The 57,671-nt window shown below is 37.1% G+C and carries 57 protein-coding genes (1 of these 57 only partly in view); 36 read left to right on the top strand and 21 right to left on the bottom strand.

Annotated elements, in window-relative coordinates; translation table 11 throughout:
• From hemB to ABIB40_RS08110, 5 genes are all read right to left on the bottom strand, one after another.
• Positions 1-632 carry the 5' portion of a porphobilinogen synthase gene (gene hemB / locus ABIB40_RS08130; RefSeq protein WP_354357844.1) on the bottom strand. The gene continues 337 nt to the left of window position 1, outside the view, so the window shows 632 of its 969 coding nt (coding positions 1-632); it begins with the start codon at positions 630-632; its stop codon lies beyond the left edge, outside the window.
• A 199-nt stretch (positions 633-831) separates the two neighbouring features.
• Positions 832-2,412, bottom strand: coding sequence for a hydroxymethylbilane synthase (hemC, locus tag ABIB40_RS08125; protein WP_354357842.1), 1,581 nt, complete (start codon positions 2,410-2,412; stop codon positions 832-834).
• A gap of 281 nt (positions 2,413-2,693) precedes the next feature.
• Positions 2,694-2,849 carry a helix-turn-helix transcriptional regulator gene (locus ABIB40_RS08120; RefSeq protein WP_354358018.1) on the bottom strand — a complete coding sequence of 52 codons (156 nt, stop codon included), beginning with the start codon at positions 2,847-2,849 and terminating at the stop codon, positions 2,694-2,696.
• 476 nt (positions 2,850-3,325) lie between these two features.
• Positions 3,326-4,204, bottom strand: coding sequence for a KilA-N domain-containing protein (locus ABIB40_RS08115; RefSeq protein WP_354357840.1), 879 nt, complete (start codon positions 4,202-4,204; stop codon positions 3,326-3,328).
• Between the two features lie 579 nt (positions 4,205-4,783).
• A complete protein-coding gene (locus ABIB40_RS08110; RefSeq protein WP_354357838.1) occupies positions 4,784-5,506 on the bottom strand; it encodes a class I SAM-dependent methyltransferase in 723 nt (240 codons plus the stop codon).
• Between the two features lie 90 nt (positions 5,507-5,596).
• Between ABIB40_RS08110 and ABIB40_RS08105 the strand changes: the two genes are divergently transcribed.
• On the top strand, positions 5,597-6,490 hold the full coding sequence (locus ABIB40_RS08105; RefSeq protein ID WP_354357836.1) for a LysR family transcriptional regulator: 894 nt from the start codon (positions 5,597-5,599) through the stop codon (positions 6,488-6,490).
• 243 nt (positions 6,491-6,733) lie between these two features.
• On the opposite strand, the gene hemA is transcribed toward ABIB40_RS08105, so the two are convergent.
• Positions 6,734-7,960 (bottom strand): glutamyl-tRNA reductase, encoded by a 1,227-nt coding sequence (gene hemA / locus ABIB40_RS08100; RefSeq protein WP_354357834.1) that lies wholly within the window; start codon positions 7,958-7,960, stop codon positions 6,734-6,736.
• Between the two features lie 182 nt (positions 7,961-8,142).
• Here hemA and ABIB40_RS08095 point away from each other — a divergent pair, with 182 nt between their 5' ends.
• Positions 8,143-8,535 (top strand): DoxX family protein, encoded by a 393-nt coding sequence (locus tag ABIB40_RS08095; RefSeq protein WP_354357832.1) that lies wholly within the window; start codon positions 8,143-8,145, stop codon positions 8,533-8,535.
• A 4-nt stretch (positions 8,536-8,539) separates the two neighbouring features.
• A complete protein-coding gene (locus ABIB40_RS08090) occupies positions 8,540-9,370 on the top strand; it encodes an alpha/beta hydrolase family protein (RefSeq protein WP_354357830.1) in 831 nt (276 codons plus the stop codon).
• 163 nt (positions 9,371-9,533) lie between these two features.
• Here ABIB40_RS08090 and ispG read toward each other — a convergent pair whose 3' ends face one another.
• Positions 9,534-11,570 carry a (E)-4-hydroxy-3-methylbut-2-enyl-diphosphate synthase gene (gene ispG, locus ABIB40_RS08085; RefSeq protein ID WP_354357827.1) on the bottom strand — a complete coding sequence of 679 codons (2,037 nt, stop codon included), beginning with the start codon at positions 11,568-11,570 and terminating at the stop codon, positions 9,534-9,536.
• A gap of 334 nt (positions 11,571-11,904) precedes the next feature.
• Here ispG and ABIB40_RS08080 point away from each other — a divergent pair, with 334 nt between their 5' ends.
• From ABIB40_RS08080 to ABIB40_RS08055, 6 genes are all read left to right on the top strand, one after another.
• A complete protein-coding gene (locus tag ABIB40_RS08080) occupies positions 11,905-13,161 on the top strand; it encodes a DUF4934 domain-containing protein (protein ID WP_354357825.1) in 1,257 nt (418 codons plus the stop codon).
• 2 nt (positions 13,162-13,163) lie between these two features.
• Positions 13,164-15,998, top strand: coding sequence for an outer membrane beta-barrel protein (locus tag ABIB40_RS08075; RefSeq protein WP_354357823.1), 2,835 nt, complete (start codon positions 13,164-13,166; stop codon positions 15,996-15,998).
• Positions 15,999-16,136: 138 nt separating this feature from the next.
• A complete protein-coding gene (locus ABIB40_RS08070) occupies positions 16,137-16,706 on the top strand; it encodes an RNA polymerase sigma factor (protein WP_354357821.1) in 570 nt (189 codons plus the stop codon).
• Positions 16,687-17,439, top strand: coding sequence for a hypothetical protein (locus ABIB40_RS08065; RefSeq protein WP_354357819.1), 753 nt, complete (start codon positions 16,687-16,689; stop codon positions 17,437-17,439). The genes ABIB40_RS08070 and ABIB40_RS08065 overlap by 20 nt, the downstream gene beginning before the upstream one ends.
• A gap of 56 nt (positions 17,440-17,495) precedes the next feature.
• Positions 17,496-18,320 (top strand): outer membrane beta-barrel protein, encoded by an 825-nt coding sequence (locus tag ABIB40_RS08060; RefSeq protein ID WP_354357817.1) that lies wholly within the window; start codon positions 17,496-17,498, stop codon positions 18,318-18,320.
• A 332-nt stretch (positions 18,321-18,652) separates the two neighbouring features.
• Positions 18,653-19,645, top strand: a complete 993-nt coding sequence (locus ABIB40_RS08055; RefSeq protein WP_354357815.1) for an ABC transporter ATP-binding protein — start codon at positions 18,653-18,655, stop codon at positions 19,643-19,645.
• A 7-nt stretch (positions 19,646-19,652) separates the two neighbouring features.
• Here the strand turns inward: ABIB40_RS08055 and ABIB40_RS08050 are convergent, their stop codons facing one another.
• Positions 19,653-20,078: a hypothetical protein gene (locus tag ABIB40_RS08050; RefSeq protein WP_354357813.1), complete on the bottom strand. Its 426-nt coding sequence runs from the start codon at positions 20,076-20,078 to the stop codon at positions 19,653-19,655.
• Positions 20,079-20,210: 132 nt separating this feature from the next.
• Between ABIB40_RS08050 and ABIB40_RS08045 the strand changes: the two genes are divergently transcribed.
• The 5 genes from ABIB40_RS08045 (at position 20,211) to ABIB40_RS08025 (ending at position 25,404) form a co-directional block, all read left to right on the top strand.
• Positions 20,211-20,774: a DUF4230 domain-containing protein gene (locus ABIB40_RS08045; protein WP_354357811.1), complete on the top strand. Its 564-nt coding sequence runs from the start codon at positions 20,211-20,213 to the stop codon at positions 20,772-20,774.
• Between the two features lie 59 nt (positions 20,775-20,833).
• Positions 20,834-21,850: an asparaginase gene (locus tag ABIB40_RS08040; protein ID WP_354357809.1), complete on the top strand. Its 1,017-nt coding sequence runs from the start codon at positions 20,834-20,836 to the stop codon at positions 21,848-21,850.
• 465 nt (positions 21,851-22,315) lie between these two features.
• Positions 22,316-23,302, top strand: coding sequence for a YpdA family putative bacillithiol disulfide reductase (locus tag ABIB40_RS08035; protein ID WP_354357807.1), 987 nt, complete (start codon positions 22,316-22,318; stop codon positions 23,300-23,302).
• An 81-nt stretch (positions 23,303-23,383) separates the two neighbouring features.
• The gene (locus ABIB40_RS08030; RefSeq protein WP_354357804.1) at positions 23,384-24,355 is read left to right on the top strand and encodes a polyprenyl synthetase family protein; all 972 of its coding nucleotides are present in this window, start codon (positions 23,384-23,386) and stop codon (positions 24,353-24,355) included.
• Positions 24,355-25,404: a TerC family protein gene (locus ABIB40_RS08025; RefSeq protein ID WP_354357802.1), complete on the top strand. Its 1,050-nt coding sequence runs from the start codon at positions 24,355-24,357 to the stop codon at positions 25,402-25,404. Before ABIB40_RS08030 ends, ABIB40_RS08025 begins: the two co-directional genes overlap by 1 nt.
• Positions 25,405-25,421: 17 nt before the next feature.
• On the opposite strand, the gene ABIB40_RS08020 is transcribed toward ABIB40_RS08025, so the two are convergent.
• Complete coding sequence (locus ABIB40_RS08020; protein WP_354357800.1) at positions 25,422-26,684, bottom strand: glycosyltransferase; 1,263 nt, start codon at positions 26,682-26,684, stop codon at positions 25,422-25,424.
• 143 nt (positions 26,685-26,827) lie between these two features.
• Between ABIB40_RS08020 and ABIB40_RS08015 the strand changes: the two genes are divergently transcribed.
• Positions 26,828-27,409 carry a MiaE family protein gene (locus ABIB40_RS08015; RefSeq protein ID WP_354357798.1) on the top strand — a complete coding sequence of 194 codons (582 nt, stop codon included), beginning with the start codon at positions 26,828-26,830 and terminating at the stop codon, positions 27,407-27,409.
• A gap of 122 nt (positions 27,410-27,531) precedes the next feature.
• Here ABIB40_RS08015 and ABIB40_RS08010 read toward each other — a convergent pair whose 3' ends face one another.
• The 3 genes from ABIB40_RS08010 to ABIB40_RS08000 are packed head-to-tail and all read right to left on the bottom strand — an operon-like array spanning position 27,532 to position 29,143.
• The gene (locus tag ABIB40_RS08010) at positions 27,532-28,623 is read right to left on the bottom strand and encodes a DUF3810 domain-containing protein (protein WP_354357796.1); all 1,092 of its coding nucleotides are present in this window, start codon (positions 28,621-28,623) and stop codon (positions 27,532-27,534) included.
• Positions 28,623-28,883: a Txe/YoeB family addiction module toxin gene (locus ABIB40_RS08005; protein ID WP_354357794.1), complete on the bottom strand. Its 261-nt coding sequence runs from the start codon at positions 28,881-28,883 to the stop codon at positions 28,623-28,625. The genes ABIB40_RS08010 and ABIB40_RS08005 overlap by 1 nt, the downstream gene beginning before the upstream one ends.
• Before the next feature lie 59 nt (positions 28,884-28,942).
• Positions 28,943-29,143: a DUF2683 family protein gene (locus ABIB40_RS08000; protein WP_354357792.1), complete on the bottom strand. Its 201-nt coding sequence runs from the start codon at positions 29,141-29,143 to the stop codon at positions 28,943-28,945.
• A gap of 152 nt (positions 29,144-29,295) precedes the next feature.
• Here ABIB40_RS08000 and ABIB40_RS07995 point away from each other — a divergent pair, with 152 nt between their 5' ends.
• Both ABIB40_RS07995 and ABIB40_RS07990 read left to right on the top strand, forming a co-directional pair.
• Positions 29,296-29,529 (top strand): DUF433 domain-containing protein, encoded by a 234-nt coding sequence (locus tag ABIB40_RS07995; protein ID WP_354357790.1) that lies wholly within the window; start codon positions 29,296-29,298, stop codon positions 29,527-29,529.
• Entirely contained in the window at positions 29,513-29,836 is a 324-nt protein-coding gene (locus tag ABIB40_RS07990; RefSeq protein WP_354357788.1) for a DUF5615 family PIN-like protein, read from the top strand. The genes ABIB40_RS07995 and ABIB40_RS07990 overlap by 17 nt, the downstream gene beginning before the upstream one ends.
• A gap of 11 nt (positions 29,837-29,847) precedes the next feature.
• On the opposite strand, the gene ABIB40_RS07985 is transcribed toward ABIB40_RS07990, so the two are convergent.
• The gene (locus ABIB40_RS07985) at positions 29,848-31,182 is read right to left on the bottom strand and encodes a dihydroorotase (protein ID WP_354357786.1); all 1,335 of its coding nucleotides are present in this window, start codon (positions 31,180-31,182) and stop codon (positions 29,848-29,850) included.
• A 178-nt stretch (positions 31,183-31,360) separates the two neighbouring features.
• On the opposite strand from ABIB40_RS07985, the gene ABIB40_RS07980 reads away from it, so the two are divergent.
• The 4 genes from ABIB40_RS07980 to ABIB40_RS07965 all read left to right on the top strand — a co-directional run bounded on the left by ABIB40_RS07980 (position 31,361) and on the right by ABIB40_RS07965 (position 34,237).
• Positions 31,361-32,707 carry a DEAD/DEAH box helicase gene (locus ABIB40_RS07980; RefSeq protein ID WP_354357784.1) on the top strand — a complete coding sequence of 449 codons (1,347 nt, stop codon included), beginning with the start codon at positions 31,361-31,363 and terminating at the stop codon, positions 32,705-32,707.
• Positions 32,708-32,980, top strand: a complete 273-nt coding sequence (locus tag ABIB40_RS07975) for a hypothetical protein (protein ID WP_354357782.1) — start codon at positions 32,708-32,710, stop codon at positions 32,978-32,980.
• A gap of 456 nt (positions 32,981-33,436) precedes the next feature.
• Complete coding sequence (gene gldC / locus ABIB40_RS07970; protein ID WP_354357780.1) at positions 33,437-33,772, top strand: gliding motility protein GldC; 336 nt, start codon at positions 33,437-33,439, stop codon at positions 33,770-33,772.
• A 33-nt stretch (positions 33,773-33,805) separates the two neighbouring features.
• Positions 33,806-34,237, top strand: a complete 432-nt coding sequence (locus tag ABIB40_RS07965) for a hypothetical protein (protein WP_354357778.1) — start codon at positions 33,806-33,808, stop codon at positions 34,235-34,237.
• 52 nt (positions 34,238-34,289) lie between these two features.
• On the opposite strand, the gene ABIB40_RS07960 is transcribed toward ABIB40_RS07965, so the two are convergent.
• Positions 34,290-34,811, bottom strand: a complete 522-nt coding sequence (locus ABIB40_RS07960; protein WP_354357776.1) for a methylated-DNA--[protein]-cysteine S-methyltransferase — start codon at positions 34,809-34,811, stop codon at positions 34,290-34,292.
• Between the two features lie 70 nt (positions 34,812-34,881).
• On the opposite strand from ABIB40_RS07960, the gene ABIB40_RS07955 reads away from it, so the two are divergent.
• The 5 genes from ABIB40_RS07955 to ABIB40_RS07935 all read left to right on the top strand — a co-directional run bounded on the left by ABIB40_RS07955 (position 34,882) and on the right by ABIB40_RS07935 (position 39,000).
• On the top strand, positions 34,882-35,547 hold the full coding sequence (locus ABIB40_RS07955; protein ID WP_354357774.1) for a heme exporter protein CcmB: 666 nt from the start codon (positions 34,882-34,884) through the stop codon (positions 35,545-35,547).
• Between the two features lie 59 nt (positions 35,548-35,606).
• Positions 35,607-36,269: a cytochrome c biogenesis protein CcsA gene (gene ccsA / locus ABIB40_RS07950; protein ID WP_354357772.1), complete on the top strand. Its 663-nt coding sequence runs from the start codon at positions 35,607-35,609 to the stop codon at positions 36,267-36,269.
• Position 36,270: 1 nt separating this feature from the next.
• Complete coding sequence (locus ABIB40_RS07945; protein WP_354357770.1) at positions 36,271-36,483, top strand: CcmD family protein; 213 nt, start codon at positions 36,271-36,273, stop codon at positions 36,481-36,483.
• A 143-nt stretch (positions 36,484-36,626) separates the two neighbouring features.
• On the top strand, positions 36,627-38,048 hold the full coding sequence (locus ABIB40_RS07940) for a Glu/Leu/Phe/Val family dehydrogenase (protein WP_354357768.1): 1,422 nt from the start codon (positions 36,627-36,629) through the stop codon (positions 38,046-38,048).
• A 49-nt stretch (positions 38,049-38,097) separates the two neighbouring features.
• Positions 38,098-39,000 (top strand): BRCT domain-containing protein, encoded by a 903-nt coding sequence (locus ABIB40_RS07935; protein WP_354357766.1) that lies wholly within the window; start codon positions 38,098-38,100, stop codon positions 38,998-39,000.
• A 275-nt stretch (positions 39,001-39,275) separates the two neighbouring features.
• On the opposite strand, the gene ABIB40_RS07930 is transcribed toward ABIB40_RS07935, so the two are convergent.
• On the bottom strand, positions 39,276-39,533 hold the full coding sequence (locus ABIB40_RS07930) for a Txe/YoeB family addiction module toxin (protein ID WP_354357764.1): 258 nt from the start codon (positions 39,531-39,533) through the stop codon (positions 39,276-39,278).
• Entirely contained in the window at positions 39,524-39,739 is a 216-nt protein-coding gene (locus tag ABIB40_RS07925) for a DUF2683 family protein (RefSeq protein ID WP_354357762.1), read from the bottom strand. Before ABIB40_RS07925 ends, ABIB40_RS07930 begins: the two co-directional genes overlap by 10 nt.
• Positions 39,740-40,052: 313 nt before the next feature.
• Here ABIB40_RS07925 and ABIB40_RS07920 point away from each other — a divergent pair, with 313 nt between their 5' ends.
• The 8 genes from ABIB40_RS07920 (at position 40,053) to ABIB40_RS07885 (ending at position 46,555) form a co-directional block, all read left to right on the top strand.
• Entirely contained in the window at positions 40,053-40,463 is a 411-nt protein-coding gene (locus ABIB40_RS07920) for a cytochrome c maturation protein CcmE domain-containing protein (RefSeq protein ID WP_354357760.1), read from the top strand.
• 5 nt (positions 40,464-40,468) lie between these two features.
• Positions 40,469-42,937, top strand: coding sequence for a cytochrome c biogenesis protein CcsA (gene ccsA, locus ABIB40_RS07915; protein ID WP_354357758.1), 2,469 nt, complete (start codon positions 40,469-40,471; stop codon positions 42,935-42,937).
• Between the two features lie 37 nt (positions 42,938-42,974).
• A complete protein-coding gene (locus tag ABIB40_RS07910; RefSeq protein ID WP_354357756.1) occupies positions 42,975-43,739 on the top strand; it encodes a Rossmann-like and DUF2520 domain-containing protein in 765 nt (254 codons plus the stop codon).
• Positions 43,740-43,777: 38 nt separating this feature from the next.
• Positions 43,778-44,110: a 2Fe-2S iron-sulfur cluster-binding protein gene (locus ABIB40_RS07905; protein ID WP_354357754.1), complete on the top strand. Its 333-nt coding sequence runs from the start codon at positions 43,778-43,780 to the stop codon at positions 44,108-44,110.
• A 91-nt stretch (positions 44,111-44,201) separates the two neighbouring features.
• Positions 44,202-44,444: a Fe-S cluster assembly protein IscX gene (gene iscX, locus ABIB40_RS07900; RefSeq protein WP_354357752.1), complete on the top strand. Its 243-nt coding sequence runs from the start codon at positions 44,202-44,204 to the stop codon at positions 44,442-44,444.
• Between the two features lie 210 nt (positions 44,445-44,654).
• Positions 44,655-45,203 carry a KdsC family phosphatase gene (locus ABIB40_RS07895; RefSeq protein ID WP_354357750.1) on the top strand — a complete coding sequence of 183 codons (549 nt, stop codon included), beginning with the start codon at positions 44,655-44,657 and terminating at the stop codon, positions 45,201-45,203.
• Between the two features lie 250 nt (positions 45,204-45,453).
• The gene (locus tag ABIB40_RS07890) at positions 45,454-45,834 is read left to right on the top strand and encodes a DUF4890 domain-containing protein (RefSeq protein ID WP_354357748.1); all 381 of its coding nucleotides are present in this window, start codon (positions 45,454-45,456) and stop codon (positions 45,832-45,834) included.
• Positions 45,835-45,940: 106 nt separating this feature from the next.
• Positions 45,941-46,555 carry a Maf family nucleotide pyrophosphatase gene (locus ABIB40_RS07885; protein ID WP_354357746.1) on the top strand — a complete coding sequence of 205 codons (615 nt, stop codon included), beginning with the start codon at positions 45,941-45,943 and terminating at the stop codon, positions 46,553-46,555.
• 239 nt (positions 46,556-46,794) lie between these two features.
• Here the strand turns inward: ABIB40_RS07885 and ABIB40_RS07880 are convergent, their stop codons facing one another.
• Together ABIB40_RS07880 and ABIB40_RS07875 are read right to left on the bottom strand one after the other, a co-directional pair.
• Positions 46,795-49,194 (bottom strand): TonB-dependent receptor domain-containing protein, encoded by a 2,400-nt coding sequence (locus tag ABIB40_RS07880; protein ID WP_354357744.1) that lies wholly within the window; start codon positions 49,192-49,194, stop codon positions 46,795-46,797.
• Between the two features lie 177 nt (positions 49,195-49,371).
• Entirely contained in the window at positions 49,372-51,783 is a 2,412-nt protein-coding gene (locus tag ABIB40_RS07875) for a TonB-dependent receptor (protein WP_354357742.1), read from the bottom strand.
• 126 nt (positions 51,784-51,909) lie between these two features.
• Here ABIB40_RS07875 and ABIB40_RS07870 point away from each other — a divergent pair, with 126 nt between their 5' ends.
• Both ABIB40_RS07870 and ABIB40_RS07865 read left to right on the top strand, forming a co-directional pair.
• Positions 51,910-53,031, top strand: coding sequence for a sensor histidine kinase (locus ABIB40_RS07870; protein ID WP_354357740.1), 1,122 nt, complete (start codon positions 51,910-51,912; stop codon positions 53,029-53,031).
• Between the two features lie 34 nt (positions 53,032-53,065).
• Complete coding sequence (locus ABIB40_RS07865; RefSeq protein WP_354357738.1) at positions 53,066-53,788, top strand: LytR/AlgR family response regulator transcription factor; 723 nt, start codon at positions 53,066-53,068, stop codon at positions 53,786-53,788.
• A gap of 311 nt (positions 53,789-54,099) precedes the next feature.
• On the opposite strand, the gene ABIB40_RS07860 is transcribed toward ABIB40_RS07865, so the two are convergent.
• From ABIB40_RS07860 to ABIB40_RS07850, 3 genes are all read right to left on the bottom strand, one after another.
• Positions 54,100-55,170, bottom strand: a complete 1,071-nt coding sequence (locus tag ABIB40_RS07860; RefSeq protein ID WP_354357736.1) for a glycoside hydrolase family 2 TIM barrel-domain containing protein — start codon at positions 55,168-55,170, stop codon at positions 54,100-54,102.
• Between the two features lie 158 nt (positions 55,171-55,328).
• A complete protein-coding gene (locus tag ABIB40_RS07855) occupies positions 55,329-56,558 on the bottom strand; it encodes a sugar MFS transporter (RefSeq protein WP_354357734.1) in 1,230 nt (409 codons plus the stop codon).
• Positions 56,559-56,744: 186 nt separating this feature from the next.
• Complete coding sequence (locus ABIB40_RS07850) at positions 56,745-57,662, bottom strand: Ppx/GppA phosphatase family protein (protein ID WP_354357732.1); 918 nt, start codon at positions 57,660-57,662, stop codon at positions 56,745-56,747.
• Positions 57,663-57,671 lie beyond the last annotated feature (9 nt).

The raw sequence follows: 57,671 nt of genomic DNA, 5'->3' as shown, positions 1-57,671 counted from the left end.
CTTGGGGCGCAATCTGCGGCTTCTCTAAACGGGCCGTAGTAGGAGGAGGAGAATTTTGTGGCGTGACTCATAATAGCGGCATTCACAAAACCATTTTCATCGAGTGTTTTGCGTATCGCTGCTACACGTCCATCCATCATATCTGAAGGAGCCAACATATCTGCACCAGCTTTAGCATGCGCTAAAGCCATTTTAGCAATTACCTCGACACTTTTATCGTTTTGTACATAATCGTTTTCTAAAATACCACAATGCCCGTGCGTGGTATAACTACATACACAAACATCGGTAATTAAATATAAATCGTCTCCAAAGCTCTGTTTAAGTGCTCTAATAGCTGTTGGAACTATAGATTTTTCATCAAAAGCAGATTTTGCATCCAGGCTTTTTTCATCGCCCACACCGAAAAGCATTATTTTGTTTAAGCCCTTTTTTAAACCTTCTTCTACTTCCTTTTGTAAAACATCTAAAGAAAAGTGGCTAACACCAGGCATGGAACTGATGGGTGTAGAAACGTTTTTACCGGGAACTACAAAGTGCGGATAGACAAACATATCTTTAGAAAGTTTGGTTTCTGCAACCATTTCCCTAACTAAAGGGTTTTTTCTTAATCGACGTAAACGGTGTACCATTGTAAATTTTATTAATCTTACTATGAGACTGTCTCACAATTATCAATTCGTCATTCTGACCTTGTCGAAGAACCTTTTAAACTATCATTAGGGCATTTCGACAAGCTCAATGTGACATATTTTGTGAATAATTCATTTTTTGAAACAGACTCTTTTGGATACAAGACATATTTCACTAACCACCCTTTTAATTTAAACTTTAGCTAATTTCTACAGCAAAAACAGCTTCTGCCAAACCAACCTCATCTGGCGAATAGGGTAAAGTGTAAGCAATATTCATTTCGTCGAGCTTTTTAGCCGTAGAGTTACCTATAGAAATAACCTGTTGATTTGGCTCTAGTAAATTATCTGCAAAATATGCCTCTACATTACTCGGGCTTGTAAAAATAAGCACTTCTGCAAAGCTTTGTTCAACATCATCTTCTACAACCGTTTCATAAATGGGTAAATCTACCACTTTGGTTTCGCTAGTCAATACCTTTTGTATAGACTGTAAGCTATCTTGTGCGCGTGGAAACATAACAGTTTTTCCTACAGCTAATTTTGCGAACTCAGCCCCAATTTTGTCTATGTCGCCTCCTATTCCAACAAAATCTGCGGTAAACCCTTCTTGCCTAAGCGCATCTTCGGAACCAGCGCCCACCACGCCAAATTGTGTTTTCTTCGGCAATAAAGGTTTCAACCCAAAGAAATAAGTAACCGCATTGCGGCTGCTAAAAAATATCCAGTTTACATTTCTTAAAATGTAATGATCTAAAACGGTAACAATAGGAAATGTTCTGATGAGAGACCTGCCTTCAATTTCTATATTGCTTTGCGCAAGTGCACGTCTAAAATAACTGTGTTCGCCAATTTCTCTGGAAATAAATACTTTCTTTGGATTTTTAGTGGTTTCTAAAAATTTTTTAACAATTTTTTCGGCCAATCCCGTGGTATCATCTGCACGGAAGAAAAGGCGCTTTGGAAAGTCTTCGGCGGTTTCTGCTTTCGATGTCCATACTTCGTATTTGCCATTGTTTTTTTTACAATAACAACCCAAAGGCATGTGGCAGCCACCTTCAAAAAGATTTAAGACCTTACGTTCTACGCTTACCTCGGCTATTGTTTCTGCATGATTTAGTGGTTGTAGTGCGTCAAATAAATCGGTATCGCTTTCTCTAATCTGAATTCCGAGTGCGCCTTGTGCAGGTGCAGGAATAAATTCTGAGGTTTCTAATTCTTCTACGTGCAAATCGCTCAGGTCTAAACCCAATCGCTTAACGCCAGCTTTCGCTAACATAATGGCGTCGTAATTTTCGTCTCTCAATTTCTGTATCCTTGTCGGGACATTGCCGCGTAGATCAGAAATTTCTAAATCGGGCCTTAAGCCTAAAAGCTGTGCGGCTCTACGATTGGAGGAAGTGCCTACCATTGCGCCCTTTTTTAACGACATTTTTTTTGAAATGTCTACGCAATCTTTTAAAATGAGCAAATATTCTTTAGCTTCTTCTCGCTGCGGGATAGCGGCAATTACAAGCCCGTTGGGGTTTTGGGTTGGCAGATCTTTTAAACTGTGCACCGCTAAATCTATGGTGCCTTGCAAAAGTTCCTCTTCCAGTTCTTTTGTAAAAAAACCTTTACCTTCCAATTTATCCAGTCGAAGATTTAAAATCTTATCGCCCTGCGTTTTAATTATCTTTAATTCTGCTTCGTGCCCAATTGCCAAAAGCTGATCTTTTACATAATTTGCCTGCCATAAAGCAAGGTCGCTTCCCCGTGTTCCTATTATTATTTTTTTCAATGCCAACTAGAATGAATTGCGAATTTACGTTAAAATGCGCTTTTTTGGTAATGTGTTTCAAAATGAGACAGTGGCGTTACAGAAAACGAAGGTTTTTTTGGAAATATGCAGTTACATGAGACGAACGTTATCTTCAGTTCGCTACCGTGACATAATTGTAGAGTTTTTCTCTAGAAACCTTCAATTGTTTTTAAATCGACGTATGCTAGTGTGCATTATGCGTATTGTTTCTGTCGCTCTTCAAGTCTAGCTTTTTGTAAATCGAAAGCGGCTTGCATACCTTACCAGTACTCGGCGCTAGTTCCTAAAGAATTACCAATTTTTAGTGCGAGCTGTGCGGAAATATTTTTTTTGCCTGCAAAAAGCAAACTTAAGTTATTAGGCAAAATCTCTAAAGCTTGGGCTAAATCTTTTTTTAAGATTCCCCTTTCTTCAATTTCTTCTAATAGTGATAATTATTCAACCAAGAAGCGTATTTTAAGTGGAATCTCTTCTGATTCGAACTATAAAAATTGAATTATTTGATAGTCACATACCCATACGAGAAGCCAATATTTGGGTGTAAACCAAGACAGGCGAATAATTGAATTTTACCCATAAATTGCAGCTAATCTTTAGTGCTATTCCGCCATTTTAAACACTAGTAAAATAATTAGGACATTATGGTAAACGACCATTTTTTGAGAATACAGCTTTTGTCTCTAAGTTTTGTGCCTTTTAAACGAATGCCTCTAATAGTCTATTATATGTCTATCATAATTTACTAAAATCGGTTTAGTAAAAAGCTTATTGAATAATTGAATCTTAATTATAAATTTGGTTAACTTAAACGAAAAATATACGCTATAGTATGGCGCATATTTAGTAGTTGGTGGCAAGCTTATCTATATCACGTTTAGAACGACACTGTTATTTATTTCTTTGTAGGTTTTGTAATTTTCGCACTTTCTTTTAATAATTTATTAGGGCTTTCAATTATTTCATGCTCTAATTCTGAACTAGACTTTAATGAAGTTAGCTGTGAAATCGCTTCCCTGCGTAAATGTATTAATCTGTCTTTAATATCAGTTACGCCATTTTTAATTAATACAGCGTTCATACTTTCTAAATTTGACAGAATTATTAGTTGATGCGTGTTTGCAACATCTCTTATGTTTAAACCCTTCAAAGCAAGTTCTGGATTATTTTGCCTCCATTCTTTGGAAGTGTAACCGAACATTGCATCATATAGTAAATCTGCTTCTTCTGCATATACAATTGCTTCTTTTTCTTTCGGGTAATTCCGTATTGGAATTAAAATAGATTTAACAGCATCTGTCTGAATTTTGTAATTTACCTTACTTATATATCTTCTAAAATCCCATTTTAAGTTCTTAGTTTCTAGTTCTTTATATTTTTTAAACTCTGTAATTAATAATAATTTAAACAGCGGACTAATGTAAGTTGCAAACTCTAATGCTATATCAACATGCGCAAATGTACCTCCGTATCTTCCAGTTTTAGCGGTAATACCTATTGCATTTGTAGTAGCTACCCATTTCTTGGCTGACAGAAAATAACCACCAGAACCAACATCTTCTCTAATTCCCCTGAATTCAGGGGAATTAAAATCTAAATTATAAATACTTTCCCAAGCACCTAAATAATCAACTGTACTTTTACTATTTAACCATCTTTCTATTAATTTTGACCCATCATCATGTGACGACACCATTTCAGTAAGTGAAATATAATCTTCCCCTTTTTGATTAATAAGTGTTATGTCTAAATCTTGGACCCTAATTTTGCTCATAATATTACCATTTAAAAATCGACAATATCCAATTAAAATTTCATTGTTTTACACTCCTAAATTACGATAATTGCTCAATACATCATACTTGACAGCAGTTTAATAAACGAATGGTAAAAAGCCTGCATATAACAGCTAAGGGTTCTTTGGGCTCGCAGAGCCGACAATCAGGCCTCGGTTGAACAGCCTGTTCCGTCGGTGCGGGAGAACTGGTTACATTCCCGCCCTTTATGGGTTTTTCGTGAAATAATTTGAAGGATTTTAAGAGGAACTGATTCCTCTTTTTTTGTGGAGGTAAAATAGACTTGGTGTATATCGTTTTTTCCTCCGCGTCTGGGCATAGATTCCCCTATCCATTCCGCTAGCTGGCGATACGAGGAACAGTATTTTTATAAAAAAATCAAAAACTCATTCCATTAATCAAATCGGATTTTCTATTTTTGTTAACGAGCTTTTCATGATAAAAATTACATGAAAATAGGGTAAGCTAGAGCTGTTTATTACGCATTCCATTTTAGCGATGGTATTTCAGCCGAATATTGTGTGTTTTTAGTGATATCTCTATACAAAACTGTTAATTTACTTTATCCCACCAAAAGCTGCGAAGTAAGAATTTTTGTGGAGAATTTCGGTGGTCGTAAACCCAACTGTAGTTAAAAGCGCTAATTGATAATTTAAAGACCTCGGAGTATCTTCATATTCAATATAATCAAATACCTTTTGGCTGTATTCCTTACCTCCAAGTGTTTCTAGATATGCGCCATATTTTTGGTGGAAAATGGAATTGATTAAATCAGAATCATGAGTAATTAAGTCCGAAATCCATATACTACCACCAGGTTTCAAGCTTTTATAAACTTTGTTAAACACAAGCTCCCAGTCTGCATCAGTACGTAAATGATGAAAAGTGGCAGCCGCAAAAATAATGTCGTAATGATTATCTGGCAAATCTAATGCACGCATGTCATCTTGTATAAGAGTTATTTTGCCGCTGGTGTTGGCCGATACCCTTTGTTCTGCGCGCGTTAACATTGCTAAGCTCAAATCATTAAGCGTACAGTTTAGATCTGGTATTTTACCAAGCATTTTTAAGCTATAGTTGCCCGCCCCACATCCAATATCTAATAGGTTTTTTGCATTTGGGTTGATGTATTTAGCCGCTTCGGTACATAGTTCCATAGTTAAGGATGCATCTATAGTTGTTTGCTGCCCAGTTTCTAGATTAGAGAACCGTTCAACATCGCTATCAAATCTAGATTGGATTTCATCATTTGTTGCTTTATGCAAGTGCCGTCTGTTCATAATTGTAAATTTTTATAAAATTAATTGTTTTTATCATATTTGTAAAATATCAATTTTATCAATCATCAATACCTATAAAGTATCGAAACAATGGAGCTCAGGCATTTATTATATTTTAAAACAGTAGCGAACGAACTTAATTTTACCAAGGCAGCAACGAAACTCCATATCTCTCAGCCTCCGTTGAGCAGGCAAATAAAAGAACTAGAAGAAGAGTTAAAGGTTCAGTTATTTATCAGAAATAATAAGCGAGTGGCTTTAACAGATGCCGGGAGCTATTTTAAAAGGGAAGTGGATGCAATTTTTGATAAATTAGAAGAGACCAAAACTATTATTCGCGAAATTGATGCGGGTTTTAGCGGAGAACTAAAGATTGGCTATATCAGTTCGGTTTATCAATCTTATCTTGCCGAAGTATTAAAGGCAATGCATAAGGAATTTCCATATTTAAAGACTAGTCTTTTTGAAGTACCAACAATTCTTCAAATTAAAGATTTAGAACAGGGAAAATTAGATATTGGCATCCTGAGAGCTCCGATTATGTCTGACAAATTAACCATCAAGTCTCTTTTTTTTGACCCATTTGTAGTTGTTATTCCAGATACAGGGCGGGTTTTTCAAAATCAAGCAGAGTTGGCGAAAGTTCTAAAAAATTGCCCATTTATTTTTTTTAGTAAGGATTTTGCACCACATTATAATCAAAAGCTTATGGAAATTTGCCAAAGAATGGGCTTCACTCCAGATATTACGCACGAAGCAAACAATATACACTCTATATTACAGTTGGTCGAAGCGAACCTTGGCGTATCTATATTGCCATTAACATTAAAAAAACAGTACGCTACTATGAAATTATCATTTATCGAATTAGACCATATTCCGGTACACACCGAAGTGGTTTTAGCTTACAAACAAACCAATAAAAACCCAGTATTAAAGTGGTTTATAGAGCGGTATGAGCAGGTAATAGTTAATAATTCATAATTGCCAAATATGCTTTGTAAATTAGAAACTACTTTATTATTATGCGCTGATTTCTTGATAACTTAAATTGAAAAAGCCTACAGCCTTAAATTGGATCAAAGTAGCTTTCAAAAGCCATTAAAATTCAATTCTTGCTAAATACTCATAGACTCATTCCATTAATCAAGTCCATTTTCGGGTTTTGATGGTGGCTATTTGATAAACAAAATAACATGAAAATTTGGTGGGAAACTGAATTAAAAACTATGGCTGATTAGATAGGATTTCTTTTGCCATAACCATAGGCACGCTGATGTATTTTTTTTCCATGTACGCCATTACCCGTTCCAAAACCGCTCTAGACGTATCGTCCATTTGATTTATTTCTTCGGCAAAGACTGCATGAATGGCCTTTTCTTTTATTTCTTTTATTTTACGTGGAACTTCCTGCATTGCCAGCTCAACGCGTCGTTGTTTCAATACATGAAAGAATTCCTCAATATTTTTGTGTATAATATCTTCGGCGTGTACAAGTTCGCTATAACGCTCTTGGATATTTTTTCTGGCAACTTCCTTTAAAGATTCAACCTCTATATAATGTACAGAATTGTTCGAAACAACATCAGCAGCAACATCATTTGGGACCGCTAAATCTACGATTACTTTTCTAGAAGCATCTCCGTTAAGTAGCTTAGCGTAAAGGTTTTCTGTTATAATTGGTTCGGTTGCACTAGTACAAGTAATAATAACATCGAAACCTTCCTGATAAGTCTCCAAATCTGCCAATTGATAGGCTTGTCCATTTAGTTCCTTGGCCAATACCTGGGCATTTTCTAAAGTCCTGTTAAAAATGGCAAAGTTAGAGTACTTATGTTTTTTAAGGTATTTAGCAATCGTACTGTTCGTTTCGCCAGCACCTATAATTAATATGCGCGAATGACCGCACATATTTAGTTCCTTTAGCTTACGATAGGCTAAAGAAACCACCGAAACCGGATTTTTTGAGATGTTGGTATGCGTGTAAACTTCTTTTGCCGTTTTTACCACGCGTTCCATAATCATACGCATGTAATCGCCGGTAAAACCAGCATCCCGGCAGCTTTCATAAGCCCTACGTACTTGAGCTAAAATCTCCTTTTCGCCAACAATTAAACTTTCTAGCGAACAAGAAGTGCGCAATAGATGGTTAAAAGCCTCTTCGTTTTCGTATACAGATACATTATCTATAAAACGCTCTAAAAACTCCTCGGGCAAACCCATATCTAATACCCGTAAAAACTGGGTAACAAATTCTTTGTTGGTTTGCTGTTTTGTTAAAAAAACAAATTCTACACGGTTACAGGTACCTATGTAAAAAATCTCGCTAACCGGAAGTTTGTCTTGAATGTTCTTGAGCCTACTGTCTAAGCTTTCGTCGCAAATAACCAACTTGCCCAACGATTTTAAATCTATCTGGTGATGGGTAAAAGCGATTACTTTTAGATATTCCAAGTGCTCTACGAATTAATTATTAAGGACTACAAATGTAGTCACGCTTGCCGCCGCATCTGTCATTGAGCTGTAATTTACGCCTATTTAGAACGTTTTTAAATAAAACACCTAAAGGTCTTCTATCTTTACTGAAAAAAAAGAAAACAATTGTATGCTAAGTAAGGTAATGATTAAACAGTAAAATGATGGCAAAAAAACACAATAATGTTTACTTATTCTTTCTCTGGCTATCTGCGGTATTATATGTGGCTGCGGGCATAAATCATTTTTTGGCAACAAAAGTCTATTTATCTATTGTGCCACCGTGGATGCCGGTCGGTACTTTTTTAATCTATCTATCGGGCGTAGCTGAAATTATATTGGGTATTTTGTTGTTGTTTAAGCGTACGAGAAAATGGGCTGGAATTTTTATAGCGTTGATGCTTGTTGTTTATTTGCCCCTACACATTTACATGTTGCAGCTTGCACCGTTTATGTTGGGAAAATTAATGGTAACAAAATTAATTGCCTGGATTAGGCTGCCCATTCAGGCGGTGCTTATTTTTTGGGCGGCGGTGTACATTAAAAATCCTTAAAATTATGATTACAAAAACCAATTTTACCCTAAAGGGCGCCGATGATAAACTAATACTAGGTGATATAACAGTTGATCACGATTTAAAGCATACACCTGTTATTTTGTTCGTACATGGCTTTAAGGGCTATAAAGATTGGGGCGCACATAATTTAGTCGCCAATTATTTTGCAGAAAATGGCTACCGTTATTTAAAATTTAATTTTTCGCATAGCGGAGTGCCTTCTGATAATCCAAAAGACTTAACCGATTTAGCCTTGTTTGGCCAAAACACGTTTTCTAAAGAGCTTTTTGATCTAAAACAAGTTGTTGATTTTATCGCACAAACCTGTGGCTCTGAAACAGAAATAAATCTTATTGGGCATAGCCGCGGTGGCGGATTGTCTATCATAGCTGCAGCAAACGACGACAGGATAAGTAAATTAATTACCTGGAGTGCCATAGAAGATTTTAAAAATCTATGGAAACCAGAGCAGGAAGCTATGTGGGAAAAGGAAGGAGTGATCTACATTACAAATTCCAGAACGAAAGTGCAAATGCCGCTTAATGTTGGTTTGCTGTACGATTATAGAGAAAATCCAGAGCGACTGAATATTGTTGATGCCGCCAAGCGGATAAAAGCACCGTGGCTAATTGTAAACGGCACCAAAGATCAGAGTGTAAGCGTAGAAAACGCAAAAAAATTACACCAGGCAAATCCAAAAAGCAAGTTAGAAATTGTACTAGGTGCGGATCATGTTTACGGTGCATCGCAACCTTACCTGGAAGAAACTTTACCACTTGATCTGCAAGAGGTTTGTGAAAAGTGTTTGGTGTTTTTTAGAGAGAACAATTAATGCATCATCAATTTTTTTGAAAAAGATTAGCCTCCGGACGAAAATTGAATGTGTATTAGAAGACATGAGGGGTAATTCCCCTGTTTCAGAGGGGTGGTCGCAGACGGGGTGTTAGTCTAAAAAAAAAATTACGTAAAACTACAGCCACGCAAGCCGGTTTTCCTTAAGCTTTTTCAATCCAGTTGCCGTCTTCTTTAATAATATCGATTAATTCATCTAAAGCAGAAACTGTTTTTACATTCTTTTTTACCACTTCTTTTCCACGATAAAGGGTAATTTTGCCGGGTCCAGTACCAACGTAACCATAATCGGCATCGGCCATTTCGCCTGGCCCATTTACAATACAGCCCATAATGCCAATTTTTATACCTTTTAAATGATCTGTGCGCGACCGTATGGCTTGGGTAGTTTCTTGTAAATCGAAGAGCGTTCTGCCGCAGCTTGGACAAGAAATGTATTCTGTTTTACTTATACGCGTGCGTGTTGCTTGCAATATGCCAAAGCTAGTAGAGTTTAACAACGATAAGTTTTCGCCCGGCGCATCAATCCATATTCCATCGCCAAAACCATCTGTAAAGAGCGCGCCACAATCTGTGGCGACGTACAACATTAAATGATCTGCATCTAAATTTTGGTAACTTCTCTTGATAATTACCGGAATTTTTAAACCTCTTTCTTGCAAAGCGATAAAAAATGCCCGTTGATCGGCCATGCCGTGCAAAACTGCCGTTTTAAGTACAAAAACTACATTAGAAAACTGCCGAAAATTGTTTAATTGTTCAGTTGTTAACTTGTTGAATTCCTCAAAACTGATTTCTACCAAATTTAGGAACTCGTCTTTTACATCAAGTAGAATGTATTCTTCTAAAGAACATAAAGGGTGACAGTTGCTTTTATCTTTTAAACCGAGCCAAGTTTTGTAGTTGTAAATCTGCTTTAAGTTGCCCGGAAAAGAAAACGAAGGCAAATTATCGCCCAAATAAACCAAATCACAAGCTTGATCTGCCAAATTGTATTTATCTAAACCAGCACTGTATTTATATCCCACGGAAGTGAGAAAAAATGGATCTTTTAAATTTTTTTTAGAAACATCTACCATCACTATAGGATGATAATGACCGCCGATGTGTTGTACAGGCTCGGTATTTCTACGCGAATAAGAATATGGATCGTAGGTTGAGAGTTGCGGGTTGCGGGTTATGAGTTTCGAATGCTCAGTTGCTGCTACTTTTAACTTTGAACTTTCAACTTTCAACTCACTCCGACTTCCGACTTCCGACTTCCGACTTCTCTCACCATACCTATCTACCAATGCCTTTGCCACTGGTGCCTCAAACTCTGGGTCTTCAGTTAACGAAACGCGCACGGTATCGCCTAAACCATCTTCTAATAAAGTACCTATTCCAACCGCAGATTTGATCCGGCCATCTTCGCCATCTCCGGCTTCTGTAACCCCAAGGTGGAGCGGGTAATTCATACCTTCTTTTACCATAGTTTCTACCAAAAGCCTGTAAGCCTGAACCATTACCTGCGTGTTGCTGGCTTTCATAGAGATAACCAAGTTGTAGTAGTTTTGATCTTCGCACATGCGGATAAATTCCATCGCCGATTCGACCATCCCCCGAGGTGTATCTCCATAATGGCTCATAATCCTGTCGGATAGCGAACCGTGATTTGTGCCGATACGCATGGCCGTGCCGTATTCTTTACAAATTTTAACCAGCGGGATAAATTTTTTATAGATCCTGCTGAGTTCTGCATTGTATGATTGTTGGGTATATTCTAAGTTTTCAAATTTCTTTTTATCGGCATAATTGCCAGGATTTACACGCACTTTTTCTACGATACGGGCTGCCATTTCGGCGGCGTTAGGCGTGAAGTGAATATCGGCAATCAGCGGAACTTTGCATCCGCGAAGCTTTAATTCCTTTTTAATATTGGCAAGGTTTTCTGCTTCTTTAATGCTTGGTGCAGTTATTCTTACATACTCTGAGCCACTTTCTACCATACGAAGCGTTTGTTCTACAGTCGCAATGGTATCCATAGTGTTGGTGGTGGTCATAGATTGGATGCGGATGGGGTTGTCTCCACCCATAGCAATATCGCCAATATTAACTTCTCTGGTAACAAACCTCGAATAATCTGTTAAACTATTACAGTAACCGCCTTCAAGTATCTTCGGCATTGATAAACTTTCCATGTATTGCAAAGATACTATTTAGCGCGCGATTGTTAAAAGGTTGAAATATGGAAGCGAAGTAAAATTTGCTTAGTGTGAGATGAGGAGTTTTGAGTTAAAAAGAGCAATTTTGCTATAAAATTGAAGCAATTTTATTCAATTATGCTATAATTTTATAGCAAAAAATTAACATTTGCTTGTAATTAGAAGCAATTTATTACCCAAGATTCATAAAAATCGCAGCAGACGACTTAGAGGCAGGAATTGGAAATAAAATCCCGCTTTGGATGTTCGGTTTGCTTTATTGATTTTGAGGTGCTATTTTTACGATTACTAAATCCTTTAACCAAACTCTGTGAAAACCAATAAAATAACGCGCTGCATATTTCTCTCCATCTTCTTATTTCCATTATTTTCTATAGCCCAAGTAGGTAAAATAGACAGTTCTGAAATGGTTACCATTCGCTTAGATCCGCAAAGCGCAAGAGGCGCTACGGTTTCTCAAATTTTTGATGAGGTAAAATTTGTACCATTAGAAACTACCAAAGAAAGTTTATTCGGACAAATAGGACAATTTAAATTAGTTAATAATTCTTATTTAATTTATGACTACGATACTAAAGCCCTGTTAATTTTTAACACAGAAGGAAAATTTCTTGTTAAAATTGATGCTACAAAACTACAAAGTAGTAAAGATGACAAAGAAAAAGCCCAATTTTATGGTTTTACATCGGATAAGATAGACGGCAAAGATTTCATTGTAATCTATACACCTAACAATGTGCAATATTTCGATTTTAAGGGGAATTATATCAAAAAAGTAAGCAATAAAGATTTCAAGTTCAACAATAACATCAAATTTAAAGATGGCGACACAGAAGTTAAAACAAGACAGTGGGTAAAGGATGGAAAAGACAGTACTTTTTATAAATTAATGTTATACCATCCAAAAACTAAAGATAGTGTAGCCTACTTTGTTGATGACGAAAATAAGTACGACAAAGACGATTGGTATGGCGACGAAGGATTTACAAAATATGCGGATAATGCAGGTTTTTTCGTTAATTTTTATGATTACAACCTTTATAAAGTTACGCCTAATAAAGTTTCTTTAGCCTATAATTTTATTTTCCCAGCGCTAAATACCATAACAAAAGATTTTATCACAAATCCACTATACATAAAAAAGAGGCAAGATTATTTTGATAAAAACAGAAAAGTGTTTTACGGCTTGGGAAATTGCTATTTAATGGGCGAGAATTTATTCTTAAAATTAAGTACTGGTTATTGGAACAAAGACCAAAAGAAAAGTCTAATATACAATGTTAAGACGGCAGAATTAACCTCTTTTCAGGATATTGAGCCAGATAGCCTTTCTAGTTTTTTACCCATAACCGATTCCGGTTTTAGCTACGAGTTTGAAGGCAGAGGTTTTTCTGCATTCGAAGATGGAAAATTCTACACAAGTTACTCATCCTTAGCCGCATTTACTTTTAAAGAACGCATTGCCGATAAAAAGGTAAATTATCCGCCGCTGTTGGCAAATTATTTTAAAACCGGCGACAGAAAAAGCAACCCAATCCTTATCATACTAACACCTAAGAAAAACTAATCATGCGCTCTTACTTTCTCTTTGCATTCTTCAGCATTCTACTTTTTAATGCTAGCCTTTCTTTTGCTCAAAAGACAACAATAACGCCCGTAATGGGTACAGTAAAGGGTATTGTTAGAGATAGCGTACACAATTATGTATTAAAATCGGCAACGGTTTCTATTTTTAGGGCAGATAGTTCGGTGCTCAATTATCAACTAAGCAACAATTACGGCGAGTTTAAATTTACAAATTTACCTATCGGGCAAAATTTACGTATTGATATTAGCAATGTGGGTTATGATTTGATTAGAAAAAACATCATCATACCCAAAGGGCAAACGCAACTAGATTTAAAAACGCTGTTTATTAATCCGCGGACGGAAACTTTAAACGACGTGATGATTACAGTTCCTCCCATTAGCTACAACAACGACACTTTGGAAATAAATGCCATAGCTTTTAAGTTAGATACCAATGCAACCGTAGAAGATTTACTTAAAAAAATACCCAACATAACCGTTTGGGGCGATGGAATTATTACCGTTAACGGGAAAGAGGTAAAAACTTTAACCGTTAACGGAAAATCTTTTTTTGGCGGCGATAACAAAATTGCGCTTCAAAACATTCCTAAAAATGCCCTAGAGAAAATTCAGATTTTTAATACAGCCGATAGAAATAACCCTTTAGATAGCAATCTGGTAGCCAATTTAAAACTTAAGAAAGGAAAAGACCGATCTTACTTTGGAAAAATCGGTTTAGGTTATGGTACCGATAAACATTATCAATTTGATGGAAACTTGAACTTTAGCACGCCAAAACTACAGTTATCTATCATTGGCGCCAGTAACGACATAAACAAAATACCAAATGACATTAACACCCTTATTAGAAATAGTACGTATAAGGGTACTGGCACGAGTGTAGAATATCAGCCAGATTTTAGGCAGAATGGCATAAACAAGGGAAATGTAGCGGGTGCACAAATGACGTATAATTTTACACCAGATAGCAAAGAATGGAACAACAACAGTAAATTAACGGCAGATTACTATTTTAAGAATTATGAGTCAAATAACGAAAGCGACAACCAAAGCACCACCACAATAGCCGAAAACAACCAAATTTTCTCTCAGAGTAAAAATTCATCCCTAAATAATAGCAATAGCCACCGGTTAAACAGCATCTATAATTATTACAAAAAGAGCCATCGTTTAGATGTGAGTGAGTTTTTTACCGCAACAAAAAACGACAACAGCAGTACGAATTTTAGAAATGCCATAAATAACAATGGCGATTTAACAAGTACAAATAATGGCAGCAGCCAATCTCAATCAGACAATAAAAATTTTAATTTTAAAGCCGATTACAATTATAACAACTACAACAATTGGAAACAGCGTTTTAAAAGCATTAGGACAAATTATAGTTTAAATATTGCCGACAACAACAACAACAGAACAGAAATAACTTCATTTAGAGATTTAGCCGACCCATTAAAAAATCAAGATTTTAACAGAAGGTATCAAACTGCTGAGAAATTCGTAAACCAAACAGTGGGTTTTACTATGCCAAACCTAAAACCGTTAATATTCGGCAACAACGCTCAACTAGCAAACTTCGATGCAGAAATTAGTTCCAATTTAACTTTGGATCATAATAATCGCCAGAATTTGGTAGAAGATTATACCGCGGCAAATAATTATAAATCGAATGGTTATCTTTCTAACAATTTAGAGGTCAATCAACTCGAATTTACACCAGGATTTACTTTATCGAAATCTTTTAGCAAAAACTTAAGTAATCGATACAATAAGAGTATAAATTTAAGTGCAACTGTGGCGCAACAAATTATAAATCAAGATAATAAATCAGATAAATCTTTTCAAAACATTAAGCGCAACTATAGTAATTTTGTACCGAAAATAAGTGCTAGTGCTTTCAATTACCAATATGGTACCTACCAAGAAAGTTTAAACTTAACCTACAATACCAACATCAATATTCCAAGTTTAGAGCAGTTGGCGCCCTTAACGGATAGTACCAATTTGTATAATTTACAGCGAGGTAATATTAATTTAAAAGAAGCTACAGATAGATCTATAAATTTAGATTTTGGCCATTATGATATGAAAAACAAAAATACCTTAAATTTTAATGTGAATGGTTCTATAGGCTCAATTACCAATGATATTGTTGACAGTGTTTTCGTTGACCAACAAAATAGGAGAAATAATTACCTTGCCAATGCTAGTGGCACTAAGTATGCGCGTTTTAATGGAAATATCCGTAAGTCTCATAAATTTAAAAATAGCGAGTTGCAATTGAATTTTTATACTGGTTTCGATTTTAATAAGAAGCCGACCTATTTTAATGGAGTTTTTAATTTTTCTAACAACACTAACACCACGAATTCCTTATCAACAAATTTTACTTTTAAAGATAAATTAGGTTTAGAAGCATCTCAAACTGTAAATACAAGCGTCTCTAAACAAGATGCATTAAACACCAAATACAAAAACCTTACTCTAACTACAGCAGTGAGTACAAATTACAATTTTACTAAAAAACTTTCTTTAAGCAGCAACGTAAGTTTTAACCAGAATAAACCTTCGGTTGGCGAAACCATAAATTTTGCAATTTGGAATGCCAATGCAACTTATCGTTTTAACAAGGGCAATAACGCCGAGATTAAATTTTCTGCTTTGGATTTATTGCACCAAAACAAAGGCGTATATAATTATGCGGGCATAAACAGTTTCTCTACCTCAACCAGCAACGTTTTACAGCAGTATTTCATGTTTACACTTTCTTACTACCCGCGTAAATTTGGCGCAAAGGCTTCCGCAAAGAAGTAGTGCTGGTTGCAAAGAAAAATGTTCTTCTTTATTTACCATTAACCTATGTTTTCTTAATTGTTTAAATTTATTTTAATTTTTGTATATACTGATGCAACCATTTTTTAAAATCGGGCATCTACTCTACATAACCACGAAATGAAATTGGCGCAAACCCATACAATAGACGATTTACTGCAAGGCTGTAAGAATGGCGAGAGGAAGACGCAGGAATTGTTGTATAAGCAAACATCGGGCAAGATGATGGCGGTTTGCATGCGTTATGCTAAAAATAGGGCAGAGGCAGAAGATGTGCTTCAGTTAGGATACATTAAGGTATTTACCAAGATAAACCAGTTTAAGGAAGAAGGTTCTTTTGAGGGCTGGATACGGAGAATTATGGTAAACACCTCGATAGAAAATTTTCGTAAGAACCAACGTAGTTTAAAAGTGGTAGAATTGGATGAGGCTTTTGACCAACCATCTGTAGGATTTGATTTCGGTACTTTAGGGATGGAAGATTTGCTAAGGGTGATAAGTAAGTTGTCCGACGGCTACCGAATGGTCTTTAACATGTATGCGATTGAAGGTTACTCGCACCGGGAAATTGCCGAACAATTGGGCATTAGCGAAAGTACCAGCAAATCGCAACTAAGCCGAGCCAGGGCAATTTTGAAACAAGAAATTATAAAAATGGAGGGACAAGGTTATGCAACCTATACAGGATAAAGATTTTGATAAGTTATTTAAAGACAGTTTGCACGATGTTGAAATTGCGCCATCTGCAGGTTTGTGGAGCGCTATCGAGGCCGAAATTACACCAAAGAAAAGAGCGCTAAGTTTGCGGTATTGGCTAGTTGCCGCTTCTATTGTATTGTTGGCAACCGTTACTTTAGTTATATACAATCAGCAAAAAATTGCACCGAGCCCGAGTTTGGTAAATGTAGCGCCTGCGATAAAAAAAGGAAAAATAGAAAAGCAGATCTTACCAAAAATAGAGGAGACAAATGCAAATCTGGTTAAGACCGATTTGGCTGTAGAACCAGTTTCTAAATCGAGTTATGTGGGGTTGAAAAATGAGCGCAGAAAATTACAAGCAAAAACAATTCCGGAAATTTCATCAAAAAAGATGGTTGAGCTGCCCTTACTGGCCGAAAATAATAACCTTCCGAAAACGGGAGCACCAGAGGCGGAAGAAATTATACTCGCTACTTCTGTAGCTCCTTCACAACAAAATATGGTGTTGGCTTCTGTGCAATCGGTGCACCAAGAAAAATCTATTGTTGATGAAAATGTTACAGCTTCTAAAGGAATAAAAAATGCTGGAGATCTGATTAATCTCGTGTTAAATACCGTTGACAAAAGCAAAAATAAATTCATAAGGTTTAAAACCAACGATGAAGGATCTACACTTGCTGCGGTAAACATTGGTCCGTTTAGGTTTGGCAAGCAGAGCGATTGACAGATGTAACAGAAAATAAACTCTATATAAGACACACACATAAACTAAACATACAAATGAAACATTTAATTTTAAAAACCCTAATGGCAGGCGGACTTGTTATGGGTATGGGACAAATTACCAAAGCACAAACAGACACCATGAAAATGGATTCGGTAAATCACAAGAAATTCGGAATCCATAAAAAAACAGGTGTTACCCTAAACTTTGGGAAAAAAGATAGAGATAATGAAAAGGACAGCTCTGGGATTTATAAAAGTCACTTTACTGGTGGCTTAACTTTTAATCGCATAGATATTGGTTATTCTAGATTGGTTGATAATGGAAGTTCTAATCTTTCGCCAGAAAACGACTTCTTATCTTACCGAGGCGGGAAAACCAGTACTTTTTCGTTTGATATAGCACAATTCGGATATCGATTTACGCCAAATTTTAAAATTTATTTAGCTGGGGGCTTCGACTGGACCCTCATCCGTTTGCGAAAAGACATAACGATACAAAAGGCCATGCCAACCCTAACGTATGAGGATCAAACCGTAGGGTTTTCTAAAAATCGTTTCTCTAGCAGTTACGTGCACATTCCGCTAAACTTTGAGTTTAGAACAAAAGATAACAAAAATGGCAATCGTTTCTTTGTGGTAGTTGGCCCAGAGATTGGATTTTTGTTAAATGGAAAAGTTAAACAAATTAGCGGCGAACGCGGCAAGGAAAAATTTTATGACGATTACCATTTCCAAGGATTAAGGTATGGCGGTACAGTTAGACTTGGCTACGCAGGTATTGGTGTTTTTACCAAATATTATTTTAGCGATATGTTCAATACGGCAGCACAAGCAGGTTTAAAGAATTTTAGCTTTGGGGTAACGTTGGGAATAAATTAAAGAAACACACACGCAAATTGAAAATCCTGTTTCGTTTAAGGCGAGACGGGATTTTTTATGATGGGTTTGGCTCAGTTCCGCGCGTCACTTCGAGGAAATAGAAGTCTCACAACTAGGGTTTTATAGCGCTTTTGCCACTCGTCCAGCTTGTGAGGTGTCTCCTAGCGTCCATGGCAAAATGTTTAATTAAAGTAGTCCGATGACCGCAAAGTTGATAGGCAGATGCGTAGCTTCGAACGAAATATTAGTGGCGGGTTTCAACCCGCTGCGGAGTATCCGTCTCCGTATTTAAATCCCAAACATCTTCTTTGCCTTTTTCTTACCTTTACGCTGTGAGAGAAACGATAATTACAGTAAAAAATTTAACAAAACAATACCAGTCTGAATTGGCTGGTGGTATTAAAGACATAAATTTTGAAATAAAAAGGGGTGATGTAGTTGCCATAATTGGCGAAAGTGGTAGTGGAAAATCTACGCTTCTAAAATGCATGTATGGTTTGTTAACTCCCGATAGGGGAGAAGTTAATTTCAACGCCGAAAAAGTTAAAGGGCCAGATGAGCAACTTATTCCTGGGCACAAGCAAATGAAAATGGTTACCCAAGATTTTTCATTAAATATTTATGCTAAAGTTTATGATAACATCGCATCTCAACTACCTAACACAGATTTAAAAGCAAAATCTGAAAAGACGCTACAGATTATGGAGCATTTAAAGATTTTGCCTCTTCAACATAAAAAAATAGTAGAACTTAGCGGTGGCGAGCAACAACGTGTGGCCATTGCAAAGGCCATGGTGGCAGATACACAGGTTTTGTTGTTGGATGAGCCATTTAGCCAAGTAGATGCGTTGTTAAAAAATCAACTGCGCGCCGACATTAAAGAAATTGCCGCAGAAACTGGGGTTACGGTAATATTAGTCTCGCACGATCCGGCAGATGGTTTGTTTTTGGCAGACGAATTATTGATGCTAAAAGATGGATCACTTTTACAAACCGGAAAACCATCTGATATCTATCAGCAGCCCAAGCACATTTACACAGCAAGTATTTTGGGCAATGCGGTGGTTTTATCGCGCGGAGACGCAGAAAAAATAGGCCTAAAAACTTTTAAACAATTTGTGGTTTTTTATCCCGAATGGGCAGAAATTACAAGCAATTGGAGCAGTAGACGGTTTGAAGTAAAAGATGTTTATTACAAAGGTTTTTATGATGAATTGCTGCTAACTAGAAATGGCGTAGAGATTAGGGCCTTGCAATTAAACCGAGGTGCGCATAAAAAAAACGACCACGTTCAGGTAAACATCGGTCGTTTTTTAGAATTTTAAAGATGGTTTATTGTTGTGACCTAACTAACACTATTTTCACTCTAGTTTTACCGGTTGGATAATCTGGATATGTTGCGGAGTTTGATCTTTGCAAATCGATTTCTAAAGTCTTATTTGTTTTGTCAATTACATAGCTATAAGAATTCAGCCCATATACATTGGGTATTTGTTCATAGGTATCATTATCGGTTCTGGAAATATAAACTAAAAACCCATCGTCTTCAAAGGTTGGTCCGTCAAGAACATCAGAAATATTTAAAATGGAAAATATCGTTCGTCCATCAGTAGTGTCTTTTTGCCAGTCTGCCTGATTGATATAAGCAATGATTGTTCTGTTAGGTGTCGTAGTTGTGGGTTGAAGAACAGTTTGTTTCTTGCATGATGCCAGACTTAGCGTGGCAACGCAGAAAAATAAAATGGTTAACTTTTTCATAACATTTGGTTTTATTTGTGTGTGTGAAAAATGTATTGCAAAACAACTGCCAAAAACTCTGAAATAGAAAACATGGATTAAAAATTGTTTAATTATTTCTGTATAGATAAAATTCTTTTAAAATTTTAGCGCATGAAGATATTTTTTGGTATCCTGCCATGGGTAATCCTTTTGGTGGCTGGTTACTTTTTTATTTCAAAGAAGTTTAGCATCAGCACTTCTGTAGATAGCAAACATCAGCTTTTGGTAGAAAGAATAGAGTCTATTGGTAAATTAGAACTGGTGAGATACCAAATTAGCGATGTATTGGAGCATAAGCAGAAAACAGATTTTTTGCCAGAGGCGAGTGTGTTATTAATTGTTAAGGCGGAGGCTGTTGGTTGCATCGACTTAACCAAAATTACCAAAGATGATATTGACATTGATGCGGATACAGCTGTAGTAAATTTGCCACAGCCAGAGATTTGTTACGTAAAGATAGACCATAAGAATTCGCGCGTTTATGATACTAAAATGGCGTTTTTTAGAGAGGCGAATTTGGTAGATGATGCTTACAAAGCAGCAGAGGTAAAGATTGCTAAAGAGGTAAAGAAGTCGGATATTTTAAAACAGACTAAAACGAATTCGGTAAATGTATTAAAACCAATTATACAGAGTTTAGGCTTTAAAGATGTTAGGTTTACATTTAACCAATAGATTTTTTCTGAGTTGTAAATCTTTCGCATATTTGTGCTATATAAACTAACTTTTGCCAAATGAATAAGGTACTTATTATTTATACCGGCGGCACCATTGGTATGGTCAACGGCGCAGATGGAGTGCTAGTTCCGTTTAACTTTGAGCAGATAAAAGAAAATGTTCCAGAGCTGGCAAGGCTAAATTATCAGTTCGATGTGCACTCTTTTCATCCTGTGTTGGATTCTTCTAACATGGATCCCGAAATTTGGAAGACGCTGGCAGAACTGATCTATAAAAATTATCATTTATATGATGGCTTTGTAATTTTGCACGGTAGTGATACCATGGCGTTTACCTCGTCGGCCTTAAGTTTTATGTTAGAGAATTTGGCGAAACCAGTTGTTTTAACCGGATCGCAATTGCCAATTGGAGAGATACGTACCGACGCAAAAGAAAACTTGATAACGGCTTTGGAGATTGCGGCAAAAAAGGAAAATGATTCGGCAGTTGTTCCAGAGGTTTGTATTTATTTTGATGCACAGCTTTTTAGGGGCAATAGAGCAATAAAATATAACAGCGAAAAATTTGAGGCTTTCCGCTCGCCCAATTATCCAATCTTGGCAGAAGCGGGCGTGCATTTGCAGTTTAACAGCAATTACATTTTAAAAAATCTGGGTGGCACTTTAAAACTCCATACCAATTTCAACGCAAATATTGGTGTGCTAAAGTTATATCCAGGAATTACCAAAGAAGCGGTTGAGGCCATAACAGCATCTAAGGTAGATGCCATTATTTTAGAAACCTTTGGTTCGGGCAATGCAAGTACTGTTGCTTGGTTTTTAGAAAGTTTGCGTAGCGCGATAAATGCAGGGAAATTGATTGTAGACATTTCTCAATGTAAAAAAGGATCTGTGCAACTTGGTCGATACGAAACCAGCAGAATTTTACAGCAAATTGGTGTATTGAGTGGTTTCGATTTAACTTTCGAAGCAACCGTAACTAAGTTGATGTTTGTACTGGGACTTGGGGTTTCGATGGATGAGATGCGGCATTTAATGGAAACTTCGTTACGTGGGGAATTGACGGCAGGATAGATGGCGTTGGCGAGCAAAGAATAAGGAGTAAGGAGCAAAGAATAAGGAGCAAAGAATAAGGAGTAAAGATTAGGTACTTAAAATGTAAGGCTGTCGGTTTCTTTCGCTAATGTCACCTTGAACTCGTTTCAAGGTCTTTTATGTCATGATTTGTTGAAGGGGTAAATGAAACGAATCATGGTTGAAATTAAGAAAGAGGCTGAAATAGATTCATCAAGAAAGTCACAGTCTATTCTACCGCAAATGTTGCGCTAACGACAGCAGCGGTATCCTTTTTTTGGCTTCTTAAGCCGAAAAAAGATATAGTGGATGGCGTGTAAAAGCGCTCAAAAAATTCTAAAAGCTTATGTTGAAAGCGCAATTTTCTTGATACTAAATAAAGGATACTGAGAGGACGTTCAGGCATTTAGTCGTTTGTCTTAATACTAAATACTAACTACTAACCCCAATTTTCCCAATTCCTTTATGCAAATTTGCGACATGGAAATTTTCGATGTGCTTATTATCGGCTCAGGCCCAATTGGTATGGCTTGTGCCATCGAGGCAAAAAAGGCAAATCTAAGCTATGTCATTATAGAAAAAGGAGCGCTTGTTAACAGTCTGTATAACTATCCGGTTTTTATGACTTTCTTTTCTACCTCTCAGAAATTAGAAATAGGAGGATTGCCATTTGTAACTATAAACCCCAAGCCAAATCGAAATGAAGCCGTAGAATATTATCGCCGTGTGGTGGAAAGTTTTCAACTAGATATTCGTCTATTTGAAAGGGTAGAAGAAGTTAAGAAAATAACAGACAATAATTTTGAGGTAGCTACATCAAAACAAAACTATGGAGCAAAAAACGTTATTGTTGCCACTGGCTTTTACGATGTGCCTTTAATGATGAATGTGCCCGGCGAAGATTTGCCAAAGGTTACGCATTATTACAAGGATCCGCATTTGTATGCTTTTCAGAATGTTTTGGTGGTCGGGGCAAACAACTCTGGCGTAGATGCGGCTTTAGAAACGTATCGGAAAGGGGCAAATGTAACCATGCTTATCCGCGGAAGCGAACTTGGGCCACACGTAAAATATTGGGTTAGGCCAGATATGCAAAACAGAATTAAAGAAGGTTCCATTAAGGCGTATTTTAATTCAGAGCTCATTGGGATAAGCGAAAAAGAAGTAGAATTGAAAACACCAGAAGGAAAGGTAACGCTGCCAAATGATTTCGTGATAGCAATGACAGGCTACCAACCAGACTTTAATATGTTGCGCAAATTTGGAATAGAACTCCCAGAAAGTTCTTGCCCTGCCTATAACGAAGAGACAATGGAAACCAATATAAAGGGATTGTACCTTGCTGGTGTAGTTTGCGGTGGGATGGATACGCATAAACTATTCATCGAAAACTCTAGGGTTCATGCCAAGATGATTATAGAAAATATCATGATCAGAAAAGACATAGTTTAGTTAAACTATGTAGGTTTTGTAAAGCTTCGAGGTTTTCTTGCTAAATAAAGGTAAGTTTGCATCAAAAAATTTTTCGACTTCATGCCGGGAATAGAAGAAATAAAGAGGCCAATTGCTGCCGACATTAAAGCGTTTGAAAATACCTTTAAGGAGTCGATGCACAGCGATGCGCCGTTACTTGATAGAATTACGCATTACATTGTAAAGCAAAAAGGTAAGCAAATGCGACCTATGTTTGTTTTTTTTGCGGCCAAACTTTGCGGCGGAATTTCTGAATCTACACATCGTGGCGCTGCTTTGGTAGAATTGTTGCACACCGCTACTTTGGTGCATGATGATGTGGTTGACAATTCTTACGAACGCAGAGGATTCTTCTCTATTAATGCTTTATGGAAAAATAAAATTGCCGTTTTGGTTGGCGATTATCTGTTTTCTAAGGGATTGTTACTTTCTGTAGACAATAATGAGCATGGATTGTTAAAAATCGTTGCAGAGGCGGTGAAGCAAATGAGTGAGGGCGAACTTTTGCAAATTGAGAAGGTGCGTAAAATGGATATTTCTGAGGCACTCTATTTTGATGTCATCAGACAAAAAACAGCTTCTTTAATAGCATCTTGTTGTGCTGCGGGAGCGGCTTCTGCAGGTGCAGATGAAGAAACAATAGAGAAAATGCGCTTATTTGGAGAATATGTGGGCATCGCTTTTCAAATTAAGGATGACACATTTGATTTTGGAACAGATAAAATCGGTAAACCATTGGGTATTGATATTAAAGAAAAAAAAATAACATTACCGTTGATTTACGCATTAAGCAACACCGGAAGAACTGAGCGAAAACGAATTATTAATTTAGTTAAAAACCATCAGGGTGATCATGGGAAAATACAAGAAATAATAGATTTTGTAGTAGAAAAGGATGGGCTGGTATCTGCCAACAAGAAGATGGAAGAATACCAGCAGAAAGCATTTGAAATATTACATCAATTTACGGAGGGTGAAGCAAGAGTCGGCTTGGAACAATTGGTGCTTTATACCACAGAACGAAAGAAATAATGAGCAACGAATTACTGTTTAGCCTAGGTTTTCTTCTTTTCATTGTGTTAATTCTTGCATTAGATTTGGGTCTTTTCAGTAAAAAAGAACACATTGTAAGTTTAAAACAAGCTTCCATTATGAGCTTCATTATGGTGGCATTGGCTGTGGGCTTTTATTTTGTTCTGATAACGGAAGGGCAAGAATTGCACGGCATACATAATTTTGCGCAATTAAAGGAGATTGTGGTTAGGCATAAGCACAACATTACGCTAATACCAAATAATTTTCCCCAAAGTATTGCTCTTTACAAGCAAAATTTAGGCTTAGAGTTTTTAACCGGCTACGTTATTGAGTATGCACTATCGGTAGATAATATTTTTGTAATCGTGTTGATCTTTTCTGCCTTTGCAGTAGAAGAGAAATATTACCACCGCGTGCTGTTTTGGGGTATTTTAGGTGCAATAATTATGCGCTGTATCTTCATTTTTGTTGGTGCAGCTCTCATTACAAAGTTTGGCTGGATTTTATATGTGTTCGGAGCATTTTTGCTGTTTACCGGAGTTAAAATGTTTTTCAGTTCAGATGAAGACGATAAGATTGATACCGAGAATCATCCTGTCGTCAAATGGGCGGCCAAGATTTTCGCTATCCATCCAAAATACGAAGGGAAAAAGTTTTTTGTAAAGATTAATGCCAAAACGCTCGTTACACCTTTGTTTTTGGTGTTGCTTATTGTAGAGTTTACGGATCTTTTATTCGCCGTAGATTCCATCCCAGCAATATTTGCGGTGACCAAAGACCCCTACATTGTGTTTTTCTCAAACATTTTTGCCATTTTGGGTTTAAGATCAATGTTTTTTCTGTTGGTAAACATCATCCACAAGTTCCATTACCTAAAAACTGGTTTGGCGTTTTTGCTTACGTTTATAGGGCTTAAAATGTTGTTGCATAATTACCTCCATTTTTGGGGTTTTACTACAGAACATTCCTTAATTGTTATTCTGGGTATTTTGGTGCTCAGCGTTGTGGCCTCCATCGCATTTCCAAAGAAAGAGGCAAAAGTTTAAAACAACGGCCTCTTCTATCAAAATCCGCTCTTCGGTTTGTTCTTTTCCTCAATCCACAATGATAAGTATTTGCTGCTTTGCAAAGTATGATGTTGTAACAGTTGGCCGATAAAATTCGCTTGGCGGTGTTTGCTTAGGTTGTGCCATAAATCGTCTATATAAGAAATGAATAGCGTCTTAAACTTATCTGCACAATAACGCTCATTAATCACTTTTCTGCCTTTTTGCTGCGCGATTGTCCACTTTTCTTCATCTGTATAAAGGGCAACAGCGGCTTTCACAAATGCTTCAATATCGTTAGCAATATGGCCTGGCCATTCTAAATCTCCAACCATTCCTTCAGCGCCAATACTTGTAGTGATAGCTGGCGTACCGGTTTGCATGGCGTCTATAAATTTGCCTTTTAAACCTGCACCGAATTTGCTTGGCGACAATAAAACCCTATGCGTCGATAAAGTTTTCTTTGCATCATCGGCTCTGCCTTTAACAAAAATTCGCTCTTTTTTATTTTCTAGCTGAAATACTTTTTGCGTGGGATAAGCACCATAAATGTTTAAATGTGCACTTGGGAGCAGTTTGCTTAGCTGCGGCCAAACCTCAGTTTTTAAAGTTAGAACCGTTTTCCAATTTGGCTCGTGTAAAAAATTTCCAATAAACATAAAATCTTTTCGTTGATTGAACAAATTCCATTCTGCTACTGTTTTGTCGGTAATTTTCGACTCCAAAAAAGGAAGATAAAATAGAAGGGCAGCGTCAATTTTAAATTGTTCCAACAAAATTTTCATCTCGATTTCGGAGATAATCAAGGATAAATCGCACCGTAAAATAGCGGCAATTTCTCGTTTTGCGTCGGTGGTGTATAGTTGATCGGGAGTAAAATCTAGCTGTTTTTTGTTTGCTTCTGTTCTCGCCCTGCGCAGAAAATGTAAATCTTCGGTATCTAAAATGCGTAAAGCATTTGGGCATTCTTGCTGCACACGCCAACCATATTGCTCCTCTATCATAAATCTGTCGAACATCACTACAGTCGGGGCAAGGGCTTTTACAAATGTATTAAAGCTTTCGTCGTTTAGTTTTATGTGTTCCTCCTTTACTTTTGTAGAAAATACAAAACTGTAGTCGCTTTTCGCTGCCGCGGATGAAAAAGTGATTTGGTAACCGTCTGCCAAAAATAAATCCACCAGCTGAATCATTCTCGTTCCTGCCGCTGATGAAGTCGGTTCTGGCCAAACTAACCCGATGATTAATAATTGCTTTGCATGCATAAATATGTTTGACATCAAAAGTAAGCTGTTTTCGTTGCTTTGAGCAAAAGTTGAGGTTAAAATTTTTATTTTTGCCTAAACCCTAAACCCTAAACCCTAAACCCTAAACCCTAAACCCTAAACCCTAAACCCTAAACCCTAAACCCTAAACCCTAAATATGCTTGGATTAAAATTAGTTACCGACCCACGTTGGGCACATATTGCAGAATCTAATTTAGAAGAAATTCTATCAGATCACGCTTGGTGCGAGCAAAAAGCAGCATCTAATGCCATTACACTTATTACCCAAAATTCAGAGCATCAAGATTTGGTAGATGAACTGACTGCTATCGCGATAGAAGAAATGCAGCATTTTCAAATGGTCATCGAAATTATAAAAGAACGAGGTTATACCTTAACTCGCGAGCGTAAAGATGATTATGTGGGTAAATTGGTAAAATTTAGTAAGAAAGATGGTAGCAGAAATACCGCTTTTATAGATCGATTGTTGTTTGCTGCCATGATCGAAGCCAGAAGTTGCGAACGTTTTAGGGTCCTTTCTCTTAATATTAAGGATGAAAACCTAGCGAAATTTTACCACGATTTAATGGTTTCTGAAGCAGGCCACTATACTACTTTTTTGAACTTCGCACGTAAATATAGCGTAGATGTAGCTGTTGATAAGCGCTGGAAGGAATGGTTAGATTTTGAAGGGGAGTTGATTCAAGGTTTTGGCACTAAAGAGGCGATACATGGGTAAAGTGTTGGAAGTTACGAGTTAAAAGTTGCCAGTCAGGATGCGCCCAGTCTCGGAACACATAACTCACAACCTATAACATTTTCTAACCCAGCCCTGTAACCTTCAATCCAAACATGTAACCTTTAACTCACAACGTGTAACCCACCCTTGTGAATATTCCACAGCCAGATAACAATATCTTGGTAGCTGTCTATTCCTTTTGCTTGGTTGTTGGCTTTTAAAAACCCATCGAATGCGGCATCTAGGTAGCCAAACATGGCGCCGTTATATTTTGCCCAAAATTCTTTTTCCGTTTTAAAGTCGGCCAAAACGCCTGCAGAAAGTTTATCGTGCAGCGCATTGTAGTCTTCTGGAGATTTTAGGGCGATTTCTATCAACACATAGCGTAGCATTTCGTAATTGGCAGAGTATTTATAGCGCACATCTTTACTGTTTATGGCGGCAAGGTAGCCAAGTAAATTGGCCTCGTCCTCGTAAGCTATGCCCAATTGGTGTGCAATTTCATGACAAGAAACATAAGGCTTTACAAATTCTGGTAAATTATAATTTAGATTTGCCTCGCCGGTTAACGGCGCATAGTAGCCTTCTATTCCAGCCTTACTTACGGCCCAAGGAAACAACACTTTCTTCAAACAAGGTTGAGGATATTTGAATACCTCATTTTTTTTCGCCATAAATTGATAGGCACCGGCAGATTCTTTTTGTAAATCTTTAATAGATAATGGTGCGGTTTTTCCTAAGGAATCTACCTTTGCTTTTAATATATTGGTTTGATTAATCAAATAATTACCCAAAAGGACCAGTTCTTTAACGTTATATTTCTCATCGCCAATACCCAATGTTTTGCTTACACTAACTCGAGTGTAATTTAAACCCCAAACCAGCTTAAATGCAATGTATAGAATGAGCAAAAAGTTAAAAACTTTTAACGGAATAATAACTCTATCCGATTTTTTAAATTGTTTTCGCCTCAGCTTCTGGAAAAACCGAACAATATGATGAAGTATGAAAGCAATGAGCACGCCGTAAACCACATCGCCTATGGCAAAAGGAAATAGAGAAGAAAAAAACCTTAGCGCAACGGAAATAAAAGGGTAAATAACTGTAGAATAATAGGTTTCTACCAAATTTGGGAAGCTGCCAAAAATATAAATTAGTATAGCTAGACCAAAAAGAATCGTGAATTTAACGAATAGCTTCTTTAAAATAGTCATTATTTGTAATGACCTTTTAAAGAATAGATATGAACAATATCGTCGATAACGTCGTAGATTATTCTATGTTCCTCACTAATTCGCCTAGACCACTGTTCAGATAATTCGTGCTTCAATTGTTCAGGTTTTCCTATTCCGTTGAAAGGATCTTCGCTAATTGCAGAAATTAATTGTTGTATTTTTTTTTGAACAGCAATATTTCCAGATTTTTTCCAGAACTCGAAATCTTTTATTGCCTTTTTGTGTAATTCAACTTTCATAGCTAAGCATTTGCTACAAATTTATAGATAGGTTAATGTGGTGTCAATAAACCGTTGTTTTATTTCCACATGTTTTCGACATCGATTTTTAATCCAGGCTTGCCAGATTTACGTTCTTCTACTCCCCTCAAGATTTTAGCAACAAACTCAGGATTATAAGGGCTTTTTTCGGTTTTAAAATCTATTTTCATTGCCTTAACAAAAGCCTTTAAAGCCGTAAGCTGCTCTTTGTTTTTAGGGTGGGCGATTAAGGTTTCCATGGTGTGTCGATTTTTATAAGAACAAATATAGCAAATCTACCTTTCAAACGCTAACCGCTTGCCAATCTCATTTGTTGTAAATTGGATTTTCATAGCAATTTCAAATACATTAAATTAGTCGTAACTTTGAGTAAGCGCTTAAAACTACAATAATGGAAAAGCAATTAATCAATGTAGATAAAGACATCTTGGGTGGCACCCCTGTTTTTTATGGAACAAGAGTTCCAATAAAAAATCTTTTCGATTATTTAGAAACTGGAGATTCAATTGAAGTTTTTCTAGAAGATTTTGAAGGTGTAAGTAAAAGTCAAGTAATCAGACTTCTCGAAATGTCTCAAAAATTAATAGCAACCTCAACAAATATTCTTAATGAAAATTTTGCTTGATGAATGCGTAACGAAAAGGCTTAAAAATTATTTGGCTGATTTTGATGTTTTTACAGTTGTAGAGTTAAATTTAAGCGGAATTAAAAATGGAAAGTTAATGGTATATTGTGTCGAAAATAATTTCGATGTTCTGTTAACAATTGATAAAAATTTAATGTTCCAGCAAAATCTTGATAGGTATGCAGTAACAATAGTTGTACTGAATAGCTTTACAAGTAAAATTGAAGAACTCGAAACCTTTATCCCATCGTTTAAATCGCAAGCGGAAGGTTTTGAGAAACATAGCGCATATATCATTGATTTATAATCGTATAAAATCTACCTTTCAAACGCCAACCGTTTCCCAATCTCATTGGTCACAAATTTGCCGTTTTGATAAGCCAAATTCCCAGAAACAAAGGTATGGGTGATGCTTGCTTTAAAAGTATTTCCTTCAAAAGGGCTCCAACCACATTTATAAAAGGTGTTCAACTTGGTTGCTTTCCAAGGGTCGTTTAAATTTATCAGTACTAAATCTGCCCAATAACCTTCGCGAATGTAGCCTCGCTTTTCCACATCAAAACATTTGGCAACACTATGCGCAGTTTTCTCTACAATTTTTTCTAAGGTAATTTTTCCATCCAAATGCATTTCTAAAAGCGCTGGTAAAGCATGTTGTACCAACGGTCCGCCAGAAGGAGCATTTATATAAGGCTGGCTTTTCTCTTCAAACGTATGTGGTGCATGGTCGGTGGCAATTACGTCAATGCGATTTTCTAAAACAGCTTTTAAAATAGCCTGTTGGTCTACAGCGGTTTTTACTGCCGGATTCCATTTTATAAAGTTCCCTTTTTCGGCATAATCTGCATCATTAAACCAAAGGTGATGAATACAGGCCTCGGCAGTAATTCTTTTTTCTTCCAAAGGAATAGAGTTATCGAACAAAGCAATTTCTTTTGCGGTAGAAATATGTAAAATGTGCAACCGCGTATTGTATCGCTTGGCAAGCTCTACCGCCAAAGAAGAAGATTTATAGCAAGCTTCTGCGCTTCTAATCAGCGGGTGCATTTCTATCGTCAGATCATCACCATATTTGGCTTTAAATTCGGCCATGTTTTGTCTGATAGTTTGTTCATCTTCACAATGCGTTGCCACCAAAATGGGCGCTTTGCTAAAAATGTTCTCCAAAGTCTTTTCATTATCTACCAACATATTGCCCGTAGAGGAGCCCATAAAAACCTTCAGCCCGCATACGTTTTTTACATCCGTTTTTAATACTTCTTCTATGTTATCGTTGCTGGCGCCCATATAAAAGGAATAGTTTGCCAAAGAAGTTTGCGCGGCGATGTTATATTTATCGTTTAACAATTCTTGAGCGAGGGCATTTGGAACGGTGTTGGGCATTTCCATAAATGAGGTAATTCCGCCTGCCACAGCTGCCATACTTTCCGTAAAAATATCGGCCTTATGCGTTAATCCTGGCTCGCGGAAATGAACTTGGTCATCTATCATTCCAGGTAAGAGAAACTGTCCTTCGCCATTAATTTCTATGGCATTTTCTGCGGATAAATTTTGCCCGATTTTCTCGATAAGACCATCCTTAATCAATACGTCGGTCACTAATTTTTGTCCTTCGTTTACAACGGTAGCGGCTTTTATAAGGTAAGTGTTCATGGTGGTAAAGTTAGGAAAATAGATTTGAGATGTGAGACATGAGATTTGAGACAAACTTAACGAGAAATACTAAGCGAGTGCCGTAATTCTTAAATATTAGAACATTTAAACTTCCGACCTCTGACTTCCGTTTTCCGACCTCCATTTCCCTTTAAAAAAAACTCTATCTTTGCAGGCTATGGCTAAACCGTTTGAGGAATTTAAGTTAAACAGGCAAATTTTAAATGCCATTGCCGATGCGGGTTTTACCGAAGCAACGCCGATACAAGAAAAAGCCATTGGCCCGGTGTTATCTGGCCAAGATTTATTTGGTATCGCCGAAACCGGAACAGGAAAAACTGCAGCCTTTGTGTTGCCAATTTTGATGCAGTTGAAGTATGCCCAAGGCAATAATCCCAGGGCGCTTATTTTATCTCCAACTAGAGAATTGGCCATGCAAATTGCCGAGCAGGTAAAATTGTTCTCAACGTACACCGATTTGCGCTCTTTGGTTATTTTTGGCGGTTTGGGACCTAAAACGCAAAAAGAACAGATTTCAAAAGGGATAGATATTTTGATTGCTACGCCAGGCAGGTTTTTAGATCTTTATCTAACAGGCGATATCAACACGCAAAGTATAAAGTTTTTGGTGTTAGATGAGGCAGATAAAATGATGGACATGGGCTTCATCGGTTCCATTCATCGTGTATTGGAAATAGTGCCCAGAAAGCGCCAAAACCTTTTGTTTTCTGCAACTATGGGTGCGTTGGTTCAGAAAATTGCCGGAGATTTCTTGAAAAATCCCGTGGTAATCGAAACTTCAGAACAGGCTACCCCCGCTGCAAACGTTACACAGACGCTTTATTATGTGCCTAATTTTAAGACGAAACTTAACCTTTTACAACATCTCTTAAAAGATGATGAAGCTTTTAGCAGGCTGATTATATTTTGTAAAACAAAAAACGTTGCAGACAATATTTTTAATTTTATGCAGCGTAAATATGGTGCAAAAAATGTTCGGGTTATCCATGCAAATAAGGGTCAAAACACACGTATAAACTCTATCAACAGTTTTAAAGAAGGGAATGTGAGGGTGTTGGTTGCTACCGATGTTGCCAGTAGGGGAATAGATGTGAGCGATGTGAGCCATGTGATAAATTTTGATGTGCCGATTATAATAGAAGATTACGTGCACAGAATTGGCCGTACCGGCAGGGCATTTGCCAAAGGCGATGCCATTACTTTTGCGAATGAGGCAGAAAAATACTACATCCGCAAAATAGAAAAGCTGATCAGGCAGTTTATTCCCGTTGCAGAAATTCCGGAGGGAGTTTTTATGGAGGAAACTGCCTACGAAGAACGCCAGCAAATAGCCAAAGAGGTCGATTTGCAAAAGCGTAAAGACGACCCAGATTTTCAAGGCGCTTTCCACGAGAAGAAAAACGCCGCCACCATAGAGAAAAGAGAAAGAGAAAAGGCAAAAGCGAAGGCGGGCAAGGAGATAAGAAGTTTTAAAAAGGGAAAGCGTTTCGACAAGAAGAAATAAATGAAATTAAGGGTTACACCTCTAAACATTGTTGGTGCCATTAGCGTGGCATACGCGACATATCGCATTATAAATCCCACGCAAAACGGTGCTTTGCACTTTAACACAAACGGAATTTTAATATTGGTGCTTGGTTGCCTAGCGGTGGTTACGTTTATAACCGATCTGATTTTTAGATTTACCCTAAAAAGCTTAAAACGGGTTTGGATAGTAGAATTGATATTTATAGTGATCGCAATAGTTTTGATGCTTATTTTACAAAAAGTAGCCTAAGAAATTACCGTTTTTGAAAGCAAAATGAACATCTTTGCATCCTAAAATATTTATGAGAAATAAGAGCCTTTTTAAATTTGGTTAAATAAAATAGCCTTAGCCAACTCGGTGGGATTGGCATAGCAACTGTTTGGAGGAAAAAACGCCTAAAGCTTGCTTGCAAAGGCCTTTCGGGTTGCTTGTGCGAAGAGGATTCGCAGCAGGGCGAAGGCAAAAGCAGGGGTAAGGCCTCGAATCATCGATATTAAACAGCTTGGCGAATTTTTACCCAAAGAGGCGCCAGCCTTGATTTTTGTTTCTTTTTATCAAGAAAAAGAAAGGCTCCCGTCCGGATAGGACAGCGTTGGGTAAAGAAGAGGGCGTTTTTAACAAGGTGGAAGCCAGCAATGGAAATGAAATTTTAAACTGACGCTAAGAAATTTATCCTTTTTATAATAGTACAACGAATAGTACAACATGAAAAAAGCAGAGATTAAAATAACCGTAGAATTAGATGATACGAACATGCCAGAAAACATTGTCTGGGAAAGTACAGATGCAGAAACCACAGATAAAGTGCCGGTAAAATCTATGATCTTGGCATTATGGGACCATAATTATAAGAATTCTATGCGGATAGATTTATGGACCAAAGATATGCCTGTTGATGAGATGAAACGTTTTTTTTACGAAACGTTGCAGACCATGGGAGATAGCTTTTTAAAAGCAACCGGCGAAACTTTAATTGTAGAAGACCTTCGCGATTATTGCGCACATTTTGCAGATAAGATGCAAATTGATATGAAGAAATAGACCCAATCACACATTTACTAACCTAGTAAAAAGATGATCAATAAATTTATGGCGTGGCTTGGCATTCTGCTTTGTTTTATTGCTGGTTTTTGCCCCGTATTAAAAGTGCCGATCAAAGGGAATTGGAACCTTTACCAATCGGATAGTAGGTTGTTTTTTATTACCTATTTTTTGCTTGCCATTACTGCTTTTTTTCTTTTTTTGAACAAACGAGGGGCTTTCAGGTTTTTGGGTATTGCATTATTAGTGTGGTACATATTGAGCTTGTTTGCCGTTTGGTTTACGGCAGGCAATTATACTTCGCACAAATTTGTAGACAGACTGCTATTTAAAACAATTCATTTTCAATGGGGTTGGATTGTGGTTTTGGTTGGAGTTGCGTTAATTATTTTTAGTGTTGGGAAAAGGAAAACTAAAGAAACCGTGGCAGATACGAATGGAGATTTATCAGAACCAATAGAATAGAAATTTTGGGCTACTAGAACATCATTTCTGTAGTTACAATGCGTAGTTTTTCTTAAAATTCCAATTCAGATTGCCCCAGCTGTGCAATTTTTCTTTCGTGCAGTAGCAGCCATTGTTTGCGCCATAAGCCACCTGCATAACCTACCAATTTGCCGTTGCTACCAATTACCCTATGGCAGGGAACCACAATGGCTACGTTGTTTTTTCCGTTAGCTGCGGCAATTGCCCTAATGGCCAAAGGCTTGTGGCTAGAGAATTTTGCGTAACTGGTGGTTTGGCCAAAAGGTATCTCCAATAGTTTTTGCCAAACTTCCTGCTGAAAATCGGTGCCTCGCTGTCTTATTGGAAAAGTGAACTGACTACGGATTCCAGCAAAATATTCTTGCAGTTGCGCTGCAGCAATAGCCGTTAATTTATTTGGATGTTGCACCTCGCTTTCGAGATTTTTTAGTCCTTTTTTAGCGTCGTTTTTCAAGCGCTCATCAAACGAAACTTCAGAAACAAAGTCATCATCGGCCAAAATGGTTACTTTACCTATGGGCGTTTCTATAAAAGATGTAAATGTATGCTGCATTTAAAAACAAAATTACAACAATCCAACAATTACAACAATCAAAATTTCTCAATAAAAGTATCTTTGTAGCATGCAACTGGTCCAGGAGGTTAAATATCTCATCCAAAAAGATTTGCTATTAGAGTGGCGCTCAAAATATACCATTAATGGTGTGTTGTTATATGTTGTTTCTACTATTTTTACTTGCTACTTATCTTTTGTAAGCCTCGGCGATAAGCTTGCCTGGAATGCATTGTTTTGGGTAATTATACTATTTGCATCTATTAACGGCGTATCAAAAAGTTTTTTGCAAGAAACGAAGGGGCAACAACTTTACAACTACGTTCTGGCATGTCCGGCAGCAATTTTAATTTCAAAAACAATTTATAATATTTTATTGATGGTTGCTTTAACTACCATCGCTTTGGGTTTTTATAGTCTGGTTTTTGACGGTTTTACGCCGCCAGATTTGTTATTATATTACATGGCGGTTGTATTTGGAAGCTTAAGTTTTTCCACGGTTTTTACCATGGTTTCTGCCATTGCCAGTAAAGCTGGAAATGGCGGTATGTTAATGGCAATTTTGAGTTTTCCGATTATTATTCCAGTACTTATTTTGCTTATAAGGCTTGCTAAGAATGCGGTAGACGGTTTGCCTTGGGAAAACAGTTATGACGAAATGGGAATGTTGGTCATAGTAAATGTGTTAACGGTGGCAACCTCGTTGTTGTTATTTCCATACCTTTGGCGAGATTGATAGATTTTGAATGAATAAGCAGTTTTTACATGCGTAAACATAGTATTTTATAAATTGATATGTATAAAAAATGGTGGAAAATTTTAGCGGCAGTCTTAGTGTTTTATTCCACAATTGCTGGTTTTTTAATGCCAGTGCCCCGCTTGGCAATTCTTAATGAAACCATAAGAAACCTGTATTTTCATGTGCCGATGTGGTTTTCGATGGTCGTTTTATTTTCTATTTCTGTGTACTACAGCATTAAAAGTTTAAGTACTCAGCAAGAGGAATATGACTTGAAAGCCGTTGAGAGTGTAAATGCAGCGATTATTTTTGGTATACTTGGTTTGATTACCGGTTCTGTTTGGGCAAAATTTACATGGGGGCAATTTTGGAGTTTCGATCCTAAGCAAAATTTCGCAGCCATTTCTTTATTGCTGTATTTTGCCTATCTAATTTTGCGTAGTGCTATAGATGAGGAGCAAAAGCGCGCCAAAATATCTGCCATTTATAATATTTTTGCTTTCCCAATGATGATTGTATTGCTTTTCGTTTTGCCGAGACTACAAGATTCCCTTCATCCCGGAAACGGTGGAAATCCAGGATTTAACAGTTACGATTTAGACAGTAGAATGCGCATGGTTTTTTATCCTGCTTGTGCGGGGTGGATTTTGATAGGTTTTTGGATTTACACCATCCGTTATAGATTACGTTCTATCGAACACAAATTACAGAACAACTAATATGAAAAAGGTTTTATTTTCTCTGATTTTGATGCTTGCGTCGGTACAGTTATTTGCTCAAGACAACAGCATAGAAATGGCGGATAGGCTTCGCGAGAATGGCAAAATTTACGTAGTGGTCATTTGTGTAACCATCATTTTGATTGGTCTGCTGCTTTATCTTTTTTCTTTAGATAGAAGATTAAAAAAAATAGAAAAAGAAAAATCTATTTAAAACTAGCTTTAGTTCGTTTAAACCTGTTTTTGAGGTGAAAATGCTGTAGTGTTATCTGTACACTAAGTGGTTCGGCAATTGGTTATATTGCATTTTTTTAGCCAATTTTGTTTTTAGACTTATCATTCAGAAAAAAAACAGCCATGGCCATTACCCCTAACGAGAACAATTTTTTCGCCGATGTTTGCAAAAATTTTGACGAAGCGGCGCGTTTTACAAGCCACCCAGAAGGTTTACTAAATCAAATTAAAGCCTGCAATAGTGTCTATAGATTTCAATTTCCTGTTCGCCGCGGAAACGGTTTAGAGGTTGTAGATGCTTGGCGGGTAGAACACTCTCACCACATGAGCCCAACCAAGGGCGGTATTCGTTACAGCGAAATGGTAAACGAAGATGAGGTAATGGCACTTGCTGCCTTGATGACTTACAAATGCGCTATTGTAAATGTTCCATTTGGAGGCGCAAAGGGCGGTGTTAAAATCAACACTAAGCAATACAGCGTGGCAGAACTAGAAACCATTACCCGCCGCTATACCGTAGAATTAATTAAGAAAAACTTTATTGGTCCGGGAATAGATGTACCTGCCCCAGATTACGGATCTGGCGAACGAGAAATGAGCTGGATAGCCGATACTTATATGACCATGAACCCAGGCCAATTAGATGCTTTGGGTTGCGTTACCGGAAAGCCAATTGCGTTGCACGGTATAAGAGGTAGAAAAGAAGCAACTGGTAGGGGAGTTGCCTACGCCGTAAGAGAATGCATGGGCGTTGGCGAAGATATGAAAAGAATTGGTCTTACGCCTGGTTTAGATGGTAAGCGTGTAATTGTGCAAGGTTTGGGTAATGTGGGCTATCACTCTGCAAAATTCTTGACCGAGTTTGGTGCTACCCTAGTTGGTATTTGCGAATTTGAAGGCGCTATTTACGATGCCAATGGCTTAAATGTTGACGAAGTTTTCGCTCATCGGAAAAATACAGGCTCTATCGCTGACTTTCCTGGAGCCAAAACATTTAAAAATTCAATGGAAGGTTTGGAACAAGATTGCGATATTTTGGTCCCAGCTGCGTTAGAAAATCAGATTACGGTACATAATGTGCAAAACATTAAGGCTAAGGTAATTGCAGAGGGTGCAAATGGACCTACTTCGCCAGAGGCCGGAGCTATTTTTACCGAGCGGGGTGGTATGATTATTCCAGATATGTATTGCAACGCGGGCGGTGTAACAGTATCTTATTTCGAGTGGCTTAAAAACTTATCGCATGTGGCTTTTGGAAGGATGGAAAATCGCTATGCGGCAAACTCTAATGCTAATTTGATAAACACTTTAGAGAATTTAACTGGTAAGACTATTTTGCCAGAACATAGAATGATGATTGTTAAAGGTGCGTCTGAATTGGAACTTGTAAACTCCGGCTTGGAAGATACGATGATCCATTCTTATCACGAAATTCGAGAAACTATGGTGCATACTCCTGAAATAAAAACACTTAGAACAGCAGCTTTTGTGAACTCTATTGATAAAATAGCCGTTTCTTATATGACTTTGGGCGTTTGGCCTTAGGTACAGGTCTTTAAATTATAAAATTGATAATATAGAAAAAGTATAATCTATGAGCGAACTAGCCCAAAAAGAACTAGATGTTTTCACATCAAAAGCAAGAGCTGATAAAGCTATCCACTCTCTAAAGGGAATATTGCTTGGAATAAATTTAGATAAGGAGGTAAATGATAGAGAAATCACCGAACTTAAAAATTGGTCGGAGAACCATAGGAGTTTAATAAATCGAAATCCTTTCAAAGAATTTATGACAATCATCAGCGAAACAGTTTCAGAAAATTTTCCTGCAACAGAAATTATTGAGGATTTGTTCTGGTTGTGTCAGAAATACGAGAGTGACAATTACTATTACAATCCGATAACTACCGATTTACAAATCCTCCAAGGAATTTGTCATGGGATTTTAGCAGACGGGGTTATAAAAGAAACCGAAATCCGTGACCTTGAAGAGTGGTTAGAACAAAATACACATTTAAGTACATATTATCCTTATGACGAAATTAGGAGTTTAATTTTATCAATTGTGTCGGACGGGATAATTGAAGCTGAAGAAATTTTAATTTTGAAAGCATACTTAAATCAATTTGTTCAGCTTGAAAACGAAGAGGTTGCAAATGAAATTGAGAAAGAAACTATTGGGATAAATATTTCAGGACACTGCACGAGCGACCCAAAGATAGAAATTGACGGTAAAACCTTTTGTGTAACAGGGGTTTTAAAAAGTGGCAGTCGCAGTGAACTAGAAAAGTTAATTGCCGATTTTGGCGGCATCCCTACAAAGTCGCTTACTAAAAAAACAGATTATTTAATCGTTGCCGATAATGGAAATCCTGCTTGGGCTTTCGCTTGTTACGGGCGAAAAGTTGAAAGAGCTTTGGAAATGAGAAAAATAGGAAATAAAATTTCTCTGATACACGAATTTGATTTTATGGATGCGATAGAAGATTTAAAATAACTCTATTGATAAAATAGCCGTTTCTTATATGACTTTGGGCGTTTGGCCTTAAAGCTTGCGTTAAGCAAGCTGAGAAATAAGAGCTCTGTAGGAGCGACCGATTTCATTGCGGCGGGTTTCAACCCGCCGCATAATTAGAACAGAGTGAGGTTAGGGCGATAAAAAAAGCGCTAACGATTGGAACGGCATCTTTTTGGGCTTTTTCTGCCCAAAAAATATCCCGCACGTGCGGGATTAAAGCGCCCAAATTGTTGTTTTAATTGCGTGCGCTAAAATTAGTAATGAAATTTTAATTGGGCGATTATTAGTTTATCCTTTTCTATTTTGTAAATCAATGGATGTTCGCCAGTTATTCGCCTAGACCAATAACCCGCCCAATTGTGTTTCAATGCCTCGGGTTTCCCAACTCCAGAAAAAGGGGTTTCTAGAATTGATTCGATGAGCTGATTAATTTTTTTCTGAACCTGCTTATTGCCTGATTTTCTCCACTCTAAAAGTTGTTCTTGCGCTTCAAAAGAAAATTCTATTTCCATAAATCTTCAAGAGCAATTTTTATAGTCTGTCCGTTTTCTATTTGCTTGATACTTTCATCTAAAGCTCTTGTGTTTGCTGCCGTAATACTCAAGTATGCCGTCTTGTCCATCGCTTCCGATTTGAATGGAACTTTAAAGGCTTTCGCAAATGCTTTTAAAGCTACCAACTGCTCTTCGTTTTTTGGTAGAAATGTTAATGCTCCCATCGTAAAAATATACCATGCTTTTTATGTTTATCTAAATAATGGCAACAGAAGAGACAAGATGGAAGTTGAACGTTTATTGTAGCTAACTATCTCTTAAATTTATAAATATGAGCTGTCTTTAAATCAATAAAATAGTAGAGGCCGAGTGAAGGAACACTAAAATACTGCGAAGATTACAGTCCAAAAACCAAAAATGCCGGGGGGTGATTCAAGCAAATCAAACAATTGTCAATTAAAAGACAAGAATGTATTAAATAGGACGATGCGTTGGCTTATTTCCTATCTTTGTAACCAGCTTTAAAATAATAAGGTTATGAAAAAAAGTGCCATTGTTGGGTTATTAACTATTGCAATATCTATTTGCATTTTGTTTAGTCTAAACGCCAATACCGATTCTTATTCTAATTTTTCTCAAGCCAGTTTGTCTAACAAAGAGGAACATGTAATGGGCTATTGGGATAAATCTAAGCCCACAGAATATGATGCTGCAAAAGACGCCAATCGTTTCGCTTTTCACATGAGAGACGACAAAGGCTTGGTAAGAGAAGTGGTATACAATGGTACAAAGCCACAAGATTTTGAGAAATCTGAAAAATTAGTGCTGATAGGGAAAATGGATAAAAATACTTTCTACGCTTCTAAAATCTTGATGAAGTGCCCTTCTAAATATAACGATAACCTTGTTGAAGTAAATAGCCAAGGCAAAGTAGAAAAATACAATTAATTTTAATGAACAATCAATTTATAGGCGAGAACCTGTTGCCGGGTCAAATCGGGCAGTTTTTCATTGTGTTGGCGTTTTGTGCTTCTTTATTATCAACCATTTCTTACTTTTTTTCTTGCAGGGCTCAAAATCTCGAAGATAAATCTTGGCGAAACTTAGGGCGTATAGGTTTTCTGGTTAACTGGATGAGCGTCATTTCTATTGGGATAATTTTGTTTTATCTCATTTTAAACCACTACTACGAGTATTATTACGTTTACAATCATTCTTCTAAAGAGCTTCCTGTTTATTACATTGTTTCTGCTTTTTGGGAGGGACAAGAGGGAAGTTTTTGGCTTTGGGCCTTTTGGCAATCACTTTTGGGCGCAATATTAATTTGGAAAGCCAAAACCTGGGAACGGCCAGTAATGACCGTTGTTGCTTTTTCTCAGGTATTTTTAACCTCCATGCTGTTGGGTGTACAGATTTTTGGTGAAAGAATTGGTAGTTCTCCCTTTATCTTAATGAGAGATGCGGTTGACTTAAAATCTTTTGCGCCTGTTGTGTTTGCCAATCCAGAGAATTTTAAGAATTATTTAAAGTTTATTGTAGATGGCAAAGGATTAAATCCATTGTTGCAAAACTATTGGATGGTTATTCACCCGCCAACATTGTTTTTGGGTTTTGCCAGTATGGTCGTTCCATTTGCTTACGGTATTGCCGCTTTATGGCAAAAGAGATATAAAGAGTGGATTAAACCTGCGCTGCCATGGACATTGTTTGCCTTGATGGTACTTGGTACTGGAATTATAATGGGCTCTTTTTGGGCTTATGAAGCGCTGAACTTTGGTGGGTTTTGGGCTTGGGATCCGGTAGAAAATGCCTCGTTGATTCCTTGGCTAACTTTGGTTGCTGCACTACATGTAATGATTGCCTATAAAAATACTGGTCACTCTTATTTTACGGCAATCGCTTTGGTTTTCTTAAGTTTCTTGTTGGTGTTATATGCATCGTTCTTAACCAGAAGCGGCATACTTGGCGACACCTCGGTGCATGCTTTTACGGATATGGGCATGTTTGGCCACCTCATTTTATACAACGTAGTCTTTGCTGTTTTGGCTGTTGGGCTGCTTATAGTGCGGTGGAAAGAATTGCCCATTACCTCTAAAGATGAAGAAACATATTCTAGGGAATTTTGGATGTTTATTGGCGCATTGGTGGTAACGATTGCCTGTATTCAAGTCATATTTTCTACTTCGGTGCCGGTATTTAACAAAGCGTTCGGCACTAATTTTTCTCCACCTGTAGATGCCGTTAAATATTACAACCAGTGGCAAGCTCCATTTGTGGTGTTAATTACGTTAATCTCTGGGTTTGCTCAATATTTAAAATATAAGCGCACAAATCCGCGGAGGTTTTACAGTAGTATTGTTTCGTCTATTGTTATCGCCATGGTATTAACGGCAGGTTTGACTTATGTGGCAAACATCTACACCAATACCATGTTTATCCTCATTACCTTTAGTTGTTTGTTTGCGGTGCTTTCTAACACCACTATCCTATATCAGGCGTTTGGAGGGAAGGTTAAGTTGGCAGGTTCTGCGGTAGCGCACATTGGCTTTGCATTTTTGGTGTTGGGTGCTGTAATTTCTGCTGCAACGAATAAACCAATTTCCATCAACGCAAATAATTTTATCCCGGTTAAGGATTTTGAGAAAGCAGAGAAACCTGGAGAGAACATTATGCTGTACAAAAACGAGCCTAAGAAAATGGGCAAGTACACCGTAACTTATGTAACCGACACAACCATTTTGCCTAATACCATTTACACGCTAAACTTTAAAACTACCGATCCAAAAACAGGTAAAGTAAAAGAAGATTTTGATCTGCATCCCCATACACAAGATAATCCGAAAATGGGCCTAATTGCTTCGCCTGATACAAAGCATTATTTAACGTACGATGTGTACACGCATATAACTAGCGCAGCCATCAGAGAAAATAGCCATGCAGAGCACGAAGGCCACTCTGATGACGAAAATTATAAAGCACCAAGAATTGTTAAGGTTGCGCCTGGCGATACCATCCATACGTCTAGTGGTATAGTAACCGTGCAACAGTTTAACAAAAAGCCAACGGCTAAAGATTTGGTGTTGAGCAAAGGCGATTTTGCCATCGGCTTGCCTTTAGAGATTCAATCGGGCGGAAAAACCTTCCATACTGAGCCTATTTTTATGATAAAGGGCAACAATACTTTCGATTTTGCGAGAAAAGTAGATGCGCTGGATCTGAAATTCCGTTTCAGCAACGTGCTGCCTAGCGAGAAAAAAGTAGAACTCCAAATTTTCGAAAAACCACAACAAGCAAAAGATTGGATTGTGTTTAAAGCCATAGAGTTTCCATTTATCAACATGTACTGGGCGGGCACCATTATTATGGTTTTAGGTTTTCTAATGTCTATTCTTAGGCGTAGAAAAGAAGTGCTGATTAAGTAGCGCTAGCTAACCGCCTTTTTGAGAAAGTAGATCAACTATGAAAATTGTTATTCTCGGTTCTGGAAACGTGGCCACTCAGCTTGCTTTATCACTGAACGGGGCTGGGGAAAACATCATTCAGATATACAGTCGGCAATTAGACCGTGCAGAAAAGCTTGCCTCCAAAATTAATGCCCAAGCGGTAGCACGTTTAGATCAGGTTAGCGCTTTCGCGGATGTCTACCTAGTTGCAGTTAAGGACGATGCCATTTTGGGTGTTTTGAATTCTTTGAAAGGAATTGAGGGAGTAGTTGCACATACTTCTGGCGCGACAGCTATCGATATTTTTCCCATTGAGATAGAGAATTCCGGTGTTTTTTATCCACTCCAAACGTTTTCTAAAGATAGAAATATCGATTTTGCAGAAATACCCATCTGCATAGAAGCCAATAATAAATTCAGCTTGCAGCTACTAGAAAGCTTAGCATCTAAAATTAGCGGTAAAGTTCGCCAAAGCAATAGCAAAGAGCGTAAAGCCTTGCACATTGCAGCAGTTTTTGCGTGTAATTTTAGCAATCATTTGTACGCCCTAGCGGCAGATATTTTGGAAGAAAAAGGTTTAGCATTCGATTTAATTAAACCGCTAATTGCTGAAACAGCAGCAAAAGTAATGGAGAATACACCTTTCGCTGTACAGACCGGGCCAGCTGTTCGGCACGATGAAGCAACCTTAGCAAGCCATTTGGCCTGGCTTGCCGACTCGCCTAACCTTCGGAAAGTTTATGAATCAATGAGTGATAGTATAAAAGTAAAGTATAAATAAAATTAATCACCTTTTGCTTTGTATTTTTGCCGCACAATATGAGTATTTTTAAGATAAGAGTAAATTTCGAAGAAGCTGGACACGAAACTGTAGAGCTACCCATTGCAGCAGGCGAATCTGTGTTAGACGTATGTTTGGATAACGGTATAGAGTTGCAGCACAATTGTGGCGGCGTTTGCGGTTGCAGTACGTGCCACGTATATTTAACTAAAGGCATGGATAATGTAGAAGAGATTTTTGATAAGGAAGAAGATTTTATAGACCGCGCCGTGAGGCCAAAAATTAGTTCTCGTTTGGGTTGCCAAGCAATAGCGATCAATGGTGATATAGAAGTAACCATCCCCGATCAGTCTGATTTTATGGGGCACTAGCTAGGTCAATTTTTAGTTAAACTTTCAACAATTTTAAAAATTAACGCAAACGCGAAAACTTTCTCACGCTCTCACTCAAACAGAAATACAGATGAATAACGACAAATTTGCTTTACCCATTTATTGGAACGATTACGAAGACATTGCCCTTTCGTTGTACGAGAAATTTGGCGACGATTTTACCGAAGCAAAAATTTATAGAATCAGGTTTACCGAATTGTTAAATTGGGTATTGGAGCTTCCTAACTTTAAAGGCACCCGAGAGGAAAGCAACGAAGGACATTTAGAACAGATCCAGTCTGCTTGGTGTTATGAGTGGAGAGACAGCCAATAAATTACGCCCAATGTTAATTTAGGGAGAAATTAAAGAAAAAATGGTGTCATCCAGTGCTTGTCGAGGGACAGCCATTTTGTTGGTTTTTAGGTTTTTTTATCGTCTTCGACAGGCTCAGACAGACAATGGGTTTATTAGATTAACGACATTGCTCCAACCTATAAAAAGGCTTTGAATCTATTGCAAATACCTTAGCTAGTAGAATTTACCATGGAATATAAAACGCCACAAGATTTGTTAAATAAGTTAAAAGACATTAGCACTTTTATTTTTGATGTTGATGGCGTGCTTACCGACGGCTCTATTCTATCGACAGAGGACGGACAATCGCTCAGAACGTTCAATATAAAAGATGGTTATGCACTACAATTGGCCGTTAAAAGAGGTTATCATCTGTGCATTATATCTGGTGGAGATGGTATAGCAATGAGAAAAAGATTTGAAAAGCTCGGTATTAAAGATGTTTTTTTAGCAGCGGGAAATAAGGTAGAAATTTTTAGAAAGTATATAGCAGAACACAGTATTTTGCCCGAAAATGTGCTTTATATGGGCGATGATATTCCCGATCTTGGTATTATGAAACTTGTAGGCTTACCTTGTTGCCCGGCAGATGCCATTCCTGAAATAAAGGCCGTTGCCAATTTCGTCTCCCCTTACAATGGAGGGAAAACAGCTGTAAGAGACATTATAGAAAAGGTAATGAAAATTCAACATAACTGGTATGACGAGCAGCCAAACGCTGCCGATTCTGGAAAGTAGGGCTAGTTTTTTTCTTCCTTTTTGCGCTTTAACAGCCCAAAGTTTCGGAAAGTAAATCCTTTGTCGCCGATAAAAGACGCGCGGGAACAAATGCGTCTCGCAGCCATCGTTTGCGCCAGCTTATTAACAGAAATATTTCTTCCATAGTTGCATTATCTAACTTATTTTGGTTTAATTAATAAATTCTCTATACCATTAAACCAATTGTAATTTTAGCACTCCAATCATCCAAAATATAAACAAAAAGAACATGAAAAAATTAATGATGATTTGCGCCCTGTTTTGCTCGGGCATTCTTTATGCAAACGCACAGCAAGCAGGAGATAGAATGGGCAACTCAGCAGAGAGAACTCAAAAAATGGTCGACATGCTTACTCAAAAGCTTAAATTAACCGACGAGCAAAAGGTAAAGGTAGATACTATATTCTCTCAACAAAATGCTGCCATGGGCAAAATGTGGAAAGATGCCAATGGAGATCGCAGCCAAATGCGCGATAAAATGATGGCATTACGCGCAGAAAGTGATAAAAAAATTAATACTGTGTTGACCGACGACCAGAAGACTGCCTATAAAGCTTGGCAAGATGAGCGTAAAGCTGCTATGGAAAAAAGAATGAAAGACAAGAATTAGTCATCTTTAAAAGTTTAAATTGATGCCATTTCATTATTTGAGATGGCATTTTTATTTATAATCCTTGCTGGTTCTCGATATGTTTATATTTGCACGAAAAATTTTTATGCTACATCTTCCTGACATTATACTTGGTTCAAAATCTCCTCGTAGAAAAGAGCTCTTACAATTAATGGGCTTAGATTTTGAAGTAATGGTTAAAGAAACCGACGAAAGTTACCCCGCAAGGTTAAGGCCAGAACAAATTGTAATGCATATTGCTGAAGCAAAGGCTGCTGCATTTAAAAACGAGAAAGAAAAGTTAGTTATTACAGCAGATACGCTGGTGGTTTTGACCGATGAGAGTGTCGAAAGCGTCGAGAGCGTTGAAATTCTTGGAAAACCAAAAGACAGGTTACAAGCAGTAGAAATGCTCGGCAAATTGTCTGGCAGCACACATAAAGTTTTTACGGGCGTAACCATTTTGCACAACGGCGAGATGAAATCTTTTTATGACATGACCAAGGTTTCTTGTCGAAAGCTATCTGATAAAGAAATAAACTTTTATATAGAAAACTACAAACCTTTTGATAAAGCCGGCAGTTATGGCATACAAGATTGGTTTGGGGTAAATGCGGTAACTCAAATAGAAGGTTCTTACACCAACGTAATGGGCTTACCGACAGAGAAGCTTTACGCTGCTTTGAAAGCAATTTCAAAATCTCTAATTTTGCGCGTCTAAATAGGTTACTTGGTTTCTTGACGGGGGGTCTACATTATAAATCTCGAGCGAGTTTTTCTGCGTTTTTTATTCCTCCGCAAGTTACTAAACCCGGTTGCAGCGGTATCCCCGACGCAGGAGGGATTTAGCGGAAAACGGGGAGGGCAGTCAAGAAAGCAGTTGTATTGCTTTTCAAAAGAAACATGTGACAGTGCTTAATTTAATGTTACTTGGTCTCAACCTAAACCTCGGCCTCAACTTCAATTTACCCTACCTTCTTCTTCAGAAGTACTTGTTTTGCGGCTTTTAACGGTCTTCATTTTTATGTTTCCAAACTTGTAAGTAAAGCTGAGGGAAGCTTTTCTGTTTTCCCATTCGTTTTGCCAATAGGTATTTACATTTCCATATTGCAATACCGAGCGGAATTTTCCGGTGGCAAAAATATCATTAAACTTTAAAGCCAACGTGGCATTATCGTTCCAAAAAGTTTTCTTTGCACCAACGTTGACTGCGTAATTAGATAGCGTTTTAAACAAACCAGATACGGATGGTGATTGATAGTAGGCATACATACTAAGGGAGTATTTTTTAGGAAGCGAAAACGTATTGTCTGTACTAGCGCCCCAGCTCCATTTTGCTGCATTATATGCCGAGCCTTGAACGGGTGTTTTTATAGCATCATAGGCAACGGCAAGTTCTGTACTGTTATTCCACCATTTAAAAAAATCTATAGGAGAACCTGTTGCAAAATATAAGCTTTTCTCGTTGCTTAAATTTTCTGGACGGCTAATACTTTCTTTGGTGTCGTTGTTTTGATAAATAACTTCAGATATCCCACCTTTTGTGTTTGCGTAACTTATTGTTAACAGCCTAAATGATTTGTAGGTATAATTAAACTCTAAGTTATTGGAATAAGTTGCTTGCAGAAATTGGTTTCCTTGTAGCGCTGTGTAGGGATCAGTGTAAAACGCAAAGGGATTTAAACTTCCATAAGAAGGACGATTGATACTTTTTCTGTACGAAGCAGTAAGTTGATTATTGTCGTTAATTTTATAGGAGATGGCCGCATTTGGAAATAATTGCCAATAATTACGCCTAATTGTTTCTGTTGAGCTAGAAGAATTTCCATCACCAATGGTCTGTTCTAGCCTTAACCCTATTTTAATATCTAATTTTTTAAACGATTGTGATAGAGAAGTATAACCCGCGTTAATGTGTTCGTTATATAAAAACAAGTTTGTCCTCCTTGGGTCGTTTACCCATCCTTTGTTTTTTAAGGAGTCAAAAGCAAGGTTGCTTTTTGTATTTACCCAACTCGTTTTTAGCCCCGTTTCTAATTTTAAAGTTTTAGTAAACGGAAAAATGTAATCTAATTTTAAAGCGTAAATGTCTGTACCACCTATGCCGCTATTTCTTAAATAAATCGGGTTAGCAATTAACTGATCATTTTGGTTGTAATAGAAATTTGTAAAATTTTCATTTTTCGAACTGCCATAATTTACATAATCTGCATCGAAGTTTAACTCCCTACCACTGGTATCTATATTAAAGCGATAATTTACGTTGAAAGTATTATTCCCAGCAGTATTATTTTGTGGATTTACCATCGCAACGGATCCTAACTTTCCACCCTGTGCATTAAAACTTGGCGAATTGCTTGTTACGTTGGTTTCATCTGGCGAAGAAAACCCTTTATAAGAAGCACCAATGGTTTGCTTGTCACTTACATAGTAATCAAATCCTGCAGAATAATTTGTGCTTTGAGTTATGGGATGCCAAAAATTTATCTGGTTGAATTTGTCTGTACCAATGGTTCTGTCTAAAGTTAACCTATTGTAAGAATTGTAATGTCCTGTGCTAACACGTGCGAATGTACTAAGTTTACCAATGTTGTAATTAAGATTGGTGCCACCGTAAATCTTTTCATATTTGCCATATCCGCCGCCAATATTTGCGTTTCCGTTAAAGCCCTGGATGCGATTTCTTTTTAATTTTATATTAATGTATCCGCCACTACTCGCTGCATCAAAAGAAGCAGATGGGTTAGAGATCAGCTCTAATTTACTTAATGCATCAGCAGGTAAAGATTTTAAATATGTTGTGAGTTCAGTGCCACTCATATAACTTACTTTTCCATCAATCATTACCGCAACGTTTGTTTTTCCTTTTAAAATGATATTTTCGTCTTTATCTAAACGAATGCCGGGGGCTTTGCTAATTACCTCGAGCGCATTGTCGCCGGCTGTATTCATTTTTTCTACATTAATTATTACCCGATCCGCCTTATAATCAACTACTGGCATTTTCGATTTGATGGTAACCTCGTTAAGTGTTTGGCTTTTATCTAACAGCGTAATTATGGGCAATTTTACATCGGCTTGCGAAACACTGAAAACTTCTGAGCTTCTTTTTTCGAAACCAACCATTAAGACTCTTACCACATACTTTCCAGGCTTTACGGTTTTAAACAGATAATTTCCATTTTCTTTGGTCACTTGCAAAGTACTGGTGCTATCTGCTAGGTTGCGCAAAGAAACTGATGCATATAGCAAAGGTTGTTTTTTTTCATTTTGCACTTTTCCTGTAACCATTTGTGCATGCACTGAAAGCATGATAAAATTTGTAAGTAGAGCGATGACAATTGTTAAATAGGTTTTCATGAGTTTTTGAGTTAGGATTGTTGTGTCGTTTCCTCAAAAGTGTAGAGAAACAGAAGGCTATTATATATTATTATCCCAAAGTCGCCGAAAATTATCCGAGATTGCAAAAAGATGTTAAAAGCGTTCGTCCTGAAAAAAGCCCGTTTGGGATAAAACTTGGTGTGGCTTGAATAGTGGTTAATTGCCAACCTTGTCTTTATTAAACCTTTCTTTCTCTTTTTCTAGTGACTTATCCACATTCACGGAACTTTTAAGTTTTCCAAAATAATAACTGATATTTAAGGATGCTCTACGAGAATTTGGATTAAAGCTAGCGTTCGAATAATAGTTCTCAGAATAGATAGTTGTTTCGTTTTTGTAAGTGTTGAAGATATCTGTAATTAAAAAACTAAATCTCCAATTGTTTTTAAATGACTTGTTAATAGAGAAATCATCTTGCCACCTACCGCTCGAAAAATTTTGATAACTTCTACTTCTACTATTGTATGATAAGTAATTATTGATTGAAAAATATTTTGTTATGGCAAAACTTGAGCTAAAACTTAGGTTATATCTTGCGTTCCACCGACTATCGTAGTTGGTTGTATAAAAATTCTCATTGATATTATTCTTAATGGTATTGCCAGATAGATTTAACTGACCGTCCCACTTCTCAGTAAATTTTAAATATGATCCGAGGCTTATATAAAAAATGTCCCGAGTAAGGGCATTGTTGGGTTGTATGACATTTATCAAACTATCTGTAACGGGTTTGTTTACCTTTACTACCACATTTTTTGAATGGGCGTAGCCAAAATTTAAGAAGGCAAACCCATAAAGATAATTATTAGCGGAAACGTCCCATGTACCATAAGGTTTCAAAGACGCATTACCCTCACTGTAGGTATATCTATCAATAACTTGTTTATAGGTGTTTATATATTCAAAATTTGGCCGTTGTATCGATCTATTTATATTGAATGAAGATTTTATATTTTTCGAATTATGGTTAAGCGTAAATGAAGGGAAAAAGTTGTCAAAATTCCGTTTAAATCGATCTCCCTTATCAATATAAAAATTGTTCATGGTAGTATGCTCATATCTAAGGCCTACTGCCGCAGAGAAAGCTTTCTTATATAACGTTGCCAACATATAGGCAGCCGATATATTTTCTCTGTAATCCAAATTTGATTTGTTGATGACATCCTCATAAATTAAATTATTTCGAAGGGTATCGTAACTAATTTTATTGTTGATAAATCCGCTTTTTACTTTTGCTCCCAAGTCGATCTTAAATTGTGTTTTAATTTTCTTAGAAAAGTCAATTGACGCAATATATTGGTGTCCCATTAGCGGAACACGATTGTCCACTTTAAAGTTCCCTAGAGAGGTATTGTAATCATAAGATAAAATAGATCTATCTTTGGAAAACCCACCTATTCGTCCAATTAAAAACTTAAGGAAAGACCCTATCGTATCTATTTTTTTTTGATAGGTCAGATTAACTGTATTTAACAGACCGTCAGATTTATTTCTATTCTGAAAACCAAGTTGATAAGAGCGAGCTCCCGTTGCTATCGAAAAATTATCAAAATCTGACTTGTAGTAATCCCTATTTAGGTTTGCAAAAATACCCAGCAAAGAAGTTTTGTTCACGTCATAATTTAGGCCAATATTAGAAGTAAGATAAAGATCCCTATTGTCGCTATTACCAGTTATCGCCACCTGTGCAGAATCATTTATTGAAGAGTAGGTAGCATTTGTAACCGATGAAGAATAATTTCTATTGTTGGTTACCGCTATTGTTGCATATCCAGATAGCTTTTTGTTTTTAAAATAGGCATTTATGCTATGGTTTGTCCTCACACGCTTATCAACGATTACCCCACTATTTAAATAAATGTAATATCTATCTGTAAGCGGTTTCTTCGTTACAATGTTAATTATACCTGCCGATCCTTCAGCATCATATTTTGCGTTTTTTGATGTTACAACCTCAATGCGTTCTATCGTGGCGGGTTGAATACTTTTAAGCATATTTGCTGCTTGCTGGGCGCTTAAGGTAAGTTTTTGACCATTAAACAGTATTGTTACGTCTTGTCGGCCGTTGAGACTTATTGAATTGTCGTTCCCCAATATAACTCCAGGGACAGTTTTGAGCGCGTCGAAGGCGTCTGTAGCTGTCGACTCGAAGTAGCGTCCGTTAACAATCATTTTTTCGCCGTCAAAACTTATGTATTCCTTTTTACCCCGAACATCGACCTCCTTTAATAAATATGTATTTGGAAATAGTGCGATGACTATATTTGTATCTGAATATAATTTAGAAACCTGAAAGGTAGTGTCTCGATATCCAATATGCTTTATCGCCAACCTTACTTTTTCAAACTGCTTCAATTCAATTTGGAATGCTCCAAGCGAGTCTGACACTATTAGACTATGGGTACTTGAGCTTGAAAGCGGAGTGATAACTGCACCTGAGATATTTTTTTTACTCTCGGCATCAATCAATTTTCCCGTTAATACTTTTACTTGTGCATTAGAATTGACCGAGCACATTAATAGAAAAAATGTGCAGCTAACAGTTAAAGATGCTTTTTTTGTTTTCATGGGGTATTTAAAAGAGTTAAATGATTTTTTTTCAAATTTTCAGCAATTTGGCATACCGATAAATATGAATAAGAATTAAATTTGAAACTATATTTTTATCCCAAATGCCTAAAATTTTATTCCAAAATGCCCGCATCTTCATTCAACTCGTCCTTTATTTTTACCATTTGGGATAAAATTTTAAGGAGGTCGAATAACAAAATAGGTTGTTTGGTGATAAGCAATTACTTTTATTGTATGAAACGAATGCCAGTATTCTTAATCCACCTTATTTGTTGGACAGCCTTTTTAGCTTATTCTTATGGCTCTTACGTTGCAGACTTTAAAGGCTTTCGAAGCATTGCGTTTAGCGTGTCGATGACTACCGTGCAAATTATCCAGTTCTATATTTGCTTTTTGTGGGTTTACCCGAACTATTTGAAGCAACATAAAATTCCGCAACTCATCGGTGGGATGATTGTGGCATTGCTCGCATTTATATGTTTGCGGTACGGAATCGAAGAGGTATTTTATCCGAAGTTTTTTGGAATTAGAAATTATAATCCCGGCACTCCTTTACTATATTATTTTAAAGACAATGTTTATTGGGGCACGTCTTACATTGTTGTGGCGATGGCAGTTTACGGCGTACAACACAGTTTTAGAACAGAGATAACAAATAAGAGCTTAAAAAATGATGTTGTCAAAGCAGAGTTGGCTTTTTTAAAATCGCAGATAAATCCACATTTTTTATACAATACCTTAAACTATGTATATTCTTTGGCGATTCCTGTTTCTGATAAATTAGCTGATGCAGTTTTAAAACTTTCTGATTTGATGCGTTACACCTTGAGCGAAAGTGCTACGGGTTTTGTGCAGCTGGTTAAGGAAGTAGACTATGTAAACAACTATATCGCGTTATTTAAAATGAGATTCGAGCCGAATTTTTATATTGATTTTAATATTAATGGAGTGTCTGAAGATCAAGAAATTGCATCATTGATGCTAATCCCTTTTGTAGAGAATGCGTTTAAGCATGGCGTAGTAAATGAGAAGGATAGTCCCGTAAGAATAAAGCTAAGGGCAAGCACTAAAATGGTGGTGTTTGAAGTTAGCAATAAAATAAATAGAGGGCAAAAAGACACCTCAAGTGGTGTTGGCTTGCTAAATATACAGCGGAGGTTAAACTTAATTTATCCCGACAAGCACAACTTATTGGTATCCAACAATGAAAATACCTATAAAACTACACTTACCATAAAGTGGTAAAAATGCATATCTTTAACCAAATCGAAACTAACAAATGATTCGTTGCATTGCCATTGATGATGAAGCGTATGCTTCTGCAATTATCGCCACTTTCGTAAATAAAACGCCTTTTTTGGAACTTATTTGTACAACGACAGATCCCTTTAAGGGGCTTAAAATGGTACAGGACGGAGAAGTAGATTTGGTTTTTTTGGATATACAGATGCCCGAGTTGAGTGGAATCCAATTTTTAAAAATTTGTGGAGACAGGTGTAAAGTTATTTTGACTACTGCTTATAGCGAATATGCATTGGCAGGCTTCGATTTAGATGCCGTAGATTATTTATTGAAACCAATTTCTTATGAGCGTTTTTATAAAGCGGTAGCCAAAGCTCAGATTTTGTTGGAAGTTCCTAGAGTTGTAGAATCTACTGTTACCGCCGTTAGTTCTGTACCAGCAAACGATTTCATGTTCATTAAAGGCGATGCAAAAAACAGGTTTATCAAAGTCAATTATCAAGACATTTTATATGTAGAAGGGATGCGGAATTACCTTTCTATCTCTACCAAGCAAAACGAGCGTATTGTTGTATATCAAACTTTGCGAGAATTGGAAAATCAATTGCCGCACCCGCCGTTTTATCGAGTACATAAATCTTATATCATATCAATCGAGCACATTAAAATGGTTGAGGGAAACTCGATTCAAATTGGCGATCAGTTTATTCCCATTAGCGAAACCTATCGGGATGAGTTCTTTAAAGTTTTAAAAGATTAAAATATTGGCTTAGCAAGCGGCTCTTTAAAAGCGTACGAACTATTTTTTTGTTGCTATGGCTTATAAAGTTTATTTACCCCTTATTAAAAAAACTATTTAAGCACAGTTTTTATTTACTGCTGCTACAAAACCATTTAAAGCAGCAGTAAATAACCATCAAAAATGATTCAGAACATTGATTGGGCTACTGCGTTTAGACAGGATAGTTTGCCCGATTTCGGTCATCAATGCGCATAATCTAGACAGCTACGGGTTAATACAAAATTATCTCTAACGAAAAGGTAAGCTTCAGCTCTTAAAGGTCTGGCAGTTTACCTAATGTTTTTTGTATAAGATTTTAACTTTTCAATCTCTTTGGAGTCGTAAGGGGTAAAATCTGCATGGAATAGATCATGCTGCCAAAGCTTAGAAACCGGATCTCCAGGTCTGTGTCCCCAAGGTAAATTTGTTTGGGTTTTGCCGTTTACCAAGCCCCAAAGCATACAGCCCACTTTATTGTCGTAAAATACCTCAAGGTTGTCGGCTATGGTAGAACCCGAATATCTGTTCATCCATTCGGTGTTGATGACTGGTCTATTGTATTTTTTTAGTTCGGCAATCTGCTTTGCTAAATTTTCTTTATTGCCATAGTTGTGGAAGGTAACTACGTCTACATTATTTAAAATAATGTCGTTTAACCTCGGGTTTTGATCAAAAACCCCAATGCTTAAAGGTTGAGAAGGGTTAATTGCTCTCGCCCAAACAATTACATCTTTCAATAGTGGCAAAGTGGTATTGCCAAGTCCACCGTTTGTTGGCTCGTTGTACAAATCCCAAAGCATAATTCGTTTATCATCTTTAAAACGGCTAATCACCGCTTTTACATATTTCTCTAGCTTTGGGTAGCTTTGTGGATTTGTAACCATGCTATGCCCAGGACTAGGCGACCAAGCCCAAGCATACCAGCCTTCTAAGGGTTCTGGCTGTTTGCCAATTTTTGGATCGGCGTTGATTCCGAAAGAACAATCGTCAAAAAGCGCAGGCATAAATTGGATGTGATGTTTCGCGCATAGTTCCATAAACTTATCAAGCGTATTCAGAAAATACTTCGGGTCGTCTTCATATACTGCGTATTGCAATACTGCCCGTAAACAGTTCATCCCCAAGCCTTGGGCCAATCCTAATTCTTTATCTATCGCTTTTTCGTTAAAAGTGGTTTTGTCCCACATTGCGGTATAATTAATCGCATAAGCGGGAATGTAATTAAAGCCGCAGTACCAGTTGGTTTTGCCATTCCATTCAGAAGCTCGTTGTTCGCTCCACCTACCGGGGATGGTCTTTTCTTGAGAAAAAGAGTGGCCAAGAACAAAAAATAAGGCTAAAAAGATTAAAACATGTTTCATAAGAATTCTATTAAGGAAGCTGAAAAGATATTTGTTTACAATGAATAAGTAGTTTAGAGACATCGTATAACTTTGCAACCTCTAATCGTTGTGTAGTTCAATTTTACAGTTAAAACAAAGCAACCCCATGTACAGGAAGTGCCTAGGGTCGCTTTGTACTAAGCTTCTTTAAGTTTGTTGAAATTATACCCAAAATAGAGGATCACACAATAACAAACAATGGGCAAGTAATAGGCTTTCGCAATGTCATGATTGGCGACCAAGCCCATAATTAAGGGAAAAAATGCACCTCCAACAACACCCATTGATATAAATGAAGAAGCTTGTTGGGTATGTTTGCCCAAGTTTTTGATTCCTAAGCTGAAAATAGTTGGGTACATAATGCTAAAGAAGAAATTTATCATTAACAAGGCAATGAAAGAAACCAAACCAAAGCCCTGTGCTACAATTAAACACATAAAAATATTGCATACAGCAAATATGGCCAACAATTTGTTTGGTGCAATATAGCGCATTATAAAGGTTCCAGAAAATCTTCCCAATAACATCATTACCATAAACAGCACCATAAAATTTCCTGCTGTGGCATCTGCAAATCCCATTACCTCATGGCCGTAATTGATGAAAAATGCCCATGTGCCAGCCTGAGCGGCAACATTGAAGAATTGCGCAATTACCGCCCCAACAAAGTGTTTGTGTTGGAAAAGCTTTTTTGACGGCGCGTGATCTATGTTTAGTGCTGCTTCGTCAGTAGCCGAAATTGCATGAGGATCTGTAGTATCAGGCACTTTTATCAAAGAAAAAGAAATGGCAATAACTGCTATGCCAATACCAATTGCCAGGTATAAAACCTTTACAGATTCTAATCCTTCTGTGCCGGTACTTGATCTTAATAAAAAATAAGAACCAATTGCTGGCCCGATGATGGTACCTAAAGCATTAAAAGCTTGAGCAAAATTGATACGCCTGTCGCTTGATCGCTGGTCTCCCAACGAGGCTATAAAAGGATGGGCTACAGTTTCTAAAGTAGATAAACCACAACCTAAAATAAAAAGTGCAACCCTGAAGAACGTAAATGAAGAGGCGTTTGCTGCGGGTATAAAAAGAAAGCAGCCCAGGGCAAAAAGTGTTAATCCGAGAAGGATTCCCATCTTATAGCCAAACTTTTTCATAAACAAACCTGCTGGGATTCCCATAACAAAATAGGCGCCAAATATGGAGAATTGCACTAAGCCTGATTGAGATTTAGAAAGATTTAAAACTGACTGAAAATGCTTATTTAACACGTCGCCCATGGTAATAGCGATGCCCCAAAGCATAAAAACAGAAGTTACAAATATTAAGACCAGTAAAAATTTCTTTTCGGTAAATGCAGGTTTGTTGCTCATTAAATTAAAATTGATTTTAGGTTTAGTTGATGAATTGATTATTAAGACTCTTTTGTTTGTGATTATTAAAAATTGACTTAAAACGGTTATCCAAATCTAAAAAATCTTAATGGTTTTCGAAATATTTTAATTCTCATGAATTTTCGCCCAATTGTCCATTCGAAACAGAACAGCCGGAAAGCAACCTCAACCCAACATTTCGGCCACCAAACCCATTTTTAAATCGTAGGTAGAAAGTTTCACGGTTTCTATTTGCAGCCGACCGATAACATAGTTGCTGATCAGCGCGGCAATCATGCTCATGTCAACACGCAGTGGAATCATTCCGGGCATTTTCATACGCTCACCGTGCGTAGCGGTTATTAATTGTGTGGTAATGTCTATGTATTGATCAAAGTTAAATGTATAGGTTTTTGTGTCCTCAACATCTAAAATTGGCTGATATTTTTCTTTAATGAGTGCCGCAAAAGTTTCGAAAGCTCCTGCCGAACCGATTAAGGTTTTAGGTTTATGTTGCTCGCAAACTTCAAATAAATTTGGTAACAATTCATTAACTTTACCAAGAATTCCCTGTTTATCTTGATCGTTAATGGGGTCAGAATTTAAAAATTGCTGCATAAGTCGCGCAGCACCTAAATCATAGCTTTTCTTCCAAAAAACCTCATTGGTATCGCAAAGGATAAATTCTACACTTCCGCCACCAATATCCATAATTAATGAAAGGTCCGAGATTGCGCCACCCAATTTTACCCCTTTATAAATCAGATTTGCCTCTGTATCACCATCAATAAGTTGGATGTTTATAAATGTTTTTGCCTTAACCAAATCGATAAAATCTTGTTTATTTTCTGCACCACGCAAAGCAGAAGTAGCTACCGCTTTAACCTCATCTACTTCAAAGTCGTCTATTACATTTTTAAAATGAACCAATGCATTTATGCCACGGTTAAATGCAGCATGAATGATTTGATTATGGTTTATCCTGCCTTCGCCCAATTTTACGGCTTCGGTATGTTTAAAAAGTATTTCGAAATCTTTTTCGATTTTTTCTACAATAAGGAGATGAAAAGTATTAGTTCCTAAGTCTATAATTGCTTTCCGCATTTTTGGTTA

This window comes from Pedobacter sp. UYP30 (assembly GCF_040547165.1).
Taxonomy (GTDB): domain Bacteria; phylum Bacteroidota; class Bacteroidia; order Sphingobacteriales; family Sphingobacteriaceae; genus Pedobacter.
This window is presented reverse-complemented; position numbering and strand designations above follow the sequence as displayed.

Coding starts and splice junctions, on each gene's coding strand:
- ABIB40_RS08040 (WP_354357809.1), top strand. CDS start 20,834: ATGAATAAGGTACTTATTATTTATACCGGCGGCACCATTGGTATGGTC.
- ispG (WP_354357827.1), bottom strand. CDS start 11,570: ATGGAAAGTTTATCAATGCCGAAGATACTTGAAGGCGGTTACTGTAAT.
- ABIB40_RS07975 (WP_354357782.1), top strand. CDS start 32,708: ATGAAATTAAGGGTTACACCTCTAAACATTGTTGGTGCCATTAGCGTG.
- ABIB40_RS08115 (WP_354357840.1), bottom strand. CDS start 4,204: ATGAGCAAAATTAGGGTCCAAGATTTAGACATAACACTTATTAATCAA.
- ABIB40_RS08105 (WP_354357836.1), top strand. CDS start 5,597: ATGGAGCTCAGGCATTTATTATATTTTAAAACAGTAGCGAACGAACTT.
- ABIB40_RS08110 (WP_354357838.1), bottom strand. CDS start 5,506: ATGAACAGACGGCACTTGCATAAAGCAACAAATGATGAAATCCAATCT.
- ABIB40_RS08010 (WP_354357796.1), bottom strand. CDS start 28,623: ATGACTATTTTAAAGAAGCTATTCGTTAAATTCACGATTCTTTTTGGT.
- ABIB40_RS08095 (WP_354357832.1), top strand. CDS start 8,143: ATGATGGCAAAAAAACACAATAATGTTTACTTATTCTTTCTCTGGCTA.
- ABIB40_RS07965 (WP_354357778.1), top strand. CDS start 33,806: ATGATCAATAAATTTATGGCGTGGCTTGGCATTCTGCTTTGTTTTATT.
- ABIB40_RS08060 (WP_354357817.1), top strand. CDS start 17,496: ATGAAACATTTAATTTTAAAAACCCTAATGGCAGGCGGACTTGTTATG.
- ABIB40_RS07925 (WP_354357762.1), bottom strand. CDS start 39,739: ATGGGAGCATTAACATTTCTACCAAAAAACGAAGAGCAGTTGGTAGCT.
- ABIB40_RS07990 (WP_354357788.1), top strand. CDS start 29,513: ATGAAAATTTTGCTTGATGAATGCGTAACGAAAAGGCTTAAAAATTAT.
- ABIB40_RS07870 (WP_354357740.1), top strand. CDS start 51,910: ATGCCCGCATCTTCATTCAACTCGTCCTTTATTTTTACCATTTGGGAT.
- ABIB40_RS08030 (WP_354357804.1), top strand. CDS start 23,384: ATGCCGGGAATAGAAGAAATAAAGAGGCCAATTGCTGCCGACATTAAA.
- ABIB40_RS07850 (WP_354357732.1), bottom strand. CDS start 57,662: ATGCGGAAAGCAATTATAGACTTAGGAACTAATACTTTTCATCTCCTT.
- ABIB40_RS08065 (WP_354357819.1), top strand. CDS start 16,687: ATGCAACCTATACAGGATAAAGATTTTGATAAGTTATTTAAAGACAGT.
- gldC (WP_354357780.1), top strand. CDS start 33,437: ATGAAAAAAGCAGAGATTAAAATAACCGTAGAATTAGATGATACGAAC.
- iscX (WP_354357752.1), top strand. CDS start 44,202: ATGAATAACGACAAATTTGCTTTACCCATTTATTGGAACGATTACGAA.
- ABIB40_RS07860 (WP_354357736.1), bottom strand. CDS start 55,170: ATGAAACATGTTTTAATCTTTTTAGCCTTATTTTTTGTTCTTGGCCAC.
- ABIB40_RS07935 (WP_354357766.1), top strand. CDS start 38,098: ATGAGCGAACTAGCCCAAAAAGAACTAGATGTTTTCACATCAAAAGCA.
- ABIB40_RS08020 (WP_354357800.1), bottom strand. CDS start 26,684: ATGTCAAACATATTTATGCATGCAAAGCAATTATTAATCATCGGGTTA.
- ABIB40_RS08045 (WP_354357811.1), top strand. CDS start 20,211: ATGAAGATATTTTTTGGTATCCTGCCATGGGTAATCCTTTTGGTGGCT.
- ABIB40_RS07980 (WP_354357784.1), top strand. CDS start 31,361: ATGGCTAAACCGTTTGAGGAATTTAAGTTAAACAGGCAAATTTTAAAT.
- ABIB40_RS07920 (WP_354357760.1), top strand. CDS start 40,053: ATGAAAAAAAGTGCCATTGTTGGGTTATTAACTATTGCAATATCTATT.
- ABIB40_RS07945 (WP_354357770.1), top strand. CDS start 36,271: ATGAAAAAGGTTTTATTTTCTCTGATTTTGATGCTTGCGTCGGTACAG.
- ABIB40_RS08000 (WP_354357792.1), bottom strand. CDS start 29,143: ATGGAAACCTTAATCGCCCACCCTAAAAACAAAGAGCAGCTTACGGCT.
- ABIB40_RS07960 (WP_354357776.1), bottom strand. CDS start 34,811: ATGCAGCATACATTTACATCTTTTATAGAAACGCCCATAGGTAAAGTA.
- ABIB40_RS08015 (WP_354357798.1), top strand. CDS start 26,828: ATGCTTGGATTAAAATTAGTTACCGACCCACGTTGGGCACATATTGCA.
- ABIB40_RS07905 (WP_354357754.1), top strand. CDS start 43,778: ATGAGTATTTTTAAGATAAGAGTAAATTTCGAAGAAGCTGGACACGAA.
- ABIB40_RS07885 (WP_354357746.1), top strand. CDS start 45,941: ATGCTACATCTTCCTGACATTATACTTGGTTCAAAATCTCCTCGTAGA.
- ABIB40_RS07955 (WP_354357774.1), top strand. CDS start 34,882: ATGCAACTGGTCCAGGAGGTTAAATATCTCATCCAAAAAGATTTGCTA.
- ABIB40_RS08005 (WP_354357794.1), bottom strand. CDS start 28,883: ATGAAAGTTGAATTACACAAAAAGGCAATAAAAGATTTCGAGTTCTGG.
- ABIB40_RS08025 (WP_354357802.1), top strand. CDS start 24,355: ATGAGCAACGAATTACTGTTTAGCCTAGGTTTTCTTCTTTTCATTGTG.
- ABIB40_RS07985 (WP_354357786.1), bottom strand. CDS start 31,182: ATGAACACTTACCTTATAAAAGCCGCTACCGTTGTAAACGAAGGACAA.
- ccsA (WP_354357772.1), top strand. CDS start 35,607: ATGTATAAAAAATGGTGGAAAATTTTAGCGGCAGTCTTAGTGTTTTAT.
- ABIB40_RS08090 (WP_354357830.1), top strand. CDS start 8,540: ATGATTACAAAAACCAATTTTACCCTAAAGGGCGCCGATGATAAACTA.
- ABIB40_RS08075 (WP_354357823.1), top strand. CDS start 13,164: ATGCGCTCTTACTTTCTCTTTGCATTCTTCAGCATTCTACTTTTTAAT.
- ccsA (WP_354357758.1), top strand. CDS start 40,469: ATGAACAATCAATTTATAGGCGAGAACCTGTTGCCGGGTCAAATCGGG.
- ABIB40_RS07930 (WP_354357764.1), bottom strand. CDS start 39,533: ATGGAAATAGAATTTTCTTTTGAAGCGCAAGAACAACTTTTAGAGTGG.
- ABIB40_RS07995 (WP_354357790.1), top strand. CDS start 29,296: ATGGAAAAGCAATTAATCAATGTAGATAAAGACATCTTGGGTGGCACC.
- ABIB40_RS08070 (WP_354357821.1), top strand. CDS start 16,137: ATGAAATTGGCGCAAACCCATACAATAGACGATTTACTGCAAGGCTGT.
- ABIB40_RS08035 (WP_354357807.1), top strand. CDS start 22,316: ATGCAAATTTGCGACATGGAAATTTTCGATGTGCTTATTATCGGCTCA.
- ABIB40_RS08050 (WP_354357813.1), bottom strand. CDS start 20,078: ATGAAAAAGTTAACCATTTTATTTTTCTGCGTTGCCACGCTAAGTCTG.
- ABIB40_RS07940 (WP_354357768.1), top strand. CDS start 36,627: ATGGCCATTACCCCTAACGAGAACAATTTTTTCGCCGATGTTTGCAAA.
- ABIB40_RS07865 (WP_354357738.1), top strand. CDS start 53,066: ATGATTCGTTGCATTGCCATTGATGATGAAGCGTATGCTTCTGCAATT.
- ABIB40_RS07880 (WP_354357744.1), bottom strand. CDS start 49,194: ATGAAAACCTATTTAACAATTGTCATCGCTCTACTTACAAATTTTATC.
- ABIB40_RS07875 (WP_354357742.1), bottom strand. CDS start 51,783: ATGAAAACAAAAAAAGCATCTTTAACTGTTAGCTGCACATTTTTTCTA.
- ABIB40_RS07895 (WP_354357750.1), top strand. CDS start 44,655: ATGGAATATAAAACGCCACAAGATTTGTTAAATAAGTTAAAAGACATT.
- ABIB40_RS07890 (WP_354357748.1), top strand. CDS start 45,454: ATGAAAAAATTAATGATGATTTGCGCCCTGTTTTGCTCGGGCATTCTT.
- ABIB40_RS07855 (WP_354357734.1), bottom strand. CDS start 56,558: ATGAGCAACAAACCTGCATTTACCGAAAAGAAATTTTTACTGGTCTTA.
- ABIB40_RS07910 (WP_354357756.1), top strand. CDS start 42,975: ATGAAAATTGTTATTCTCGGTTCTGGAAACGTGGCCACTCAGCTTGCT.